General features: G+C 56.1%; 38 protein-coding genes and 1 pseudogene. 27 read left to right on the top strand and 12 right to left on the bottom strand.

Annotation, left to right across the window (positions count from 1 at the left end; genetic code table 11):
- Positions 1-17: 17 nt before the first annotated feature.
- The gene (locus DYU11_RS22245; RefSeq protein ID WP_199736759.1) at positions 18-659 is read right to left on the bottom strand and encodes a WbqC family protein; all 642 of its coding nucleotides are present in this window, start codon (positions 657-659) and stop codon (positions 18-20) included.
- Positions 660-790: 131 nt separating this feature from the next.
- Here DYU11_RS22245 and DYU11_RS22250 point away from each other — a divergent pair, with 131 nt between their 5' ends.
- Entirely contained in the window at positions 791-1,663 is an 873-nt protein-coding gene (locus tag DYU11_RS22250; protein WP_119669922.1) for a lysophospholipid acyltransferase family protein, read from the top strand.
- A 69-nt stretch (positions 1,664-1,732) separates the two neighbouring features.
- Entirely contained in the window at positions 1,733-2,683 is a 951-nt protein-coding gene (locus DYU11_RS22255) for a TolB family protein (RefSeq protein ID WP_119669923.1), read from the top strand.
- 19 nt (positions 2,684-2,702) lie between these two features.
- Here DYU11_RS22255 and DYU11_RS22260 read toward each other — a convergent pair whose 3' ends face one another.
- On the bottom strand, positions 2,703-3,689 hold the full coding sequence (locus tag DYU11_RS22260) for an aldo/keto reductase (protein ID WP_119669924.1): 987 nt from the start codon (positions 3,687-3,689) through the stop codon (positions 2,703-2,705).
- Between the two features lie 355 nt (positions 3,690-4,044).
- Positions 4,045-5,409: an MFS transporter gene (locus DYU11_RS22265; RefSeq protein ID WP_119669925.1), complete on the bottom strand. Its 1,365-nt coding sequence runs from the start codon at positions 5,407-5,409 to the stop codon at positions 4,045-4,047.
- Between the two features lie 128 nt (positions 5,410-5,537).
- On the opposite strand from DYU11_RS22265, the gene DYU11_RS22270 reads away from it, so the two are divergent.
- A complete protein-coding gene (locus DYU11_RS22270) occupies positions 5,538-6,026 on the top strand; it encodes an Lrp/AsnC family transcriptional regulator (protein ID WP_119669926.1) in 489 nt (162 codons plus the stop codon).
- Between the two features lie 21 nt (positions 6,027-6,047).
- Here DYU11_RS22270 and DYU11_RS22275 read toward each other — a convergent pair whose 3' ends face one another.
- The 3 genes from DYU11_RS22275 to DYU11_RS22285 all read right to left on the bottom strand — a co-directional run bounded on the left by DYU11_RS22275 (position 6,048) and on the right by DYU11_RS22285 (position 10,506).
- Positions 6,048-7,595, bottom strand: a complete 1,548-nt coding sequence (locus DYU11_RS22275; protein WP_119669927.1) for a family 43 glycosylhydrolase — start codon at positions 7,593-7,595, stop codon at positions 6,048-6,050.
- A gap of 118 nt (positions 7,596-7,713) precedes the next feature.
- Complete coding sequence (locus DYU11_RS22280; protein WP_119669928.1) at positions 7,714-8,898, bottom strand: aminotransferase class V-fold PLP-dependent enzyme; 1,185 nt, start codon at positions 8,896-8,898, stop codon at positions 7,714-7,716.
- Between the two features lie 21 nt (positions 8,899-8,919).
- Positions 8,920-10,506: an acyl-CoA carboxylase subunit beta gene (locus DYU11_RS22285; protein WP_119669929.1), complete on the bottom strand. Its 1,587-nt coding sequence runs from the start codon at positions 10,504-10,506 to the stop codon at positions 8,920-8,922.
- 113 nt (positions 10,507-10,619) lie between these two features.
- Here DYU11_RS22285 and DYU11_RS22290 point away from each other — a divergent pair, with 113 nt between their 5' ends.
- The 20 genes and pseudogenes from DYU11_RS22290 (at position 10,620) to hslU (ending at position 29,654) form a co-directional block, all read left to right on the top strand.
- Positions 10,620-11,171, top strand: a complete 552-nt coding sequence (locus tag DYU11_RS22290) for an LVIVD repeat-containing protein (RefSeq protein ID WP_119669930.1) — start codon at positions 10,620-10,622, stop codon at positions 11,169-11,171.
- Between the two features lie 27 nt (positions 11,172-11,198).
- Complete coding sequence (locus tag DYU11_RS22295) at positions 11,199-11,951, top strand: LVIVD repeat-containing protein (protein ID WP_119669931.1); 753 nt, start codon at positions 11,199-11,201, stop codon at positions 11,949-11,951.
- Complete coding sequence (locus DYU11_RS22300; RefSeq protein WP_119669932.1) at positions 11,948-12,715, top strand: hypothetical protein; 768 nt, start codon at positions 11,948-11,950, stop codon at positions 12,713-12,715. Before DYU11_RS22295 ends, DYU11_RS22300 begins: the two co-directional genes overlap by 4 nt.
- Positions 12,716-12,773: 58 nt before the next feature.
- Positions 12,774-13,517 carry a hypothetical protein gene (locus tag DYU11_RS33045; RefSeq protein ID WP_147368008.1) on the top strand — a complete coding sequence of 248 codons (744 nt, stop codon included), beginning with the start codon at positions 12,774-12,776 and terminating at the stop codon, positions 13,515-13,517.
- 44 nt (positions 13,518-13,561) lie between these two features.
- Positions 13,562-14,599: a type IX secretion system protein PorQ gene (gene porQ, locus DYU11_RS22310; protein WP_147368009.1), complete on the top strand. Its 1,038-nt coding sequence runs from the start codon at positions 13,562-13,564 to the stop codon at positions 14,597-14,599.
- Between the two features lie 313 nt (positions 14,600-14,912).
- Positions 14,913-15,953 carry a UDP-N-acetyl glucosamine 2-epimerase gene (locus tag DYU11_RS22315; protein WP_119669935.1) on the top strand — a complete coding sequence of 347 codons (1,041 nt, stop codon included), beginning with the start codon at positions 14,913-14,915 and terminating at the stop codon, positions 15,951-15,953.
- A 51-nt stretch (positions 15,954-16,004) separates the two neighbouring features.
- The gene (locus tag DYU11_RS22320; RefSeq protein ID WP_119669936.1) at positions 16,005-16,847 is read left to right on the top strand and encodes a cytidylyltransferase domain-containing protein; all 843 of its coding nucleotides are present in this window, start codon (positions 16,005-16,007) and stop codon (positions 16,845-16,847) included.
- Complete coding sequence (locus DYU11_RS22325) at positions 16,828-17,685, top strand: transketolase (protein ID WP_119669937.1); 858 nt, start codon at positions 16,828-16,830, stop codon at positions 17,683-17,685. Before DYU11_RS22320 ends, DYU11_RS22325 begins: the two co-directional genes overlap by 20 nt.
- A gap of 96 nt (positions 17,686-17,781) precedes the next feature.
- Positions 17,782-18,699, top strand: a complete 918-nt coding sequence (locus tag DYU11_RS22330) for a transketolase family protein (RefSeq protein WP_119669938.1) — start codon at positions 17,782-17,784, stop codon at positions 18,697-18,699.
- A 99-nt stretch (positions 18,700-18,798) separates the two neighbouring features.
- On the top strand, positions 18,799-20,142 hold the full coding sequence (locus DYU11_RS22335; protein ID WP_119669939.1) for an aminotransferase class III-fold pyridoxal phosphate-dependent enzyme: 1,344 nt from the start codon (positions 18,799-18,801) through the stop codon (positions 20,140-20,142).
- A gap of 214 nt (positions 20,143-20,356) precedes the next feature.
- Positions 20,357-21,163, top strand: a complete 807-nt coding sequence (locus DYU11_RS22340) for an SDR family oxidoreductase (RefSeq protein WP_119669940.1) — start codon at positions 20,357-20,359, stop codon at positions 21,161-21,163.
- Positions 21,164-21,288: 125 nt separating this feature from the next.
- On the top strand, positions 21,289-21,840 hold the full coding sequence (locus DYU11_RS22345) for a KdsC family phosphatase (protein WP_119669941.1): 552 nt from the start codon (positions 21,289-21,291) through the stop codon (positions 21,838-21,840).
- Positions 21,821-22,726 (top strand): N-acetylneuraminate synthase family protein, encoded by a 906-nt coding sequence (locus DYU11_RS22350; RefSeq protein WP_119669942.1) that lies wholly within the window; start codon positions 21,821-21,823, stop codon positions 22,724-22,726. Before DYU11_RS22345 ends, DYU11_RS22350 begins: the two co-directional genes overlap by 20 nt.
- Positions 22,727-22,838: 112 nt before the next feature.
- Complete coding sequence (locus DYU11_RS22355) at positions 22,839-23,753, top strand: sterol desaturase family protein (protein WP_119669943.1); 915 nt, start codon at positions 22,839-22,841, stop codon at positions 23,751-23,753.
- 60 nt (positions 23,754-23,813) lie between these two features.
- On the top strand, positions 23,814-25,172 hold the full coding sequence (locus tag DYU11_RS22360) for a glutamine synthetase family protein (RefSeq protein ID WP_119669944.1): 1,359 nt from the start codon (positions 23,814-23,816) through the stop codon (positions 25,170-25,172).
- 3 nt (positions 25,173-25,175) lie between these two features.
- A complete protein-coding gene (locus DYU11_RS22365) occupies positions 25,176-26,219 on the top strand; it encodes a hypothetical protein (RefSeq protein WP_119669945.1) in 1,044 nt (347 codons plus the stop codon).
- Positions 26,220-26,234: 15 nt separating this feature from the next.
- Positions 26,235-27,083 carry an HAD-IIA family hydrolase gene (locus tag DYU11_RS22370; RefSeq protein WP_119669946.1) on the top strand — a complete coding sequence of 283 codons (849 nt, stop codon included), beginning with the start codon at positions 26,235-26,237 and terminating at the stop codon, positions 27,081-27,083.
- A gap of 53 nt (positions 27,084-27,136) precedes the next feature.
- Positions 27,137-27,511: a DMT family transporter gene (locus DYU11_RS22375; protein ID WP_119669947.1), complete on the top strand. Its 375-nt coding sequence runs from the start codon at positions 27,137-27,139 to the stop codon at positions 27,509-27,511.
- A 287-nt stretch (positions 27,512-27,798) separates the two neighbouring features.
- A pseudogene (locus DYU11_RS22380) lies at positions 27,799-28,140 on the top strand (Uma2 family endonuclease); the annotation flags it as partial.
- Positions 28,141-28,274: 134 nt separating this feature from the next.
- The gene (gene hslU / locus DYU11_RS22385; protein WP_119669949.1) at positions 28,275-29,654 is read left to right on the top strand and encodes an ATP-dependent protease ATPase subunit HslU; all 1,380 of its coding nucleotides are present in this window, start codon (positions 28,275-28,277) and stop codon (positions 29,652-29,654) included.
- Positions 29,655-29,678: 24 nt separating this feature from the next.
- Here the strand turns inward: hslU and DYU11_RS22390 are convergent, their stop codons facing one another.
- The 5 genes from DYU11_RS22390 to DYU11_RS22410 form a co-directional block, all read right to left on the bottom strand.
- Entirely contained in the window at positions 29,679-31,058 is a 1,380-nt protein-coding gene (locus DYU11_RS22390; protein WP_119669950.1) for a glycoside hydrolase family 30 beta sandwich domain-containing protein, read from the bottom strand.
- Between the two features lie 102 nt (positions 31,059-31,160).
- Positions 31,161-31,562, bottom strand: coding sequence for a hypothetical protein (locus tag DYU11_RS22395; RefSeq protein WP_119669951.1), 402 nt, complete (start codon positions 31,560-31,562; stop codon positions 31,161-31,163).
- Positions 31,559-32,794: an MFS transporter gene (locus tag DYU11_RS22400; protein ID WP_199736763.1), complete on the bottom strand. Its 1,236-nt coding sequence runs from the start codon at positions 32,792-32,794 to the stop codon at positions 31,559-31,561. Before DYU11_RS22400 ends, DYU11_RS22395 begins: the two co-directional genes overlap by 4 nt.
- Before the next feature lie 75 nt (positions 32,795-32,869).
- The gene (locus tag DYU11_RS22405; RefSeq protein WP_119669953.1) at positions 32,870-34,306 is read right to left on the bottom strand and encodes a sensor histidine kinase; all 1,437 of its coding nucleotides are present in this window, start codon (positions 34,304-34,306) and stop codon (positions 32,870-32,872) included.
- Positions 34,307-34,380: 74 nt separating this feature from the next.
- Positions 34,381-35,763 carry a sigma-54-dependent transcriptional regulator gene (locus DYU11_RS22410; protein ID WP_119669954.1) on the bottom strand — a complete coding sequence of 461 codons (1,383 nt, stop codon included), beginning with the start codon at positions 35,761-35,763 and terminating at the stop codon, positions 34,381-34,383.
- Positions 35,764-35,941: 178 nt separating this feature from the next.
- Between DYU11_RS22410 and DYU11_RS22415 the strand changes: the two genes are divergently transcribed.
- The gene (locus tag DYU11_RS22415) at positions 35,942-37,636 is read left to right on the top strand and encodes an ArnT family glycosyltransferase (RefSeq protein WP_119669955.1); all 1,695 of its coding nucleotides are present in this window, start codon (positions 35,942-35,944) and stop codon (positions 37,634-37,636) included.
- Between the two features lie 202 nt (positions 37,637-37,838).
- The gene (locus DYU11_RS22420; protein ID WP_119669956.1) at positions 37,839-39,086 is read left to right on the top strand and encodes an efflux RND transporter periplasmic adaptor subunit; all 1,248 of its coding nucleotides are present in this window, start codon (positions 37,839-37,841) and stop codon (positions 39,084-39,086) included.
- An 84-nt stretch (positions 39,087-39,170) separates the two neighbouring features.
- Here the strand turns inward: DYU11_RS22420 and DYU11_RS22425 are convergent, their stop codons facing one another.
- Positions 39,171-39,530, bottom strand: coding sequence for a four helix bundle protein (locus tag DYU11_RS22425; RefSeq protein WP_119669957.1), 360 nt, complete (start codon positions 39,528-39,530; stop codon positions 39,171-39,173).
- Between the two features lie 109 nt (positions 39,531-39,639).
- On the opposite strand from DYU11_RS22425, the gene DYU11_RS22430 reads away from it, so the two are divergent.
- Both DYU11_RS22430 and DYU11_RS22435 read left to right on the top strand, forming a co-directional pair.
- The gene (locus DYU11_RS22430) at positions 39,640-40,317 is read left to right on the top strand and encodes an ABC transporter ATP-binding protein (RefSeq protein WP_119669958.1); all 678 of its coding nucleotides are present in this window, start codon (positions 39,640-39,642) and stop codon (positions 40,315-40,317) included.
- Positions 40,318-40,409: 92 nt separating this feature from the next.
- Complete coding sequence (locus tag DYU11_RS22435) at positions 40,410-42,830, top strand: ABC transporter permease (protein ID WP_119669959.1); 2,421 nt, start codon at positions 40,410-40,412, stop codon at positions 42,828-42,830.
- Positions 42,831-43,006 lie beyond the last annotated feature (176 nt).

A 43,006-nucleotide genomic window follows, 5' to 3' on the forward strand; every position in this document is an offset into this window, starting at 1 on the left:
TGTAAGTAACAATTAAATCACGTTAACCATTCCAACGCGCGCGGCCCCTGACAAAATAATAAATCAAGTATGCTCAGGTTTGGTACAAATTCCCGGCCAAAGTTCTGCTCGTACGGCGTTGCGTGATAGAATACATACGTAACTGCCTGATTCGGCGGATGTAATCGGGACCGGGCGTCAAAAACGCCGGCCGGCGGTTCCTTATCGTACCAATCTGTCAGACTGATGGCCAGCGGCCGGCCAAGTAGTTTTAGACAAATTGTCAGCAGTTCCCAGTTCAGGTCAAATAAATACGTCCAGCCTTTCCGATATACCGGCTCGAAGTAGGGCGCGTAGTACTCAAAAAACGGAGCTTTGCCGTAAGCCGCCTGCAGGCACCGCCAGTGACGATCCTGCCAGGACTGACCATTGTCCACCCGCACATCGCGAATGAGTTGCTTATGCGTACCCTGCTGCACCGGTACCGTGAGCGCATCTACCTTATTTGCCGTCAGGACGTAGCAGCGATTTCTGTAACTTTGCTTCTGATACTGTTCGGCGGCTTCAATGTGTACTTCACCGTACTGAAATAAACCCGTCATGTAATCCAGACAGGGCAGGTAATGCAGCTCAAGGAGAAGTTGGGTTGGTACAGCAGGAGCCGGTTGGTACTTTTCCAATAATAACAAACGTATCCGTCACCAATTAACGTAAAAAAACAATACCTCCAACGGTTTTTACAAAATTTTAATTAAAGGGCGTTTTCGTACGTATAACGAATTCTACCTAGTTGTCGTCTATCTTTTTGCGAATGATCTTTTTCCGTTTGTTATCCCGTCTGCCGCTTAGTGTCCTGTATGGCATTTCTAACTTCTTGTACTTTTTACTGCTGTATGTTATCCGGTACCGCCGGCGGGTAGTCGACCAGAACCTGCGCCTGTCTTTTCCCGAACGGTCGGACCAGGAGCGGCAGCAGATTGCCCGGCGATTTTACCGGAACCTGACCGATCTGCTGGTCGAGACCGTTAAAATGCCGACCCTCTCCCCGGCTGATCTGAAACGTCGGGTGCGGTTTACGAACATTGAACTGGTCAAGGACCGGCTGGCAGCGGGTCAGGCGGTGATCGGCATGGCTTCCCACCAAAGCAACTGGGAGTGGATTCCGTCGGCGTCTGTGCTGAACGGTATGCCCACCGACAGCATTTACAAACCCCTGAACAGCCCTTTCTTCGAAGAGCTGATGCGTTCGATTCGGTCTAGTTTTGGGGCGGTACCGGTTCCGATGAACACCCTCCCCCGCCGGATGGTAGCCCAGCGGGATGTTGCCCGGATTATTGCCCTGGTAGCCGATCAGGTGCCGGATCAGCCCGAACATGCCTACTGGATTGATTTTCTGCACCAGGATACGCCTTTCTACCCCGGCTCCGAACGGCTGGCCCGCAGCCGGAACCTGCCCGTTTTCTACACCGAACTGGTGCGGATTCGGCGCGGCTATTATGAGGTAACGTTTACACTCATCGGCGAGCCCCCGTACACGAACCTGCCCGAAGGAACAATTTTAGACCGGTACCGCGACGCCCTCACCAGAACCATCCAGAACCACCCATCGGACTGGCTCTGGTCGCACAAGCGCTGGAAACACTGGCGGGGCAAGTACACAAAGATTGAAACCAAGCTGACGTAGTGATTCGCGGTGTAACATCATTGTCAGAAATTTGGTAGTTTGACAGGCCACTTCGTTTCCCTGAGCCTCATGAACACTGCCGCTTTTACTACGCTGATTCTCATTGGCTTTCATGTCGGTTTCAGCCAGGACATCCCCACTTCTACGGGCCGTACCTTGCTGATTACGTCCGTACGTACCGGCAATACCGACATCTTCGCGGTTGATCCGGTAACGGGCACCTCGATCAACCTGACCAATGCCCCCCGGTCGGAAGAACGCTACCCGGCCTGGTCGCCGGACGGCAGGAGAATTGTCTTTACCTCGAACCGGAGCGACGGCAAAACCTATGACCTCTACATTGCCAACGCCGACGGTAGCCAGACCAGGGCCCTCACTCACCTGCCTGCGGGTGCGGTAGCGTACTGGCCTAGCTTTACGTCCGACGGCAAGTACATTTATTTCAACGAAGGCAACACCAGTCAGATCTACCGGGTTCGGCCCGATGGCAGCGACCTGAAAGCGATGGCGCAGGGCCGCGACGGCAACATTTCGCCCGACGGAAAACAGATTGTCTATACCCAGCAGGGCCGCAACGGCTTCGGGGTATGGGTCATGAACGCCGACGGCTCTGACCGCAAACAGATCATTCCGCATGAAAGCCAGATTGGGGGTATTGCACCGGTCTGGTCGCACGATGGCCGGAAGATTGCCTTCTCAGGGCAGGTCGGCGACTACGCCGAAATCTTTGTGTGCAACGCCGACGGCAGCGGCCTGGCGCAGGTTACTGATTTGAAGAAGATCAGCAGTTCGCCCGCGTTTTCGCAAGATGACCAATACCTGACGTTCCGCGTAACGGAAGAAGCCTACTGGCGGGATGCGAAAACGCGCGAAAAGACGTATCAGGAAAAGGAAGCCGACAAGCGGCCTGTCTGGCTGGTCAAAACCGATGGTACCGGCGCTCAACTGCTGGAAGTGCTGCATTACCACTGCGCCATGGACGGCAGCCGCGCCGAGTGGAAGCCGCTGGCGAAGAAGTGAGGGGTACTCTTTCGGGCATTTACCATAAATAATGCACCGGATTTCTGATGTGTTCGTCGTAAATTCTTGTTACGGCCTGCCTCTGCTCAGTCGACGGAGCCGGACGCTCAAGCGCCTGTACGTTGGAGGTCAGGTGTTCGGGTTTTGACGCACCGGGGATAATACAGCTCACCGCATCGAACGTCAGAATCCAGCGTAACGCATCCGGGGCCAGATTGCCGTCGTCCGGAAAAACGGTACGCAGGTCATCCACGGCCGCTAAACCCGTTTCGTAATCCACACCCGAGAAGGTTTCGCCCTTGTCGAAAGCCGCTCCCTCCCGGTTGAAATTCCGGTGGTCATCTTTCGAGAAGGTCGTGTTCCGGTCAAACTTCCCCGTTAGCAACCCGCTCGCCAGCGGTACGCGGACGATGATGCCGACGTCACGCCGTTTCGCTTCCGGGAAAAACAACTCCGCCGGCCGTTGCCGAAACATATTGAAGATAATCTGTACACTGCATACGTTGGGGTACTCAATAGCTTTCAGCCCTTCTTCTACCTTTTCGACACTGACGCCCAGGTGCTGAATCTTCCCTTCTTCCTTCAGTCGGTCGAACACCTCAAAAATCTCGGGACGGTAGTATACGTCGGTCGGGGGGCAGTGCAGCTGGATCAGGTCCAGCGTTTCCAGCCTCATGTTTTGCAGACTATCTTCCACGAAACGGCGTAGGGCATCGGGCTGATAGGCTTCGTTCACGTGGGGCTGCAGCCGGCGACCGCATTTGGTGGCTACGTAGATACGTTCCGACCGCGAACGCACGAGCCGGCCCACGGCTTTTTCGCTTTCCCCGTCGCCGTACACATCGGCGGTGTCGATGAAATTGATGCCCGTGTCAACGGCGTCGTTAAGAATGCGGTCGGCGTTGTCGTGGCTGAAAGGGTCGCCCCATTTGCCACCGACCTGCCACGTACCTAAACTGATTTCGGAGATGGTAAAACCGGTTTTGCCGAGTTTTCGGTATTGCATACGAGTTGAGTCGTTACGAACGTACTGAAAGGGTTGAACACAAACGGTGCATTTCTGTTTGGTCGGCTCACGAAAAATACGTTGACACGAGCCCCACGATCAGCGCCAGTCCGAAGATAATCAGCAGTCCAACCAGGATGGTACGTAGTAAGCTGCCTGGTTTCTGAGGAAGGTTAGTTGCCATTGTTGATCCGGTATCGTTGCAGCAGCAGCCCATACAGCACAGCCGCTGGCTGCACAAACGTAACCGTAGTAACCAGAAAGACCATGTGATGGCGGCAAACTTTTCTAAAAAAATTAGTCCGCTGCCCGACAATCGGGCGCCTGCCTTACGACGCCCGGCAGGTTTGTTTTCTTACAAAACCCTCGCCCTGGGAGCACCCGCCAGCCCCAGTACACCAATGGCCGCGTAGGCCCCGAGGATGGCCAGCGGTACGCTGCCGATACCACTGCCGCCGGCAGGTGACTGACTCAAAAACAGGGACAACAGGGAGAGCCCCAGCCCTCCCCCCACGAAGTAGGACGTAGTACCCACGCCCGATGCCAATCCGTGGTAGGCTTCGGGCACCGGCTGCAACGACAACACCGTCAGCCCCGAAAAACAGAGCGCGATGCCAAACCCATTGACGCAGGCAATTGAGCCCAGCAACAAACCTACGTTGGCCGGCGCGAACTGCGTTTGCCAGAGCAGTAGGCCCGTACCCAGCAGCATGAACAGCATACCCAGGCGGGCAATTCGACGTACCGGCAGGCGTTTCAGCAGGACCGGCATGAGAAATTTGCCCGTCAGCGCCGACAGCACACTAAACGGCAGGAGTAAAAGGCCGGCCTGAGCCGCGCTGAGCTGACGGTCTTTCTGCAACACCAACGAAATCAGAAACAGGTAACTGGTGAAGATCGCCCCCAACAGCAGCATCTCGCCAATGGCCAGGGTTGACTGCCGTAGCACCCCAAACCGGATCAGCGGATCGGGCTGGGCAGCGTTACGTCGCAGGAACTGCCAGGTGCCCAGCCCCACAAAGACCGTCAGCAGCAGCAGCCATTCGCCCTGAGTACGCCAGTTGCTCAGTTCATGAACAATGTACGACAGGGCCGTAATGAGCAGCGTCAAGAGCAGACCCGCGCTGAGGTCAGGAACGGATCCGGGTGCTTCGGCATCGTCGGGAATGTAGCGGTAAGCCAGCACCATACACAGCAGGATAATCGGGACATTGATAAAAAACACCCACTGCCAGCCGAACGACGAAGCAATCAGACCCCCGACCGATAACCCACTACCCGACCCAATGGCGGCAAATGAACTGAAGATCCCGATGGCCCGACCCCGTGCCTGGGCATCCGTATAGGTATTGGTCACAATTGAGAGGGCAGCGGGCATGAGCAGCGCAGCCGCTACGCCCTGCAGGGCCCGGAAGGCGAGTAAACTGACAAACGTATCCGATAGACCAGCGCCGAGCGAGGTAAGCAGGAACAACCCCGAAGCCAGCAGAAAAATGCGCTTGCGGCCCACCGTGTCAGACAGTCGTCCGCCAACAATCAGCAGGCCGCCATACAGCAGTACGTACAGTGTTTGCAGCCATTGCACCCGGTTGGCCGACAGCCCGAATGAGGTCTGGATGAGCGGCATTGTCAGGTTGATGATGGCGATGTCCAGAGCCTCAAAAAAGACGCTGATGGACGTAATGATCAGGATAAACGATTGTCGTGTTGTTTCCCGCATAGTCTGCACTTTGTTTTACGCAAAGGACTAAACTGCCGCAAAAACAAAAAAGAAACGCTAAATTTTTAGAACAGATACACTAATTTTATCTTATTTGTAGAACAAAAGAATAAATCAACCCGTTCGAAATGGCCATTGCAGAACAAGCCGGACCAACCCCGCTGGAGCTGGATGAAAAGGACTTACACATCTTACGGCTGCTACAGGATAACGCCAAACTGACGGTACGTGAGGTAGCTGCGCGGGTTCATCTTAGTCCCACGCCTACCCACGAGCGCATCAAACGACTCGAACAGCAGGGCGTCATCAGGCAGTACGTTGCCCTGCTTGACAACCGGAAGGTGAACCGCAAATTGATGGTGCTGTGCCTGGTATCGTTGAAGGAGCACGATAAGCAAACCGCCCACGCGTTCGTGAGCGGCATCACCGAATTCAAAGAAGTGGTCGAGTGCTACAACATTGCCGGTGAATACGACTTCATGCTCAAGATCATCACGGAGAACATGGAGACGTACCACGATTTTTTCATCAATTACCTCGGCGAAGTGAAAGGCATTGGGAAAGCCCAGAGCGTGTTTGTGATGGATGTCATTAAAGACACCCATCTGGTACTCTGACCCCAACAATCCAAGTTTGGGTTACAAGCCTGAGTTCAACGTAAAGCTGTCAAACTGAGCGGTCTGGCCGGCCGTTCCTTTTGCCGTTAAGCCAACGCGGAGAGCCCGGTCCCAGGGCGGCAGGTACGCTCCGTCGATCGAACGGTCGCCCACGGGCGTGAATGATTTCCCATTGTCCGTACTGTAGGAGAACGAAATCTGGCTGCCATTCTCGACTTTTGCCAGCAGCGTTATAGCCGACGCATTGCCGGCCTGCGCCGTGCCCAGCGACTGCTCTTTCCCTTTTTCAAGCTTCCATACCCGCACCTGCCCGTCCTGAACCGATACGCCAACGGCATTGTCATCATCGCCGATGATGGCCAGTCCGGCCTGAGCACCGTTCGCCTGGGGCACGACGGTTGCCTGAGCCGTATAGTTAGGTGATAGGGTGCGGTGGCCAACGAAGTCGCCAAATTTGTCGGGTTGAGCGGTTAGCTGCAACTGGCCTTTACGCACCTGAATAACCGGCTGGCGAAAAACCGACCAGTTCCACGCCGTCGACAACTCAGTGCCGTTGAAATCATCCCTGAACAGACCAGCCGCCGAGGCAGCCGGTGTTGCCTCCCGTTTGAAGGCTATCCACCCATCGTCGGTGAAGCGAAACTCGCGCAGCAGCGCCTGTCGCCCGACAAATATGCCCCCCTGCTGGCTGTAGGCATGGTACATGAAATAGTGACGCCCATCCTTCTCGATGGGGGTCCCGTGCCCCGGACATTTCCAGTTCGGCTCAACCGTCAGGATGGGGTTCTGGCTGTATTTCTCCCAGGGGCCCAGCAGGTTTTTAGCGCGGGCGACACCGGTACCGTACGTGCAGGCGCGGCCGCAGCAGCCGGCAGCCGCATACAAGGCATAGTAATAGTCGCCGTTCCGTATCATCGACACGCCCTCAACCAGATTCGCTTCCCAGGGAGCATCGTTGCGAAACAGTTCCTTTTTCTCGCCGGTCAGGGCGGTACGTTCCTCGTTGAGCGGCTGGGCCCAGATCGGCGTCGGCTGGTTAACGCTGTTGCCGTCTTCTTTCCAGATCAGGTACAGCTTGCCGGTTTCGTCGCGCATCGGGAAACCGTCAATTGACCCGTCTTTCTGGCAGACCAATGGGCCGTGATCGCGGTACGGGCCTTCGGGTTTGTCAGCGCTGGCCACACCTACGCACAGATTGCCGTCTTTTTTATGGGCGGTATAATAGATGTACACCCTGCCATTTTCGGGAGCGATCTCAGGTGCCCAGAAGTAATAATCGGCCCAGTCGGGTTTCTTCTCGAATACGAACCCTTTGGTTTCCCAGTGAACAAGGTCACTGGATTTTAACAGCGGATAGGCCGGGAACCAGTTCGACGAAGTCGCCGTAGCCCAGTAGGCGTTACCAATTTTAGCCACCGACGGATCGGGGTAATCGCCGGGTATCACTACCGCTGGCGATTGAATAGGCTCCGCCTGCCGGCTGACGCTACGGGATGGCGCCGAGCTTTTACAGGTCAGAAAAGCAAAACAAAGGATGCCGTAATAAATTGATTTCCGAAAACTATTCATGGTAAATACTGCCCCTATTGAACAACTAGACAACAAAAGGAAAACATCGGGCGATTGGCTGCAGGAAGCGTCGCCAGGCCAAACCCTGAGCAACGAACGTAGCCGTTAGCCCTACCCGTTACGTCAACGCCTGTTTCAGCGCATCGGTCAGAGCCGCTACGTCGCGCTCGTCGTTGTAGACGTTGGGCGAGATACGGAGTGCCCGGGCCCGCACCGATACCGATACGTTCCGCGCCAGCAGCGCCTGCTGAATGGCCAGCGGATCGGCCTGTTGAGGCAGCCAGACACCCACGAGATGGTGGCATCGGCCCGCTTCCGGCTCAATCTGACACCCTAATTCCTGCCAGTCGGTCAGCGAATCGGCCAATATGGTTTGGCAATAGTCCTGAATCCGATCGGGTTGCCACTCCAGCAGTTGGGTAAGCGCGGCCTCCATCATCGGCGAATGGATAAAATGGCTTTGTTCGCCCATGTTGTACCGATACGCTTTCGGGCGGTACGTCGGCTGGTAGTCGGTCAGGCGGTGAAACTGGTCACTATCAATCCGCGCCATCCAGCTTTCTTCGAGCGGAATGCCATCGTCAAACGCGTCGCTGAAATACGCAAAGCCCGACGAGTACGGCCCCATCAGCCATTTGTAGCCCGCGCAGATCAGCGCATCGGGCCGAATCTGCCCGCAATCGAACGGCAGTGCGCCGACGGACTGGGTCCCATCCACGGCCAGCCACGCGCCTGCCTCCCGGGCGCGCTGCCCGATGGCGTCGAGGTCGAACCGGATGCCGTACATCCAGTGAACGGGCGGCACCACAACCAGAGCCGTATCGGCGTCAATCGCTTCCAGGATGCGCTGATTCCACTCGGCACCCAGCGGAAACCGGTTTGGCATCCGCACGGTATGAATACGCAGGCCCAGCTCATCGCTCACCCGTTGCCAGGCGTAGACATCGCTGGGAAATTCACCATCGATCAGGATGATACGTTGCCCCCGCGCGATGCCCGGCTTACGGGGCAGGTTCCGGGCCACAACGGCCATACCATACGACACGGACGGAATGACGGCCACCCGCTCGGGGTCAGGGTTGTGGATAAGTTGCGAAAACAGCGCCTTCGACGCAGTAGACGCCGACAGAAAATCGTGGGCGGTGATGCCGAACGGATTGATTTGTCGCCGGATTGCTTCCACACCCGCCTGCTCCACCGACCGGCTGAACGGCCCGCGGGTAGCGCAGTTGATGTAATGCGTATGGTCAGGTAAGGCAAAGCGCTCTTTCTGGCAAACAAGTTGGGTTTGTTGCTGCAGCATTCGGGTACGTTTACCAGTTAATTACAACGGAATGTTGCCGTGCTTTTTCTTTGGCAGGCTCGCGACTTTGTTCTCCAGCATTTTGAACGCCCGGATTAGCTTCAGACGAGTCTGGTCGGGGTAGATCACCTCATCGATGTAGCCCCGGTGCGCGGCCCGGTATGGGTTGGCAAACTTCTCGGTATAATCCTGCACCTTCTCCTGCAGCTTGGCCTGCGGGTCTTCCGCTTCGGCAATTTCCCGTTTGAAGATAATCTCGGCAGCCCCGCTGGCGCCCATCACGGCGATTTCAGCGCTCGGCCAGGCGTAGTTCATGTCGGCGCCGATGTGCTTGGAGTTCATGACGTCGTAGGCACCACCGTAGGCTTTGCGGGTAATGACCGTCACGCGCGGAACGGTCGCTTCGCAGAAAGCATACAGCAGTTTGGCTCCGTTGGTGATGATAGCGTTCCACTCCTGGTCGGTACCGGGCAGGAAGCCGGGCACATCCTCCAGCACCAGCAGCGGTACGTTGAACGAGTCGCAGAAGCGCACAAACCGGGCCGCTTTGGTGCTGGCGTTAATGTCCAGTACCCCGGCCAGCACGGCGGGCTGGTTACCCACAACGCCGATGCTACGGCCGCCGATCCGGGCGAAACCAACGACAATGTTTTCCGCAAAGTTTTTGTGGACTTCCAGGAACGACCCCGCATCGACCAGTTCGTCGATTACCTCACGCATGTCGTATGGCTGGTTGGGGTTGTCGGGAATGAGGGTATTCAGGTTCGGGCGGCTTTCGTCCTGCGGCTCGTAGGGCAGCATCGGCGGCTCGTCCTCGCAATTCTGCGGTATATAGCTCAGCAGCTGCTTGATGTGCTGAATACAGGCCAGTTCGTTCTGGCAGGCAAAATGCGTAACGCCCGACTTCGTGCTGTGCGTACTGGCCCCACCGAGTTCTTCGGCAGTTACCTCTTCGTGCGTAACGGTTTTGACGACGTTCGGGCCGGTCACGAACATATACGACGTGTTCTCGACCATGAAGATAAAGTCCGTGATGGCCGGCGAATACACGGCACCGCCCGCGCAGGGACCCATAATGGCCGACAACTGCGGAATGACGCCCGACGCCAGGGTATTGCGGTAGAATATATCGGCATAGCCCGCCAGCGACAGCACGCCTTCCTGAATCCGGGCCCCACCCGAGTCGTTCAGACCGATTACGGGCGCGCCGTTTTTCATGGCCAGGTCCATCACCTTGCAGATTTTTTCGGCGTGGGTTTCAGAAAGGGCTCCGCCGAAGACCGTAAAATCCTGAGCGAATACGTAGACCAGCCGTCCGTCGATGGTACCGTAGCCGGTCACGACGCCGTCGCCGAGGTAATGCTCTTTATCGAGGCCAAAATCGCGGGTCCGGTGCATGACGAACTTGCCGATCTCTTCGAAAGAGCCTTCATCGAGCAGCAGCGCGATGCGTTCGCGGGCGGTTAGTTTTCCTTTCTTGTGCTGCGCATCAATGCGCTTTTGTCCACCACCAAGCTCAGCCTCTGCGTTCTTGCGGGCCAGCATGTCGGTTTTTGACAGATGATTGGTTGAGGATTGATCGGTCTCAGGACGGGTTTCAGTTTGCATGAGGTTGGTATTGGCGAACTATCGATAAGGCAAAGTTAAATTTTCTTTACGATTCCAACCGATTAGAATATACTTGAATCTATGTTGCAAATTGTCCGCAACCTCCTTCGCCTATGCCATACCATTACCTCGTCCGACGGTACAAAACCGCTCTGCTGCTCCTGAGCCTGATCAGCCTGGATAGCTGTTACATCAACTCCGGTTCTGATCCGGCCGTCGACCGGCGGGAAACGTACCGGCCCATCTACAGCACCTACGACCGGGTTCGAACCGTCGAAACCCTGGACCCGCAGCCCATTCGTACGGCGGGCAAGATTTACATCAAAGACCAGTTTCTGTTCATCAACGACGTTGGCCGGGGCATTCACATCGTGGACAACAGCGATCCGGCCAGCCCGACGAAGGTGTCGTTCGTTGCCATTCCCAGTGCCCGCGAACTGGCCATCAAGGACAGCATTCTGTACGTCGATAACATCATTGATCTGGTGGCGCTGAACATCGCCAATCCCCGCAATGTCCGGCTGGCAAAGCGGGTCGAGAATGCCTTCACCTATGCGGCTTACCCCCCTATGCACAACGTGCGCTTCGAGTGTCCTGATCCGGAAAAAGGCCTCGTCATTGGCTGGGAAAAAGCGGAAGTAACCAATCCGCAGTGTTTTCGATAAGTGCCACACCTAACCGTCAGTCTATTCATGAAACCTATCCTTTTTGTGCTGCTTTGCGCCGTTCTGCTGAATGCCTGCTCCGAAGGCAGCAGCGATTCTGTTTCGCCGGGCGCGGGCACGGGCGGCTCAACGGCCCGCTTCACCGTGGCTGGCAATAACCTGTACATCGTGACCAACACGAGTTTGCAGGCCTACGACATTACCCAGAATACCAACCCAAAGCTGGGCCAGAAAACCAAGCTGGGCTTTGGCGTGGAGACCATATTTCCGTACGGCAATCACCTGTTTATCGGTACCCAGACGGGCATGTTCATTTATGCAATGGGTCCGAACGGTCAGCCGAGTTTCGTGTCGCAATACAACCACGTCATGAGCTGCGATCCGGTGGTGGTGCAGGGCAACTATGCCTACGTTACGCTGCGCAGTGGTACGGCCTGCCGCAACCCGGTCGCGGCTAATGTGCTTGACGTACTGGATATCACCGACCTGCGAACGCCGAAGCTGATGCGCTCCTACCCCATGCGAAGTCCGCACGGGCTGGGCATTGATGGCAATCTGCTGTTTGTGACGGAGGGCGATTATGGCCTGCGGGTACTGGACGCTACCAAACCGCTGGACATCAGGGAGGTTCAGTTCCTGACCGACGTTAAAGCTTACGACGTCATTCCGAAGCAACAGCGGCTCATTGTTACGGGTAAGGACGGCATCTATCAGTACAGCTATGCCGACGAAAAGCAATTGAAACTAATCAGCAAACTTCCCGTCGAGACAACATTATGATCCGGTTTCGTCTGCTGTTGATCATCGGTTTGCTGACTCGTTTCAGTACGTCGGCCCTGGCGCAGGTACCCTACGTAGCCGGGCCGGATACGCTGCGCATCCGGTCGCTGGAACGCGGTCCACATTGGGTGGTCAGTGTAGCTCCGCTGTCGTTTTTCGATCTGGAAAATACGTTTACGGTCGGGGTGGAACGGTTGCTGGCCGGCCGACACTCCCTGTTAGCTGAGGTAGGCTACGGACCCCGCGCCCTGAATATATGGCGACCCGGCCGCGTGAACGAATCAGGTGGCAAGGAAACCTGGCGAGGCCGCGCCGAGTGGCGGATTTACCTGGGCAGCGGCAGTCACATGAAACGGCCTCCTCACACCCGCGTCGTGGCCGTCAGACCGATGGGCCGCTACGTAGCGTTCGACTTGTTCTATAAACAGGTCAACAGCTTTGAAACCGGTACCATGGGGCGGGCCTGCGAAGACGGCACCTGCCAGTATTACCAGCAGTTCCGGTCGCCGGTGCGAAAGTCGGTATGGGCCGGTCATGTGAAGCTGGGGCACCAGCGGTTTCTGGACGTATCGCCGGATAGTCGGTTGCTGATTGATGTGTATATTGGTCTGGGTCTACGTCAACGCACGATCAGCCACGATGAAGAGTCGCTCCCGGACGATGCCGGCCAGCGCTGGGTTTCGTCGGGCGGTTTTAACAACGGCCTTGACTACCTCTTTACGCCCAATGTATCAACCGGCTTCCGGATTGGCTACGCGTTTTAAGGCAAGCCGGGTGTTTTAATGTGTTACCAGCTTACCCCTAAACCTGTCTCTTTTCACGATGAAGGTACGTTACATGTTATCCGTCGGGCTGATGCTCACCCTGGCAACGGTAGACCTTGCCAGGGCGCAGGACTCAACCGTTTCGCTTCAGCGACCGGTCCGGACCGTTATCAAGCTGGCTCCCCTGGCTCTGGTGGATCAGGACGCCACCCTTCAGGCTGGTCTGGAATATCGCACCGGCCAACGAACGTCGGTACAGGCGGAATTCGGGTACGGCTGGAAAGGGCTGTCTCTGCTGGAAGCCGATCTTGAAGATTTTGAGAAGGCTGAAGTCTGGCGGGTGCGCAGTGAGGTTCGTTTCTACACCAACCGCTACCGAACCAACCGACGCAAAGGCATTGCCGTAAAAAGCAGCTTTCCGCTGGGTAACTACTGGGCTATTGATGGGCTGGCGAAGCAGATCAATATAACGAAAAAAGATTTTGAGTATCAATCAATCTATTCCAGCACGGCCCCTAAATTCATTGGACTGATGTCGATCAGCCGCTACGTGCTGGGCACCCACATTAAGATTGGCCGTCAGTTTGCGTTCTACGACCCGCACCGACGTACCTTCTCCCGCACGCTGTTCGATATCTACCTCGGAGCCGGTATACGCTGGGCCATCAACGACGTTCGCCGGAACAGCCCAACGTCGATGGGTATGGACTGCGGCTGCGGCCCCGGTCGGTCGTTTGACGACACAGACGGGCAGTGGACGCCGAGCCTCACGGCCGGCCTGAAAGTAGGTTTTGGGCTTTGAGCGGGTTTTCGGACCTTTGCCCGAAACGTTGTATCCGTAAAACCTTGCGCTGGCTTTTTCTGACTTTACTGCTACTAGTCGTCGGCCATGAGTCGGCTCTAGCCCAACCCTTCGGCGGGCAGCGGGTATTTCCGTTTCTGGACTTACCGACCCATGCCCGCGTCGCGGCACTTGGCGGGCAGGTCGCTACGGCAACAAACCCCGACGGCGTCTATTTTCTCAACAATCCGGCCCTGGCTGACTCCGCCAAACGTAACGAGCTGGCCATTAGCCTGATGCCTTACCTGGCCGCGGCCAAATACTATACGCTTCAGTACGCTGTTCCGGTACAGACCAAAAACTCCCGGTGGGCGCTTGGCTTACAGTACCTCACCTACGGGCAGTTTACCCTGACCGACCCGGTTGGTAACTCGCTCGGTACGTTTACGGCCAACGACTACGCCCTCAGCCTGACCCACGCCCGCACCGAAGGAAATTTCACGCTGGGTGCCACGGTCAAAGCGGTGGGGTCGGCCATTGAAACGTATTCTGCGTTTGGTGTGCTGGCTGATCTGGGCGGGATCTGGCGCCACCCGAACGGAAACCTTACGGTAGGGCTGGTCGCCAGAAACGCAGGGTACCTGCTTAAAAACTACGGCCCCGGCGACGCCGACCTTCCCTTCGACCTTCAGGCCGGTGTAACGATTAAACCCCGCTACGCGCCCGTCCGGCTGACCCTGACGGCTCATCACCTGCATCGCTTCGACATTGCCTACAACGACCCGAATCTCAACGTTCAGTATGATCTGAACGGCAATCCGATTCCGCAGCCAGTCGGTACGGTAGAGAAGATTGCCCGACACCTCAGCGTTGGTGCCGAGCTGCTGATCAGTCGCTACGTACATATACTCCTGGGCTACAATCACCAGCGCCGGCAGGAAGGCAAGCTGACAACGGGGGGCGGAGGGGCCGGTATCTCGTTCGGGGCGTCGGTGCAGGCCCGTGGCTTCCAGCTCACGTACGGCCGGTTCAGCTACGCCCCCGCAGCCGGCGGATCGAGCCAGCTGTCGCTACGGGTCGATCTGGACCGGTTTGTGAAGTAGTAGGGTATTCTATCTTCTGTAGTTTGCTATAGGTTCGGTAAGACGTGCCGTCAGACCTTTTATCCTCTTGTGCTTTTGGTAGCTTTGGTCTGACGGTACGTCTGACCATCGGCCCATCAGCACAGATAGGTAACCAAACGCAGCTATCGTCAAAAACCAACAGCATGTGCAGCGGCTGATCGGCAGTTTTTACCCGCCCGAAAGGTAGCGCCAACGGCTCCCTCCCAGCGTAAACTTAGCGTGTAGCTCATTGCTGTCAGCTAATTCAATAACTTCGGGCCATCAATTACAACATACGATCAAGGCATCGCTTATGCGTAAACGAGTACTGTTCACTGTCGGCTCATTCAACCAAACGTCGCAGATGCTCCAGATTGCGAAAGCATTAGGCGACCAATACGACTGCTGGTTCAGCCAGTATTATGCCGACTCACCCATCATCAACTGGGTCATTCGCCGGGGGTGGCTGGAACATACCATTATGGGCCAGCGGTTTAGAGCTGCAGCCGAAACTTACCTGCTCGACAAGGGTATGCAGATCGACTACCAGGGACGAAAGCACCCCTACGATCTGGTGGTACATTGCTCCGATATGATCATGCCGCGGGTGCCCCGTGGTACAAAGAGTATCTGGGTGCAGGAGGGCATGGTCGATCCCACGACGCCCCTCAGCCACATTGTCAAGGTGTTGAAACTACCGCGATACCTGTGCGGTGACACCTCGCTGAACGGTTCCTCGAACCTGTGCGACGTGTATTGTGCCGCGTCAGAGGGGTACAAGGCTTTTTTCACCGGAATGGGTACGGACCCCGACAAAATCTTCGTGACGGGCATTCCTAATTTCGACGACCTCGACAAGTTCCGCCGGAACGACTTCCCCCACCGCGACTACGTGATGGTAGCTACGTCGGACATCCGCGAAACGTTCCGGACGGAAGATCGCCCGGCGTTTATCCGAAAAACCGTCGAGATGGCTGCCGGTCGACCGTTGCTCTTCAAACTCCATCCGAACGAAAACCGGGAGCGGGCCGAGGCCGAAATCCGGGCGAACGCACCCGACGGTACGTTGGTGTTTCAGGAAGGCAACACGAACGAAATGATTGCCAACTGCCAGGAACTGATCACCCAGTATTCGACCGTCGTGTACGTCGGTATGGCGCTGGGCAAGACAGTATCCTCGTATTTTGATCTGGATGAGCTTCGCCGGCTGACCCCAATTCAGAACGGCGGCACCTCGGCGGCCAACATCGCGACCATCTGCCGGGACTTCCTTGAATTTGCCGGGCCACGTAAAGAATTTGTTAAATCGTATCGATTCGAGCCGGTGCTGAGTCAGGCAACAGATCTTTCGTAGAAATTAGCAGGATTATTCGACATCATTGGTGTTAAGCCGACTGGTTGTTTTATGAGTAACCTCACCATCGTTGTTATCGTCCAGGCCCGGATGTTGTCGAGCCGCCTGCCGGGCAAAGTGATGCTGCCCCTGCTGGGTAAGCCGCTCCTGTACCGGATGATTGAACGGATTCAACAGGCCGAACTGCCGTTCACAACCGTTGTGGCCACCTCCACCGACCCAACCGACGACGTGATTGCCCGGTTTTGTGAACAGGAAGGCATAGCGCACTACCGGGGCAGCCTGACCAATCTGCTCGACCGGCATTACCAGATTGCCGGGCGCTGGAACGCCGACGTTGCCGTCAAGATTCCGTCGGACTGTCCGCTGATTGATCCGCGGGCCATCGATCAGGTTCTGCGTTTTTTTCTGGCGCACCCGACCGACTACGACTTTGTCAGCAACCTCCACCCGGCAACCTGGCCCGACGGCAACGATGTGGAAGTAATGACCCGCGCCTGTTTACATACCGCCTGGGAGAAATCCACTAAACCACTAGAACTAGAACACACTACACCCTACATTTGGGATACCGCTCCCGACCAGTTCCGCCGGGCGAACGTTACCTGGCCCACGGGGCTGGATTATTCCATGTCGCACCGGTTCACGATCGATTACCCCGACGACTACGAATTTATCCGGGCGGTGTATGAAGCGCTTTATCCGGCGAATCCGCGGTTTTCCTGTGATGACATTCTGGCGCTGCTGGCCCAACGGCCGGAACTCTACGCCATCAATGCGCGCTACGCCGGCGTAAACTGGTACCGCCATCACCTGGACGAACTCAACACGGTTACCGAAACCCAAACGCGACACGAATCTGACAACCCAATCTATGCAGCACAAAACCATTGAGCGCCTGCAGCAAACGGCTTTCCGGGTCCGCAAGCACATTATCCGGATGTCGACCGACGGCGGGTGTTTTACCGGCGCTTCGCTTTCGGCCACGGACGTTATTGTTTATCTGTACGCTGAGTTCCTGAACGTCACGCAGGAGACGCTGAACGACCCTAACCGCGATTACCTGTTCCTGTCGAAAGGCCACGACGTACCGGCCCTGTACGGCACCTTCGTCGAACTGGGCTGGCTGGCGGCCGACCGGTTGCAGCATCACCTCTCGGCGGGCGACCACCTCTACTGGCATCCTAACGTCAACATCCCCGGCATTGAGTTTCATTCGGGGTCGCTGGGACACCTGCCATCGGTAGCGTTGGGCGTTGCCCTCGACTGCAAGCTGCGGGGCACCGATAACAAAGTAGTCTGCATTCTGGGCGATGGCGAGCTGAACGAAGGCTCCGTCTGGGAAGCGGTACTCGTAGCCAATGCCTACCAGCTCGACAACCTGCTCTTCCTGGTAGACCGCAACTTCTTTCAGGCCAATATGCCAACCGAAGAGCTGATCCCACTGGAGCCGCTGACCGACAAGTTTACCGCCTTCGGTGCGGCCGTAAAACGGGTTGATGGCCACGACTTTACCGCCCTAGACGAGGCTCTGTCGACTTTCCCGTTCCAGACCGGCAAGCTGAACGTACTGATCGCCGACACGCGCCGGGGCAAGGGGCTGCCGAGCATCGAAGCCCGTGCCGACCGCTGGTTCTGCAACTTTACGCACGACGAAGTGGACGAGCTACTCGGCGAACTGCACGGCTCAGCCAAAGCCACACTCGAATCCGAAACATTGGTAGTCAGGTAAATTTAAACGCAGAGTTGGGGAGAAAGCGCAGAGGGCGCAAAGACTCTGATTACTCTGCGAATCCTCTGCTCACTCTGCGTTTAGAAACATAGACAAATGAATTACGAGCAACTCCTTACCCAAACCGCCTTAGCCGACGACCGCTACGTTGTCATGACGGCCGAGAACCGGGCGTTGGTTCGCAATATGCCCACTACCCTAGGCCGTCGGTTCATCGACACCGGCATTACGGAGCAGTGCATGATCGGAGCGGCTGCGGGCCTGGCCCTGCGTGGCCGGATACCGGTCGTTCACGCGCTGGCTGCGTTCCTGTCCATGCGGGCCTACGAGTTCATCCGGACCGATGTGGGTATCGGCAACCTGCCGGTCAAGCTGAGCAGTTTCATTCCGGGCTTCCTGTCCGACGGCAACGGCCCGACGCACCAGGCCATCGAGGACGTAGCGCTGATGCGCGGCATTCCGAACATGCAGGTGTTTTGCCCGGCCGATGAGCAGGATCTGCTGGCCATGCTGCCGACCATCTGGGCGTCGTCGACACCGTCGTACGTCCGGATCAACACGCGCCCGGCTGCGTACCAGCATGAGCAGCCGTTCGAGATCGGGAAAGCGGAGGTGGTCAGCCGGGGCACCGACGTAACAATACTGGTCTACGGTATGCTGTTCGAGCAGGCGCTGGTGGCGGCTCATCAGCTCAGAGATGCCGGACAGTCGGTTGGTCTGATCAACATGCGCAGTTTGAAGCCGGTTGATGAGCAGGCCATTCTGGAAGCGGCTGCAACCGCACAGGTACTGGTCACGGTTGAGGATCATTTCCTGACGGGCGGTTTATACAGTATCGTCGCGGAAACCCTGCTGAAGCACCGCACTACGGCCAGGGTCGTGCCGTTTGCCCTGAAGGAACGGTGGTACAAACCCGCCCGGCTGAATGAAGTGCTCCAATACGAGGGCTTCACCGGTTCGCAGTTGGCAGACCGTATTGCTGAACAGTTAACCGAGAGTTTAACCAGTTTGTAGTGTGTGGTTAGTGGTTTGTGGTTTGTGGTTTGTAGTTGGCTAACGCCGGAAGAACCACAAACCACAAACCACACACTACAAACCAAGCCCCACAACCCCATGCCGAACACCATCCGATTTAACGAAAACTACCCCGACATAACTGTCTCGGATCAGTACTACGAACGCGGGCTGGCCGTCCAGAAACCCATCACCCAAACGCTGGCCAAAGGACCGGGCCAGTTCACCAAAGGCGTTGCGCCTAAGTACCTCGACCGGGGTCTGGGCTCGCACGTCTGGGATGTGGACGGGAACGAATACATTGACTTCAACGCGGCCATCGGCCCTGTTTCGCTGGGCTACTGCTACCCGGTCGTCGACGAGGCTATCCGGCAACAGCTGACCAAAGGCATTACGTTCTCGCTGACATCGCCCCTGGAGGTTGAGCTGGCCGAACTGGTGCGCGAGGTCATTCCCAACGCCGAAGCGGTTAAGATCAGCAAAACCGGAGCCGACGTCTGTTCGGCGGCTATCCGGGTGGCACGCGCGTTTACAGGTCGCGAAAAAATATTCTGCTGTGGTTACCACGGCTGGCACGACTGGTACATTGCCGTAACGAGCCGCAACGCCGGGATTCCGGGCGCGATTCAGGATATGACCTATACGTTCGAGTACAACGATATTGAGTCGATCAAAGCCGCCCTCGACGACACCGTAGCGGCTTTGATTCTGGAACCCTTCATTTTTGAAGCCCCGAAAGACGGCTTTCTGCAGGAGCTCGCCGAGGTCTGTCGGCAGAACGGAACGCTGCTTATCTTCGACGAAATGTGGACGGGCTTCCGGATTGCCCTGGGTGGTGCTCAGGAGTACTTTGGCGTAACGCCCGATCTGGCGGTGTATTCAAAAGCCTGCGCGAACGGTATGCCCATCGCCCTGCTGACCGGCCGCGCCGACGTCATGGAACTCTTCAACGGCGAGGTGTTCAGCTACACGACGTTTGGCGGAGAAGCCCTGTCGCTGGCGGCCTGTATCGCTACGATTCACGAACTGCGCGACAAGAACGTACCGGCCTATCTGGACGAAAAAGGTGGCTTACTGAAAGACGGCTACAATCAGATTGCCCATGAATTCGGTATGGCCCACCTGACTAAGTGCATCGGCTTTAACTGCCGCACCCTGGTGACCTTCGCGCCCGAAGCCGGCAACGGGCTGGAGGTTAAAACGCTGATGCAGCAGGAGATGATCAAGCGGGGCATCCTCTGGGCGGGGTTTCATACCATGTGCTTCAGCCACAGCGACGATGATATTCAATACACGCTGTCGGCCTACCGCGACGTCATGCCGATCATGAAAGACGCCATTGACAGCGGCAATCTGAAGAGCTACCTGAAAGGCGAGGTACTGGAAGCGGTGTTTCGCAAAACAAGTCATTACAACATCAAGCCGAAAGCAACGGCGGTTTGAGTACCGGTAGGGGTTGATGTAGATATGGTGCAAAGGTTCATTGATCAGACTCTGAGCCGACAAGGTCTAACGGCACGTCTGACCCAACTAACATTAAGCCCAGATGACAACGAATCAACAATAAACCGGTCAGACGTACCGTCAGACCTGCCGGTCGACAAGGTCTGACGGTACGTCTGACCGGCGAGCGTTCGAACCAGTGTTTACCAGACAGATGCTTGATCAATTTTTGTTAACCGGCCGGGTGGCTATCGTAACGGGCGCAACCGGCCTGCTGGGTAAGAAGCATAGCGAAGCCCTGGCCAGTGCCGGAGCCAGCGTAGTAGTGGCCGACCTGAACGAGGGCTCCGCGCAGGCGTTTGCGGCTCAACTGGGTGATCAGCACCTGGGCCTAGCCCTTGACGTAACAAATGAAGCCAGCGTACAGGCCGTTCGCGACCGGGTACTGGACCGATACGGCCGCATTGATATTCTGGTCAACAACGCGGCCCTGAACGAAGCCGTTGAAAACCCCAGCCTGGCGCTTGAGCTGACAGCCTTTGAAAACTTTCCGGTGGCGCAGTTCCGGGCATCACTGGACGTGAACGTAACGGGGGTGTTTCTGTGCTCGCAGGTGTTTGGCAGTGTGATGGCGCAGCAGGGTAAAGGCAGCATCATCAACATTGCGTCGACCTACGGGCTTGTCGGTCCCGACCAGAGTATCTACCGCGATGAGGCCGGTGAGCAGACGTTTTTCAAAACGGCCGCCTATCCGGCCACGAAGGGTGCAGTGGTCAACTTCACGCGCTTTCTGGCGTCGTACTGGGGCCATAAGGGCGTTCGCGTCAATACGCTGACGCCGGGGGGAGTTGAAAACAACCAGAACGAAACGTTTGTCCGGAATTATTCGGCGCGAACCGTACTGGGCCGCATGGCGCAGCCCGACGAATACCAGGGTGCAATTGTGTACTTAGCCAGCGACGCATCGTCGTACATGACCGGCAGCAACCTCGTCGTCGATGGAGGCTGGACGGCGATTTAACTAGTTCGTGGTTTGTAGTTTGTGGTTTGTTGTTGCTCTGCAAGGCTGCCTTCAACCACAAACTACAAACCACAAACTACAAACCACGAACTACAAACCGATAAACCAATAAACCCCAGACTACCTTGACACAGGAACTACTCGAACGTGCGGCCCGTATCAAACTCCTGCTGACCGACTGCGACGGTGTATTGACCGATGGCGGGGTTTACTACGGGGAATCCGGCGAGGTGCTCAAAAAATTCAACATCCGCGACGGTATGGGGGTGGAGCGGCTGCGTGTCCTGGTCGATGTCGAGACCGGCATTGTCACGGGCGAAACCTCGCCGTCGGTGGTTACCCGGGCGCAGAAACTACGTATCGTTGAGTTACATTTAGGCATAAAAGATAAACTAGCCCTGCTGTCCGACATCCTGGAACGCAAGGGCCTGACGGCCTCGGAAGTGGCCTTCATCGGCGACGATGTTAATGACCTGGCGGTGCTGAAGGCCGTTGGTCTGGCGGCCTGCCCGGCCGATGCGACCCGATTTAACAAGGAGATTGCTCATTATTGCTGCGACACCAAAGGAGGAGAAGGCTGCTTTCGCGAAGTAGCTGAATTCATTATTCATGCAAAACAAAGTATCAGCGTTCAACCAACCCAAATTCTCTCAATGCATGAGAACAGTCCAGCTTAGCTCCGGCCGACTCATTGGTGCCGGTCAACCCACGTACGTAATCGCCGAAATCGGCATCAATCACAACGGGTCACTCGAACTGGCCAAACAACTCATAGACGAGGCCGTTGCGGCCAAAGCTGATGCCGTGAAGTTTCAGAAACGTACCCCCGAACTCTGCGTCCCCCGCGACCAGTGGGAGGTCATGCGCGATACGCCCTGGGGCCGGATGTCGTACATCGACTACAAGCGCAGAACCGAATTTGGGGTGCTGGAATACACAGCCATCGATCAGTACTGCCACGAAAAAGGCATCGACTGGTTTGCATCGGCCTGGGACACCGAGTCGGTTGATTTTCTGGAGCAGTTTGATCCGTGTCTGTACAAACTGGCTTCGGCCTCGCTGACCGACTACCCGCTCATCGAACGGATTCTGGAAACGGGTCGCCCGCTGATTCTGTCGACCGGGATGTCGACCATGCAGGAAATCGAGGAAGCTATCGAACTGGTTCAGCAGTTTGACGCCGGGTATCCGCTGCTGGTCGCCCACTCGACTTCGGCCTACCCCTGCAAGCCCGAGGAGTTGAATCTGCGCATGATCCCGACGCTCCAGCACCGCTACCCAACTCTGCCCGTCGGTTACTCGGGTCACGAAACAGGACTGGCCACGACGGTAGCCGCTGTGACGCTGGGCGCTACGTTTATCGAACGCCACTTTACCCTCGACCGCGCCATGTGGGGCTCCGACCATGCCGCTTCGGTTGAACCGCAGGGTCTGCAACGCCTAATACGCGATGTCCGCGACGTTGAAACGGCGCTCGGCGACGGCATCAAACGCGTCTATGATTCAGAACTCGGCCCAATGAAACGCCTGCGGGTGAACATCAGCCCGGCGTATTCAAAATAGGCAGTTGGTTTGTGGTTCGTGGTTCGTGGTTTGTAGTTGCTGACGCACAAAACCACCAACCATAAACCACAAACTACAAACCACGAACTACGAACCACGAACCCTGTTCACCATGCCCCAGGAAGACGTACTTCGCATCACCACCGCCATACTGATTGGCTGGATCGCGATCATTGTGATCTGGGAGCGGGTTGCGCCGTATCGGAAGGGTCTGTCCCTGTTTCGGGAAGGGTTCTGGGTCGATCTCGTCTGGTATACCCTTATCCAGAGCTACGTCCTGAAAATCCTGATCTTCGATTACATCATTGCCCCGTTGCAGACCCGCTTCGACTGGTCGGACTGGCAGTTCGTGCGCGACTGGCCCATCTGGGTGCAGGTGTTGTTTTTTCTGTTTACCCACGATCTGTACATTTACCTGTTTCATCGCTGGCAGCACGCCAACCCGTGGCTCTGGCGCACGCACGAAGCCCACCATTCCAACAAAGAAGTGGATTTTCTGGCCGGTTCGCGGTCACACGTACTCGAAATCATCATCAACCAGACTATCGAGTTTGCGCCCATTCTGCTGCTGGGGGCCGATCCGGCCGTGGTGCCCATCAAAGCCCTGCTGGATGCCATGTTCGGCATGTTCATTCATGCCAACATCCGGGTCAATCTGGGGCCGCTGAAATACATCATCAACACCCCGAACCTCCACCTGTGGCACCACGCTAACTACCGCGAGGTGTTTCACGCCAATTTCAGCACCAAGTTTTCGTTTTTTGATTACCTCTTCGGAACCGTGTATGACCCGGGCCACGCGCCCGGCGACAAACCCGAAAACTGGGGCTTGTACTACGATTTTCCGAAAGATTACTTCCTGCAACATGCCTTCTCGGTCAGGCGCTTCGACGAACGGGCTCTCTTACGGTATCGATGGTTCTCCCGGTATTACTATCTTCGCCCCAATTTGCTGCGGTGGCTGAGTCGGCGAAAATCAAACTCCCAGCCCAGTCAGGAGCGGGTCGATACGTATCCGGCCGACTAAGCAGCGAGCCGCAGCTCTTTATCAGCCAGTCAGCGCGGCCTATCGAAGCGTAGCACAACCATGGACCAGTCAGCCATTATTGCCTTACTTGAGGAGCAGGACATACAGAAAATTCGCTACGCCTTCGCCGATATTGACGGGGTGCTGCGCGGCAAAATCATTCACCGCAACAAGTTTCTGGACGGCCTGACCGACGGCTACGGCTTCTGCGACGTCGTATTTGGCTGGGATTGCACCGATACCCCCTACGATAACGGCACCGTTACGGGCTGGCATTCGGGCTACCCCGACGCCCCCGTCCGGATCGACGTATCGACCTTCCGGCAACTTCCGTGGGACGATCAGATGCCGTTTTTCCTGGCCGATTTCAGTCGCTCCGATGGCAACGATCTGGCAGCCTGCCCGCGGAGCCTGCTCAAACGCATCGCCCGGCAGGGTGCGGATATGGGCTATCACACCGAGTTTGCGCAGGAATTTGAATGGTTCAATTTCCGGGAAACGCCCCAGACGTTACAGCAGAAAGGCTTTCGGCAACTGGAACCGCTGACGCCCGGCATGTTTGGCTATTCGATTCTGCGCCCGTCGCTGGAAAGTGATTTCAACCACGACCTGTTTGATCTGCTGGCTCAGTTCGACATCCCGCTCGAAGGCCTGCATACCGAAACCGGCCCCGGCGTCTACGAAGCCGCAATCATGCACGATGAGGTTGTGCGGGCCGCCGACAAAGCCACCCTGTTCAAAACGGCGGTCAAGGAGATTGCCTACCGGCACGGCCTCGTCGCGACGTTCATGGCGAAGTGGAACGCCGACCTGCCCGGTTGCAGCGGCCACATTCACCAGAGCCTGTGGACACCGGACGGCACAAAAAACCTGTTCTTCGATCCGGCAAAACCCGACCGCATGAGCGACCTGATGCGGCAGTACATGGCTGGCCAGCTGCATTGCCTGCCCCACATTCTGCCCATGTTTGCGCCAACGATCAACAGCTACAAACGGCTCGTTGAAGGGGCCTGGGCGCCCACGACCGTAACCTGGTCGGTCGACAACCGGACAACGGCCCTGCGCGTGCTCAACCACAAGGAAGCGTATGCCCGCGTCGAACACCGGGTTGCCGGGGCCGACTCCAACCCCTACCTGGCTATTGCTGCTTCGCTGGCGTCGGGCCTGTACGGCATCCGGCACGGACTGGAACTGGATATTCCGGCTACGGTCGGCAACGGCTACCAGGACAAACAGTATGGTACGTTGCCGGCGAACCTCTGGGAAGCGACCCAGGCCATGAAAACCTCCCCCGTTGCTACCGAGTTATTCGGCGAAGGGTTTGTCGATCATTTCACCCGCACCCGCGAGTGGGAATGGCGGCAGTATGCCCGCCAAGTCAGTGACTGGGAGTTGAAACGGTATTTTGAGATCATTTAGTCAATGCGCATAGTCAATTATCCCGCTATAATCCGGGAAGCCTGGAGAGGCTTCGATGCCTCCCAAACCATACAAACCATCGAGGACATCAGCGCCCGCGTTTCGACCAACCACGTATTTCGGGTCCGGTTCGACAACGGCGACATCGTCATCGCCAAGCTGTCGTATTTCGGTAAGTACGAGCATTTTAAGGAAGATCACCGCATCATTCAGGCGCTGGCGAACAACCTACTCTACCCGTTCGAGAACGTACTGGCCAAGTCGCTGCTGAAGAACAACCAGGTGTACACGTACCGCTACAAAGAAGGGCTCGTTGATGCCTGGGTGGTGTTTTACAATCCGATCCGGACGATGAACAAAATGCCTCGTCGGCTTGAGGAGCACCACATCCGGACATTGGGTACACAGATCGCCAAATTTCACAAAGCCTGCGCCCGGGTCAGCAGCGTATTACCGAAATCATCGAAGACGCTGCGGTCCGATATTCAGGGACTGCTCGACATTCTGGATTCCGAATCGGGGCAGTTTGAGCACCGCAACCACGTGGATACGCTCCGCGAGCAGTGCGACATTTTCCTGAAAAACCGGCAGAAGCTCGTGGCCGGCACCGTCGAAACCATGCCCGTGTTTGTAGACTGGAACATCGGCAATTTCTCGGTTACCGATAATCTGGAACTGTTCTCGCGCTGGGATTACGACTGGTTTCGCATCAGTTACCGCGTCATGGATTTCTACTTTTTCAGCCGCGTTACGTCCGACGTCGGCGACCGGACCGTGTTCAGCTACTTCATCGGCCCGCTGATGGAAGACCGGTTTATTCTGTTCCTGCAGGAATACCACAAGGTCTATCCGCTGACGGAGAATGAAGTCCGGTTTATGAAAGAAGCGTATCGTTTCTTTATTTTAAACTACGTAATCAAGTACGGTCGGTATTTTTTTCACCGGACCTACGCCACCAAACTCCAGCGCGAAGCGTACGAGATTTATTTTCCGTCAATTGATCAGCAGTTCGATGCGGACAAAATCCTGCGGGCGCTGAACATCTAACCCCACCGGTACGGTATGCAGTTTGACGACTTCAAAGCGATAATTTCGAAGTATAAGGTCATTTTTTTTGATGCGTTTGGCGTCCTGAAGACGTACAACGGCCTGATTCCGGGCATCGAAAAGACCTTTGCTTACCTGAAAACTCAAAACAAAGACTTCTACGTGCTGACCAACGACGCATCGCGGAGCCCTGACCAGCTGGCGGAGTCGTATCACCTGCTGGGTCTGCACGACGTAGTGCCGCAGTGCATTATCTCGTCGGGCATGCTGGCGCGGGAGTACCTGGAGTTGAAAGTTGACCACGGTACGGTGGCCTACCTGGGTACGGCGAATTCGGCCCATTACATTGAAACGGCCGGTCTGAAAACCCTCTCGATCAGCCAGCTTGACCTCAACACCATTTCGGAAGTGAATGCGCTGGTGATGCTCGACGACGAAGGATTCGACTGGAATACCGATCTGAACAAAACCGTCAATCTGCTGCGTAAACGTAACATCCCGGTCATCGTCGCCAACACCGACGCTACGTATCCGGTGTCGCAGAATCGGCTGGCAATTGCCATCGGCGGGGTCGCCCAGATGCTCGAGACGGTAGTGGGTAAGCAGTTTATCCGCTTCGGCAAACCCGACGCCCAGATGTTCATTTTCGCGTATGAACACATTCGAAGCCCCTCGACCGTCACGAAAAAAGACATCCTGATGGTCGGCGACACGCTGCACACCGACATCCTGGGCGGCAACAAATTCGGATTGGACACGGCGCTCGTACTGACCGGCAACACCCAGGCCGAAGACGCCGAGATCCGCATCCGCAGCACCGGCATCATCCCGACCTACGTTTGCGAATCGGCGGTGATTGATTAACGTATCCGACGAACCCGATTGTTAACGACTCCCGGTAAACAACCTTACGAACTGTGCAAGCCTGGTTTTTTCTATTCATCGCTGCCACCTTCGAAACGGCCTGGACGTATTCGGTCAAGTACATGAAATTTGCGGATCTCAGGCTGTTACGCTGGCATAACTTCTACAGCCCGCAGATCGGTCTGCCCATCCTGGCACCCATCATCGGATACGTCGTGTTCGGCATTGCCAACATCTACTTTTTCTCGATGGCGATCAAGCAGATTCCGACCCCAACGGCTTTTGCGGTCTGGACCGCTACGGCGCTGATCCTGATCAAGCTGACCGACGTGTTGTTTTTCAAAGCCGACTGGTCTCTGCCCGAGCTGTTCTTTCTGATGCTGATCGGTATTGGTATTGTGGGTTTACGGGTCTACGCCACGGCCTGATGCTAATCAAAGCGGCTTTTAATACGTGTCACCTTAATCTAATTAGAGCGAAATAGGATGGCGGAAGAAACTGGCAAACGCATCTACACCGTGGATGATACCTCGCACTGGAAAATCGCTCGGAGGTAAAGCACGAATTTGTAAATGGCCTATTGATTGAAATACCGGGAGAATCGAAGAAAACCAACGAAATTGGGGGCAATATTTTTGTCAATTTAAAGCTGGGCTTGAAAGTAAAGCCACACAAAGTATAGAACCACGACGTCAAGCTACGGACCGTCCCAAATCGCGAGTACCGCTATCCTGACATCATGGTCGTCCCAACCAACGACGCTGACGATACACACGTTGTTCATAAAGCAGTAATGACGGTTGAAGTAACTTCGGAAAACTCGTCGGGTGTTGATCATGACGAGAAGTTTCACGAATACGTAGGCATGCCTTCGATCGAATACTACCTGCTTGTTTGTCAAGCCGAGTCATTGGTTGAAGTCCACCAACGCACCGGTACAAAGTGGGAATACGCCTTTTACACTAACCTTACCGACTCATTTGAGGTAACAGCACTCAGCCTCACTATGCGTTCGAGTGACATTTACGAAAGTGTATTTTGGTTCTTCACCATCTAAGCAGGATTAAACCAAAAAATCCTGCTCAGTTCGCACAATTTGTCATTTCCTGTGTTTCTTTGAAACAGTCCCTTTGTTGCGGAGACTACCACTCCCAACGAGACACCTGAAACAAAACGGTTTACTGTTTCATAATGACCCAGTCACTCAAAGATTTAACCCCCCGGCAAATTGTTGCCGAATTGGATCAATACATCATCGGCCAGCACGACGCCAAACGGAACGTTGCCATTGCGCTCCGGAATCGCTGGCGCCGGATGAACGCGCCGGACGACATGCAGCGCGAAATTACCCCGAACAACATCCTGATGATCGGCGCTACGGGCGTTGGTAAAACGGAGATTGCCCGGCGGCTCGCGAAGCTGGCCGATGCCCCGTTCACCAAAGTAGAAGCTTCGAAATTTACGGAAGTCGGCTACGTGGGCCGCGACGTCGAAAGCATGGTTCGCGACCTGGTCGAGCAGTCGGTCAATATGGTTCGGGCGGCCAAAAAAGAGTCTGTTCAGGTAAAAGCGCAGCAACTGGTTGAAGATGCCATTCTGGACATTCTCATTCCGCCCGTCAAGCCGACTACTACGCACATGGGCTTCGAGAACAACAACGATCCGGACGCCGAACTGAACGAACGGACCCGCGAACGATTCCGCGAAAAGATCCGCTCCGGCGAGATGGACGACCGCAAGATCGACATCGAAGTGCAGCAAAGTCAGGCTCCGAATATTGGCGTCATGGGCGGTACGGTCGACGAACTGTCGATGATGAACATCCAGGAGATGATCGGCGGCATGATGCCCAAACGGGGCAAAAAGCGGAAAGTAACCATCGCCGAGGCCAAAAAGATCATGCTGGAGGAAGAAGCCGCCAAACTGATCGACATGGATGAAGTGAAAGAAGAAGCCATCCGAAAGGCCCAGGATTCCGGCATCATTTTTATCGACGAAATCGACAAGGTAGCTTCAGCGCGGAGCAACGGCTCGGGCGGACCGGACGTCAGCCGCGAGGGCGTGCAGCGCGATCTGCTTCCGATTGTGGAAGGCAGCGCAGTCAACACTAAATACGGCGTCATCCATACCGATCACATTCTGTTTATCGCGGCCGGGGCCTTTCACGTTTCCAAGCCCAGCGACCTGATTCCCGAGCTGCAGGGCCGTTTTCCGATTCGGGTGGAGCTGCAAAGCCTGTCTGAAGACGATTTTTACCAGATTCTGAAGGAACCCAAAAACGCCCTGACCAAGCAATACGTAGCGATGCTGGCGGCCGAAGGCGTCGAGTTAACCTTCCAGGATGATGCCCTGCGCGAACTGGCCCGGATTGGCTTCCAGGTCAATTCAGAGGTCGAGAACATCGGTGCCCGGCGTTTGCAGACCGTCCTGAGTCACCTCTTAAATGACTTCATGTTTGACATTCCGGACGTGATCGGGGCCAACGCCCACGTAGTAGTCACAAAGGAACTGGTGCTGGAAAAACTGACCGGTCTGGTGCAGAACCGCGACCTGAGCCAGTTTATCCTGTAACCGCGTTTGCCGAACGGGTTTCGATTAGTTTACATCCGTCAGGGTCATCACACTCCGGCCGGGCATCGTCACGATGTCGGCCGGAGTTATGCTTTCTTTGGTAACGCAGTTGTCAGTCGGCGAACTCAGATACCGCCGGAGGCTTCGGGGCAGCCCCGCCCCTGCCAGTTTGATAGCTATTGGCTCCCGGCTGCGGTTCATCAATACGAGCGTGGTTGACCCGTCGGGATGCCGGAATGCCAGCGGCAGTACGTCGTCGGAACCGCTCGTGCATTCAACCCGTACGGCACCGGGCCGGATGTACCGGTAAAACTGTTTGGAGGTAAAATAGAACCGGTGCGGCACTCCCTTGTAGATCAGCGTTTCGTCAATCCAGTAGTCTTCCTGCACGCTCAGCCGCCACCATACCCAGGCCGATACGTTTCCAAACCGGAGGGCCGTGTAGATGTTTTCGGCCAGCCCGAATGCGCCGGGCAGGGTTTTGGTTTCGCCATCGGCAAAAACGGGGGCCGGCTCCCAGGTATTCGAATACCCGGACGTTTCGGTCATCCAGAGTGTTTTACCGCTGCGCTGCGCCAGCGCGTAGGTGCCGCGCCAGTTCGCCGGATTCTTGTCGGTAGGCTTTACCCCATCGTTTGTGTACCCGTGAACGGCCAGGAACCGGGTGTACTGCAGCACCTCCTTGCTGGCGTGGATGTTATCAAAATACTCACTGATGCGGGGGAAATACTGCACATCCTCCGGCCCGAACAGCCGGGTTGACACCGGCTGCCCGTCTGCGTAGGTAGCATTGGCCAGCTTCCGGCCGACCAGCGCCATAATAGCGGGGAGTTCGGTTGGTTTGAACACGCACGACGGAAACGACTGGGCAAAAGCCGGCTCGTTCTGTACGCACAGGGCATATAACTCAACCCCAATCTGCTGGTAGAACTGCCGGACGTATTCGACGCAGTAGTCGGCCAGAGCTTCCTCCATACCAGGCTTAAGTCGATTTTTAGGATCCCCCTGCCCGCGCAGGCTCCCGTTCTCCTTCATCCAGGCGGGCGGACTCCACAAGGTAGCAATGAACGTACTGACACCGAGTTGTTTTAAGCGGAGCAGATTGGCCGTTCCTCCGCTGACGTCGTTGGCTTTATCAAAGTTATAGGGCCCGTCGGGGGTTTCCTTGAATCCATACCCGACCTCACCCCGGTGAATGGTAAGGCCCAGGTCGTTGACCAGCCGTTCGGCCTGTTTTTCAGGATTGTAACCGCCAAAACCGACCATGGTCTGAAACGTTTTCGTCGTATCGACCGTAACAGCAACGGCCTTATCCGCCGTTACCTGCGCTTCTGTTCCGGGCGAGCAGGTCATCAGCAAACATGGTCCAATGAGCAACAGCCAGGTGTGCAGGATACATTTCATTGATGATTCAGGAACTGGGTTTACGAATGAATGATCCGGGAAATTAAGCAAATCCGGCGGGCCAACTTTCCTGCTCTGTCATAAAGAAAAGGGGAGAGACCCTTACGGCATAAGCCGAACCAATCGTTCGATGGCCCGGTCGGTGTCCGAGCGTTTCACGGCCGGCGGATCAAAGCGGTTGAACGGCCGAAGCTCGAGCACAAAGGAAGTTTCGACGGATTCCTCATCCAGCGGGGTAAATAGTTTGTAGCCAAGCAGGTGAATCGGCATTAACCCGTGCCGGGCCTTAAACCGGGCGAGCAGCGCCCCTAGAAACGACTCGACCGCCTGCTCCGTACCTCCATCGACGGGTACGAATTTGACGAATCCAAACGTACGGTCAACCAACGTCTGCTCATGGGGTTCGTAGTGACCTTCGCAACTCGAAAACGTTCGGACCACCCCCGTTCGGTTCAGGGCGTCGACCAATGGCCGGATACGCGGTTCCAGGTCATCCAGTGTCATTGGCCCTGCTGCCTTGTCCGATTCCGCTGCCGCCATAGCCCAGCCAGATAAATGGTTGCGACGGCCGCCAGCAACCCCGACAGCCCAAAGGAAGCGTCCAGGCCAGCCTCGCCGGCAAAGTGATTGAGCAGCCAGCCCGACACCACCGCCCCCAGTCCGATACCGGCTTCGAGCGCGATGTACATGGTTGCCATAGCCCGGCCGCGCGTAGCTTCGTCGCTGAGATCGGCGGTCCACGCCTGTACGGTGGGTGAGTTCATGCCCCACGACATGCCAAAACAGATACCCGCGGCCCAGAACCAGACCGACGCGTTCGGGTCACCGGCGTCGACCAGCGTCAGCAGAATCATGGAAACAACCAGTACCGCAGTCGACAGCGCCAGCACGGGAACCCGTCCGTAGCGATCCGACGACCGGCTGAACGTTAGCCGAACAGCCAGTGACGCAATGGTATAGACCGTAAAAAACAACCCTTTGTTGGTGATGCCGAGCGACGTACTCAAAGCCGGGGCCAGCGTCAGCACGGCCCCCGACGAAAACGACTGCAGCAGCAACACAATGAACGGCTTGGTGGCCTGCCGGTCGAATACCTCGTTGGCTTTCAGCTTGAGCAAACCAAAGCGGAACGGCTGACGTACCGGCAGCGTTTCGGGCATCCGCAGCAGAATACCGATCGACAGCAGAGCAAACATGGATGACACCCAGAACAGAACATTGATCGAAAACGCATCGGCCAGCCAGCTACCGATCGCCGGTCCGAGCGACATGCCCGTAGCTGTGAACAGCCCCAGCGCGCCCATAGCCTCCCCCCGCCGGTCGGCAGGCACTACGTCGGCCACGTACGCGGCCGTTGCCGTGGGTTTGGTGCCGGTCGAAAAGCCATGAACAAGCCGGAGCATCAGAAAGCCCCAGACGGTCAGGAGATACGGATAGAGAAAGCCGCAGACAAAACACACCAGCGACCCAAAAGCCATGACCGGTACGCGGCCGATGGTGTCGGTCAGCTTACCGCTGAACGGACGCGACAGGCCCGCCGTGAGCGTAAAGAGGGCGATGATTAGACCCACGTATTCGCGGCCACCCAGCCGGGTCAGGTGATCGGGCAGCTCGGGAATAAGCATCTGGAAACTGGCCGAGAACAGAAAGTTACTGGCACACAGCAACCAGAACGGCAGCGTATACAGGCTTGTGCTACGGAGGGTGGCTGAAGAGGGATTGGACGAGGAGGTAATCAAGTGCGAAACCAACTAGTTTCACACAAAAGTACCGGCAAAATGTCGATCCGTCTTTACCGATGCCTAAATAATTCAAAAGACCAGGCTGAACGTACTGCCCTGGCCCACGGTTGATTCGACCGTTAGCTGCCCGTCGTGAAGCTGCATGATCTGTCGCGACAGGCTTAAGCCAATGCCCGAACCGGTTTTTTTGGTCGTATAGAAGGGGATGAAAATCTGCTCCATGGCTTCGGGTTCAATGCCCGGCCCGTTGTCGGCTACCTGAACAACAACGCGGGCACCATCCTGAACGGCACTGATCTGAATGAGCGGATCGGGCTTGCTGCCTAAACTTTCGATGGCATTGCGCAGCAGATTGATCAGCACCATCTCGATCTGCCCTCCATCAGCCCGGATGCTCAGGTTTGACGTAGCCACCGATATGGTGATGGGATACCCCGGTTTATCGGCCTGAACCAGCTGCGCTACGTGGCGGAGCAGTTTCTCAACCGACACTTCGTCAAAAACCGGTTGGGGTATCGACGTAAAATGACGGTACGCATCGACAAACCGCATGATGCCTTCACCCCGCTGCTCAATCGTCATCAGTGCATCGCGCAGATCCCCCACAGCATCGGCATACGTAGCATCGAGCGGCCTGTACGAACTGCCGCTTCCATTCAGATTCGGTTCGGCCGGAGAAGGCTCGGCCAGATTCGGCTCGGCGGGCAGCGGCAGCAGATCCGTTTCAACGATGTCGCGCATTGTACCAGCCAGCGATACGATCGGCGTAATCGAGTTCATGATTTCGTGCCGCAGCACCTTCGTCAGGTTTTGCCAGGCTTCCAGTTCCCGCTGCTGCAATTCGGTACGGATGTTCTGCAACGACGCTACGGTCACCAATCGGCCACGCAGCCGCACCGACGCACATCGAATCGATAACTCCCGGTCGGAGCCGCTCAGCCGCGACCCGGTCTGGTAAACGATGGGCGCGGCTACGTTGACCGACGGCCCGCGCTCCGACGACTGCAGCAGGTCGACCAGATCGGGGTGAACGTTCCTGAGGTCGTTAAGGTGCCGAAGCCGGTAAATCCCCAGCAGACGCAAAGCAGCCTGATTGACCAGCTCGACCTGCCCGGCCGTATCGAAGGTCAGCAGACCGACGCTGACGTGCTGAACAATCGTGTTGAGATAGTGCAGGTTAGCCTCTTTTTCGGCGCGGGCTACCCGAAACGCATCGAGCACTTCGTTGAACTGGATGTTCAGGTCACGAAAGCTGGGGCCAAGATCATTGTCGGTCCGGAATGCAACCGTAAAATCGGAGTAGCGCACCGATTCCAGAAACCGCGTCAGTTTCCGATTCAGTCCCGTAACGTACCGATAAAGACTAACTGAAATCACGATGTGCGTAATCAGGAGTGGCACCAGCAGCAACCCACTGGTTTCCTGAAGGTACACGTATACCATCAGACCGGATAACAACACGATCACGAGTAAACGCCAGGCTAGTCCTACGCTAAAATGCCCCATTGCTTGTGGTTTGTAGTTCGTGGTTTGTAGTTCGTGGTTGAACTGGGCGGAACAACTACAAACCACAAACTACATTACAGTCCGTATTTTTCTAATCGCCGATACAGCGCCTGGCGCGACAGGCCGAGCTCTTTCGCTACGTCGGTAATGCTCCCCTGATGTTTGTGCATGGCCTGCTGGATCAGTTGCTTTTCCATATCCTCCAGCTGCATGGTTTCCCGAACGGGATTGTCGCGCAGGGAGTTGTCGGGACCACCAACCGTAGCGGTGGCCTTGAGGGCAAAATCGGCTGGTTCCAGTACATTACCACGCGCCAGAATCACGGCCCGTTCGACAGCGTGCTGCAGTTCACGAACGTTGCCCGGCCAGCGGTATTGCCGCAACTGACTCACCAGAGCCGGATTGATGCTCGTCACGGGCCGGTTGTATTGCTTGCTGTAAAGCTTCAGGAAGTGTTCGATCAGCGGCACAATATCGTCCTGGCGTTCGCGCAGGGGCGGCAGCGGCAGCTCGATGGTATTGATCCGATACAGTAAATCCTGCCGGAACGTCCGGTCGGCCACACGCTCGTTGAGGTCAGCGTTGGTGGCGCAGATGAGCCGGACATCCACCGCCCGGGGTTTGTTGGACCCTACGCGGGTTACCTGACGCTGCTGCAGCACGGTCAGCAGCCGGGCCTGCTGCGAGGCCGTAAGGTTCCCAATTTCATCAAGGAAGATCGTACCGCCGTGGGCCTCTTCGAAACGACCGGCGCGGTCTTCGCGGGCGTCGGTGAAGGCGCCTTTGACGTGGCCGAACAGCTCGCTCTCAAACAGCGTCTCGCTCAGCGCGCCGACATCCACGCTCACGAACGGCTTATCCCGTCGGTTCGACTGCTGGTGAATCTCGCGGGCGACCAAATCCTTACCGGTTCCGTTTTCGCCCAGAATCAGTACGTTGGCATCCGTGGGAGCAACCCGCTCCACCGTTTCCAGCACCGGACGCATGGCCGGCCCGATCAGGGTTTGCGAACCCGGTCGTTTGGCGGCAGCCTTGCTCTTCCGGCCCGACTCGTCGTCCGACTTTTCCCGGTTGCGCTTTCCTTCGATAGCCAGCCGGATGGTTTCCAGAAACTTGTCGTTCTGCCAGGGTTTCAGCACGAAATCGGCAGCGCCGGCCTTGATAGCCCGCACGGCCATCTCAACGTCGCCATAGGCCGTAAACAGAATGACTGCTACCTGAGCGTTCAGGTCCAGAATGCGGTCGAGCCAGTCGAACCCTTCTTTACCTGAATTGACATCCCGCGTGAAATTCATGTCCAGGATGATTACATCGTAGGAATTATTGCCGACCAGAAACGGCAGGCGCTCAGGATTCTTTTCGATGTCCACTACCGAAAAATGCCGTTTCAGCAGCAGTTTTGCCGCCAGCAGCACATCGGGATCATCATCAACAATGAGTATTTTGCCCTCTTGCATAGACCAAAGATAAACGTATCGACGTGATAGTTGCACACAAGGGTGTACGAGCGGCTAAATTCCGGTTTTGTTGCGTTATTTTGCCTTACCAGTTTAACTATTGGTTTCCGCTTCCGTAAACTGACCGTCTACGAAACGGTTACTACGTCGGCATTGAGCGCCCGACATCATCAGTACCATGTTGACTTTCCAGGAACACCTTACTCATTCATTGACCGACCGCTGGTTTTATCTCCTCGTAGCTGCCGGCCTGCTGCTGAACGCTACCGGCTTATACCCGCCTATTCTCGAACCCGACGGGGCCTTATACGCCAGCATCGCCAAAACCATGGCCCTGAACGGCGATTTTGTCAACCTGTTCGCGATCGGCCGCGACTGGCTCGACAAGCCCCATTTTCCGTTCTGGATAACGGCGTTCAGTTATCTGGTATTGGGTGTAAACACACTGGCCTACAAACTTCCGGCCCTGGTGTTTTTCGGACTCAGTACGGCGTATACCTACCGATTTACCCGGCTGATGTACCCCAAACCGGTTGCGCAGGTAGCCACCCTTGTTTTCCTGACGGCCTTTCACGGTATTCTGTCCAACAGCGACGTTCGGGCCGAACCCTACCTGACTGCGCTGGTGATTGGCCCGGTGTACCACTTTTACCGCGTGTATCAGAACGCTCCGAAGCCCTGGCTGCATATCGTGCTGGGTTCGTTCCTGACTGGCTGCGCCCTGATGACCAAGGGGCCGTTTGTGGTGGTGCCAATCGGTGCCGGCCTGGTGCTGCACTGGCTGCTGACGGGCCACTGGCGGGAACTCCTGAAGCCCCGCTGGTACAGTGTGGTGATTCTGTCGGCCTTGTTTACACTGCCCGAAATCATCAGCCTCTACCGGCAGTTTGACCTGCACCCCGACAAAGTGGTTTTCGGCAAAACCGACGTATCCGGTGTCCGCTTCTTTTTCTGGGACAGCCAGTTTGGCCGCTTCTTCAACACCGGACCGATCAAAGGATCGGGCGATCCGTTCTTTTTTGTGCATACGCTGCTCTGGGCATTTCTGCCCTGGTCGCTTCCGTTATACGTCGGCGTTGGTACCGTACTCCTTAAACTGGCTCGTCGGCACAACCCGCTGCCCGAATACGTGTCGCTGGGTTCCGGGCTGGCTACGTTCCTGTTGTTTTCGGCCTCGGGGTTCCAGTTGCCGCACTACATGAACATCGTCTTTCCGTTCTTCGCCATCCTGACGGCCCAGTTTCTGGTCAGCCTGTCGCCGGCCAGCCTCAGGCGCTGGACCCTCGGCCAGACGGTTATCGGGGGCTTGCTCGTCGCCCTGATCGTAGCGGTATTGCTGCTGTTTCAGCCGGGGCAACTCGGTGGAGCGCTGACCTGGGTAGCTGTTGTAGCGCTGGCGACCACCCTGCTTTTCCGGGGTCATGACTTACTCGCCCTCATGGGCCGCATGACGGGCGTGATGCTGCTGCTGGCGGGCGTACTGAACCTGTTCTTTTACCCGTCGCTGCTCCAGTACCAGGCCGGTATGGTGGCGGCTGAGTACGTCAACACCCGACCCGACCTGCCACCGACAACGGCCATTTACGGCTCCGGTACGTACGGCGAAAGCGCCTGGTCGTACGAATTTTACGTCGACCGGCCGGTCTGGTACGCCCGTCCCGACTCGGTGCTGCGTCAGCGGGTTCGTCGGGAGCCGGTGCTGGTGTTTACCTCCGCAGCCTACGCTGATTCCCTGCGGGACCGGGGATTTGCCCCCCGCACGGTCGCCACCTTTCCATACTACCACGTCAGCAAACTCAGCTACCCGTTTCTGAACCCCGCCACCCGACCGCAGACACTACGCCCTTACGTCCTGCTGGAGGTTAAAAATTGAGTAATTGACCTGCTGAATGACAAAATCACAAAAGCGGACAGGTATTCGTCCGAAAGCGGACAGCTTTATCAGGCCATCAGGCGTAATACCGCTGACAATCAGTAGCTTTGTCTGGTTGGCACGACAATTGGGTAGTTATGGACGATGATCGAGCCGCTTTATAGATTCAATTATTCAACAACTCAATCATTCGACATTAACAATGGATCGCGTCTTACCTAAACGATTTTGGACTCAGCAGCGCATTCTCATCGCCGTAGGTACAATACTTATCAGTTCCCTTCTGGCGTACACGTTTTTATTCGCTGACAACCGCTCGAAACTGAACGTTGAGCGTGAAAAAATAACCGTATCGACCGTATCGACCGGCCCATTTGAAGATTTCATCGCCGTAACGGGTGTCGTTCAGCCCCTGAAAACCATCCGGCTCGACGCCATTGCCGGGGGGTATGTGACCGAGAAACTGGTAGAGGGCGGCAGCATGGTGAAGCAGGGCGACGTACTGCTCCGTCTGGAAAACCAGAACCTGCGCCTGAACTTCCTGCAGTCGGAAACGGAGGCCAACCGACTCGTCAATGATCTACAGAATACCCGCCAGCGCCTGCGGGTGGAGCGATACACACAGCGGAAAACCTTATCCGACCTCGATTATCAGATCAGCCAGGCAAAAGACGTGTACGACCGGCAGGCCAAGCTGTTCAAAGACAAGGTAATTTCGGAGCAGGATTACACAAAGGCCAAGCTTGACTACGAGCGCCTGATCGAGCAGCGTAAGATTGAAGTAGAATCGCAGAAATACCAGGAAGAGAACGCCAAGACGCAGATCCAGATGCTCGAAGGCACCCTGGCCCGGACGCAGAAGAACGTAGCCCTCTGGCAGCAAACGCTGAACAACCTGGTCGTGAAAGCCCCCGTGTCGGGTCTGCTGTCGTCGATGGACATTGAGGTGGGGTCAAACATCAACCAGGGCCAGAACATCGGCCAGATCGACGATCTGGACGGCTTCAAAATGCGCGTCGGCGTTGACGAGCACTACCTGAACCGCATCTTCACCGGCCTGAAAGGAACGTTCGAATTCAACGGCGAAAAGCACGAACTCGAAATCACACGCGTCTTCCCGGAAGTGCGTAACGGCCGTTTCGAAGTGGATATGGTCTTTACGAAAGGCGCCCCTAAAGGCATCAAGCGCGGCCAGTCGTCGCCGATTCAGCTTGAGTTAGGTAAGGCCTCAAAAGCTACGTTGTTGCCGGTTGGCGGCTTCTTCTCCGACACAGGCGGCAACTGGGTATACGTAGTGGGGAACGACGGCAAGCGGGCCGTAAAGCGTAACATTACGCTGGGCCGCAAAAACCCCGAATACTACGAAGTACTGGAAGGCCTGCAGCCCGGCGAACAGGTCATCACGAGCAGCTACGAGAATTTTGGGGAAAACGAGGTGTTGGAGTTTTAATAAGAGGGGAAGAAAAGGGAGGAAGGGGACGAGAGGGAGGAAAGGGGCAACGCCCTCGTCACTTTTCTCGTCTTCCTCCTACTTTCAAAATTTTTCCAATCGAGTCTTTATCAGATTTTGCAACATTGACGAGATAACTCTACTCTTTGAAATCAGTAACTGACCTGTTTCAGCATCGAGTAGATTGACAGCAACAGCTAAATGAATTTGCGTTCGTAATTCACCATTTGATCCTTTGGCAATGCGGAGAAAACGAATAAACTCTTTGTTGGCGTGGCGCTCGAAACCTTCCGCAATGTTGGAAGGAACGGACACGGACGAACGACGCATCTGGTCACGTAGACCATAATCTTTACAGTCAGCCAAAAGCTTATAAATGCCAACAGCTTGGGCTAAACCTTCTTGCCAAACGATCAAATCTTCAAACTGTTCAACTTTTGCCATGAGAATCAGGAGTTAGTCAACGATGGGAATTTGAGAAAAGCAAAACTACCCAAAAGAGGTAATTCCCTCTTCTTCCCTCGTCCCTTTCCTCCCTTTCCTCCAAAAAAATATGATACAAACCGTTAACCTCCAGAAACTCTTCGCGACAGAAGAGGTTGAAACCACCGCTCTGCACGGCATTTCGATGGACGTCCGCGATGGTGAATTTGTGGCCATCATGGGTCCATCCGGCTGTGGGAAATCCACGCTGCTGAACATCCTGGGTCTGCTCGATAACCCGACCGCCGGCGAGTACCATTTCTACGGCACGGAAGTGTCGCGGATGTCGGAGCGGCAACGGGCCCAACTCCGCAAAGGCTCCATCGGCTTCGTGTTTCAGAGCTTCAACCTGATCGACGAGCTGACGGTTTATGAAAACGTAGAACTGCCCCTGCTGTATCTGAAAACACCCGCCGACGAACGCAAGGCCCGCGTGGAAGAAGCGCTGACCCGCATGAACATCATGCACCGGCGCAACCACTTTCCGCAGCAGTTGTCGGGGGGGCAGCAGCAGCGGACGGCCATCGCCCGCGCCGTGGTAGCGAAGCCCAAGCTGATCCTGGCCGATGAACCGACGGGTAACCTCGATTCGGCCAACGGCGAAGAGGTTATGAAACTCCTGATGCAGTTAAACGACGAGGGTACGACCATCATCATGGTGACGCACTCACCCTACGACGCTGGTTTTGCGCACCGGATCGTGAACCTGTTCGACGGTAAGATTGTGACCGAGAACTTCCACGTTTAGCAGCACGAACAGCAGGGGGGCTTAGGGCGTAGGGCATTGGGTTAAGATGCGCCATCTCACCCTAAGCTCCTCGCCCCAAGCCCCTTGCAGTTATGCTACACAACTACCTCAAAATTGCCTTCCGCAACCTGTGGAAGCATAAGACATATACCCTTATCAATACGGTAGGGCTGGCGGTGGCTTTTGGGAGCTGCCTGTTGCTGTTTCTGACGGCCTACCACGAACTGTCGTTTGACAACTTCCACACGAACGGCAAAAACATCTACCAGCTTTATAATCAGACCGGTTTGTCGAACAAGGGCGTACCGATGCCGGCACCGCTGACGACGGCCCTGAAAAAAGAATTCCCCCAGGACATCAAGCATATCGTCCGGGTGGTTAGCGGTGGAACGATTCGTTACGGCGACAAGTCGTTCAGTAAAACCGTCCGGTACGTAGATGAACCCTTCCTCCAGGTATTTTCCTTCCCGACGCAACGGGGAGCGCGGCCCGAGTCGGCGCTGAGCAGTCTGAGCAGCGTTGTTCTCACCGAAACGGCCGCTAAAGACATCTTTGGTAGTGAAAATCCGATCGGCAAAACCCTGTCGCTTCAGGACGAAACCGGCTGGAAACCCTTTGTGGTATCGAGCATCGTAGCCGACTACCCCGACAATTCCAGCTTTCGATTCGACATGCTGGTTCGCTTTGAGGCCGACCCTACCTATCAGCTCAACAAAGACAACTGGGACGATAGCTACCACACGGTGTTCCTACAACTGGCCGACAACGTGACCCAGGCCTCATTTGAGCAAAAATTGCGCGGTGTTGTAAAGAAATACTACGCCGGAAACCTTAGCAACCTGAAGCGCGACGGCAGTCAGCCCGACGAGAACGGTGACCTGTACAGTCTTCGGCTGCTGCCCCTACGCGATTTGCATTTCGACCCGGAAGTAGGAACCGCCGAAGTGCCTCCCGTAAAGAAATCATACCCCTACCTGCTGCTGATTGTAGCGGGTTTCATCGTTGTTATCGCCTGCATTAACTTCATCAACCTCTCAACGGCCCGGTCGCTGACACGCTCGCGGGAGGTTGGCATGCGAAAAGCCCTCGGTGCGCTCAAAAGCCAGTTGTTTCTTCAGTTCTGGGGCGAAGCACTGCTTATCAGCCTGTTTGCCCTGACCCTGGGCGGGCTGCTGACCTACGGGCTTCTCCCGGTTTTCAAGCAGGTGTTCAGAAGCACGACCTCCTTCTCTTATTTCCAGCAGCCCGCCATTCTGATTTCGCTGCTGATCGGGTTTCTCCTGATCACCTTCGTAGCGGGTGGCTATCCGGCCTGGTTCATGGCCCGGTTCAACACGATCAAGGTATTGAAAGGGGGCATCTCGCTGAACCGGACGAGTATCTTGCGCAATACGTTGCTGGTTGTGCAGTTTGCTATCGCTACGCTGCTCATTACCTGCACCGTAATTGCCTGGCAGCAGATTAACTTTCTGCGGAAAATGCCCCTCGGCTACAACGAAGATCAGGTGATCAGCATTCCGATCCGGGGCAGCATCAACGGCCGCCAGATGTTACGTCTGCTCCGCGATCGCCTGTCTCAACAACCCCGTATTCTGAGCATTACGGGTGCGTATAAGAATTTCGGTCGGGGGCTCGACGGCTCAACGGTTACGTCGATCATGGGCTTTGAGCACAACAACCATTCGGTACAGAGCCACTGGCAGATTGTCGATTACGATTACCTGAAAACCCTCGATCTGAGGCTGATCGCAGGCCGGGATTTCTCGCGTGAATACGCTACCGATACCACTACCAGCGTCATCATCAACGAAGCCATGGCGAAGGCGCTGGGCGACAGGAATCCCATCGGAGCGCTCATGCAGGTCGACTCCGGTCGGGCGCCCCTGCAGGTTGTCGGCGTCGTGAAAGACTACCACCACGAATCGCTGAAGCGGAAAATTCAGCCGAATACGCTGATTATGGATCAGGGCTGGCCGATCGGCTACGCACTGGTCAAGATAGCGCCCGACAACGTACCCGCAACGATGGCCATGTTGAAAAAGACGTGGGAGGAACTCGACCCGAATTCAACGTTTCAGGGTAGTTTTCTCGACGAGAACACCGACCGGCTCTACAAAGCCGAAGAACGGCTATCGCAGCTGTTCATCAGTGCGGCTATTGTCGCGATCGTTCTGTCCTGCCTGGGGTTGTTTGCCATTGCGGTGATGGTCATGACGCAGCGAACCAAAGAGGTTGGTATCCGGAAAGTGTTGGGCGCGTCGGTACTGAGCATCGTCGCCCTGCTGTCCAACGATTTTCTCAAACTGGTGGTGGCCGGTATTGTGATTGCCTCGCCGGTAGCCTGGTATTTCATGAACCAGTGGCTGCAGGATTTTGCCTACAAGATTGACATTGAGTGGTGGGTCTTCGTGCTGGCCGGTTTACTCGCGATTGGTATTGCCCTGCTGACGGTCAGTTTCCAGAGTGTGAAAGCCGCCCTGATGAATCCGGTGAAAAGTCTGCGTACTGAATAGCGTGGGGGTTGGGGCTAAGGGCGTAGGGCATGGGGTATAACTGCCCTTAGCCCCCTGCCCCAAACCCCCAGCCCCCTGCCCCACGCCCCAACCCCCTTGCCCTATGCTCCGCAACTACCTCAACATCGCCGTTCGGAATCTTCGCAAGGACCGGACGTACAGCGCCATTAACATCG

Origin of the sequence: Fibrisoma montanum, assembly GCF_003583365.1 — a bacterium.
Taxonomy (GTDB): domain Bacteria; phylum Bacteroidota; class Bacteroidia; order Cytophagales; family Spirosomataceae; genus Fibrisoma; species Fibrisoma montanum.

Excerpts from the sequence above, each read along its gene's own strand:
- DYU11_RS22320 (WP_119669936.1), top strand. The coding sequence starts at position 16,005 with ATGAGTAACCTCACCATCGTTGTTATCGTCCAGGCCCGGATGTTGTCG.
- hslU (WP_119669949.1), top strand. The coding sequence starts at position 28,275 with ATGACCCAGTCACTCAAAGATTTAACCCCCCGGCAAATTGTTGCCGAA.
- DYU11_RS22295 (WP_119669931.1), top strand. The coding sequence starts at position 11,199 with ATGAAACCTATCCTTTTTGTGCTGCTTTGCGCCGTTCTGCTGAATGCC.
- DYU11_RS22360 (WP_119669944.1), top strand. The coding sequence starts at position 23,814 with ATGGACCAGTCAGCCATTATTGCCTTACTTGAGGAGCAGGACATACAG.
- DYU11_RS22365 (WP_119669945.1), top strand. The coding sequence starts at position 25,176 with ATGCGCATAGTCAATTATCCCGCTATAATCCGGGAAGCCTGGAGAGGC.
- DYU11_RS22435 (WP_119669959.1), top strand. The coding sequence starts at position 40,410 with ATGCTACACAACTACCTCAAAATTGCCTTCCGCAACCTGTGGAAGCAT.
- DYU11_RS22250 (WP_119669922.1), top strand. The coding sequence starts at position 791 with ATGATCTTTTTCCGTTTGTTATCCCGTCTGCCGCTTAGTGTCCTGTAT.
- DYU11_RS22270 (WP_119669926.1), top strand. The coding sequence starts at position 5,538 with ATGGCCATTGCAGAACAAGCCGGACCAACCCCGCTGGAGCTGGATGAA.
- DYU11_RS22405 (WP_119669953.1), bottom strand. The coding sequence starts at position 34,306 with ATGGGGCATTTTAGCGTAGGACTAGCCTGGCGTTTACTCGTGATCGTG.
- DYU11_RS22300 (WP_119669932.1), top strand. The coding sequence starts at position 11,948 with ATGATCCGGTTTCGTCTGCTGTTGATCATCGGTTTGCTGACTCGTTTC.
- DYU11_RS22395 (WP_119669951.1), bottom strand. The coding sequence starts at position 31,562 with ATGACACTGGATGACCTGGAACCGCGTATCCGGCCATTGGTCGACGCC.
- DYU11_RS22260 (WP_119669924.1), bottom strand. The coding sequence starts at position 3,689 with ATGCAATACCGAAAACTCGGCAAAACCGGTTTTACCATCTCCGAAATC.
- DYU11_RS22425 (WP_119669957.1), bottom strand. The coding sequence starts at position 39,530 with ATGGCAAAAGTTGAACAGTTTGAAGATTTGATCGTTTGGCAAGAAGGT.
- DYU11_RS22285 (WP_119669929.1), bottom strand. The coding sequence starts at position 10,506 with ATGCAAACTGAAACCCGTCCTGAGACCGATCAATCCTCAACCAATCAT.
- DYU11_RS22415 (WP_119669955.1), top strand. The coding sequence starts at position 35,942 with ATGTTGACTTTCCAGGAACACCTTACTCATTCATTGACCGACCGCTGG.
- DYU11_RS22390 (WP_119669950.1), bottom strand. The coding sequence starts at position 31,058 with ATGAAATGTATCCTGCACACCTGGCTGTTGCTCATTGGACCATGTTTG.
- DYU11_RS22355 (WP_119669943.1), top strand. The coding sequence starts at position 22,839 with ATGCCCCAGGAAGACGTACTTCGCATCACCACCGCCATACTGATTGGC.
- DYU11_RS22290 (WP_119669930.1), top strand. The coding sequence starts at position 10,620 with ATGCCATACCATTACCTCGTCCGACGGTACAAAACCGCTCTGCTGCTC.
- DYU11_RS22280 (WP_119669928.1), bottom strand. The coding sequence starts at position 8,898 with ATGCTGCAGCAACAAACCCAACTTGTTTGCCAGAAAGAGCGCTTTGCC.
- DYU11_RS22350 (WP_119669942.1), top strand. The coding sequence starts at position 21,821 with ATGAGAACAGTCCAGCTTAGCTCCGGCCGACTCATTGGTGCCGGTCAA.
- DYU11_RS22420 (WP_119669956.1), top strand. The coding sequence starts at position 37,839 with ATGGATCGCGTCTTACCTAAACGATTTTGGACTCAGCAGCGCATTCTC.
- DYU11_RS22330 (WP_119669938.1), top strand. The coding sequence starts at position 17,782 with ATGAATTACGAGCAACTCCTTACCCAAACCGCCTTAGCCGACGACCGC.
- DYU11_RS22255 (WP_119669923.1), top strand. The coding sequence starts at position 1,733 with ATGAACACTGCCGCTTTTACTACGCTGATTCTCATTGGCTTTCATGTC.
- DYU11_RS22275 (WP_119669927.1), bottom strand. The coding sequence starts at position 7,595 with ATGAATAGTTTTCGGAAATCAATTTATTACGGCATCCTTTGTTTTGCT.
- DYU11_RS22315 (WP_119669935.1), top strand. The coding sequence starts at position 14,913 with ATGCGTAAACGAGTACTGTTCACTGTCGGCTCATTCAACCAAACGTCG.
- DYU11_RS22265 (WP_119669925.1), bottom strand. The coding sequence starts at position 5,409 with ATGCGGGAAACAACACGACAATCGTTTATCCTGATCATTACGTCCATC.
- DYU11_RS33045 (WP_147368008.1), top strand. The coding sequence starts at position 12,774 with ATGAAGGTACGTTACATGTTATCCGTCGGGCTGATGCTCACCCTGGCA.
- DYU11_RS22370 (WP_119669946.1), top strand. The coding sequence starts at position 26,235 with ATGCAGTTTGACGACTTCAAAGCGATAATTTCGAAGTATAAGGTCATT.
- DYU11_RS22410 (WP_119669954.1), bottom strand. The coding sequence starts at position 35,763 with ATGCAAGAGGGCAAAATACTCATTGTTGATGATGATCCCGATGTGCTG.
- DYU11_RS22340 (WP_119669940.1), top strand. The coding sequence starts at position 20,357 with ATGCTTGATCAATTTTTGTTAACCGGCCGGGTGGCTATCGTAACGGGC.
- DYU11_RS22430 (WP_119669958.1), top strand. The coding sequence starts at position 39,640 with ATGATACAAACCGTTAACCTCCAGAAACTCTTCGCGACAGAAGAGGTT.
- DYU11_RS22325 (WP_119669937.1), top strand. The coding sequence starts at position 16,828 with ATGCAGCACAAAACCATTGAGCGCCTGCAGCAAACGGCTTTCCGGGTC.
- DYU11_RS22335 (WP_119669939.1), top strand. The coding sequence starts at position 18,799 with ATGCCGAACACCATCCGATTTAACGAAAACTACCCCGACATAACTGTC.